Source organism: Psychrobacillus sp. FSL W7-1493, assembly GCF_038004905.1.
Lineage (GTDB): Bacteria > Bacillota > Bacilli > Bacillales_A > Planococcaceae > Psychrobacillus.
This window is the reverse complement of sequence record NZ_JBBOSB010000002.1, coordinates 230,687-288,357: the sequence shown is the minus strand read 5'-3', so window position 1 is coordinate 288,357 and position 57,671 is coordinate 230,687. Positions and strand designations below refer to the sequence as shown.

The following is a 57,671-nucleotide window of genomic DNA, read 5'->3' as shown; positions in this document are numbered from 1 at the left end:
TGATGTAGCTGCACTATAGGCAATAATTGCAGGGTCATTTTCCAAAACCTCTTCAGGTGGATCAACAAGGAACTTTGCCTTATCTTGCAACAATAATATGCCGTCTGATAGTAAATCCTCAAAGTCTACTAGTTTTGGATGCTTATAATGCCTCATTCCTTGCTTGTTAAAAAATATGATTTGCTCAACTAATGGTATTTGTTCTTCAATCCCCAATAATTTATCTACCTGCTCTTGATTATCAACTAATACGATTCTGGCCTTACAGTCATTTAGATAAAAAATAATTTGTTCAGGTAATGATTCTGGATAGATCCCTACCGTTACACCACCTAAACTTTGTGCAGCAAGTTGAGTATAAACCCACTCTTGCCGATTATCTGCTATAATTGCTAGCCTTTCCCCTTTATAAAAATCGAAATATTCAGATAATATAATAGATAATTGATTTACCTTTTTACTGTATTCCCCCCAAGTAACCTCATGCCAAATCCCTAGCTGTTTTTGCCTGAGAGCAACCTCTTGCTCATGATTAGCAGACCTTTCCGCTAAAAGAGTGGGTAATGTTTTGTGATCCATTTTAATTTCCCCTTCCTAAATAACGGCTTCTTCCCCAATATAGGCCTTTATAACAGCTGGATTTTCTTGAATTTCTGCTGGGGTTCCAAAACCAATAAGTCTACCAAAATCTAATACAGCTATATGTTCCGATAAATTCATAACAACCCCTAAGTCGTGCTCGATCAAGACTACCGTCATATTCATCGTCTCATGCATCTCAACTATAAAATGTGACATTTCATCTTTTTCCGCTTTGTTCATCCCAGCCATTGGTTCATCTAATAAGATAAGGTCAGGGTTTAATGCAAGTGCCCTTCCCACCTCGACTCTCTTCTGTAAACCGTAAGGCAGCGTACCGACAGGAGTATGACGGATATCTTGAAGCTCTAAAAATTCAATTACTTCTTCTACTTTCTGTCTGTGAGCAATTTCTTCTTTTGCAGCCTTTCCAACGTACATTCCTCCGCTAATCGGTCCGGAATTCATCAATGTATGTCTTCCAAGCTTTAGGTTGTCTAGCACAGACATATGGGCAAATAACGCTATATTTTGGAATGCACGAGCAATCCCTAAAGCTGTGCGATTATAAGGTTTCATATTTATGATTTCATGACCTTTATACAAAATGGAGCCACCAGTCGGTTGATAGAGACCACTAATACAATTCAGCATACTAGTTTTTCCAGCTCCATTTGGACCTATTAACGAAAAAATCTCTCCTTTGTTAATATGGTAGCTTACATCTTCTAGTGCCTTTACCCCTCCAAATTGTAAAGAGAGATTTTTTATCTCTAATATAGGATCCAATATGGATACCCCCTTTAAGTTAAGCGTTTACAAGTAAGCTTTTGTTGAATATTACTTTACAAACAATAATTTTGTCAACGAATTTTATGCGACTTTTTTCCTAATATTTTGTCGTTAAATGTTTGAAAATGTTGAAATCTAAAGTCTATATAGCGCTACTATTTTATCTTCCAAAAAGAAAACCTCCTATGACTAGTTCCATAGGAGGTTTTATTAAATTCATTATTCGACAAATAATATTTATTTTTTGATGGACATTTTGTGATGTCATATCTGCCTCACACTTTTCGCCAGAGCCTGTAGCTACAATTAATAAACAGAAAGTATTCTCGTTTAATCTTTTATGAAGATCACTGTTTATAAAAACATTCCTGCTATTGCAGCACTAAGTAATGATGCAAGCGCTCCTGCAATAACTGCCTTAAACCCTAATCTTGCAATGTCTGGTCTCCGGTTTGGAGCTAGGGAACCTAATCCACCTAACAATATTGCCATTGAGCTTAAATTTGCAAAGCCACATAGAGCAAAACTTACGACAAGATTGGTTTTAGCAGAAAGGTTCCCCATATCATCGGTAAAAGCCTTATAAGCAACAAATTCATTCAAAACTAGCTTTTGACCAATGAAGGATCCCGCCGCCACTGCTTCTGACCAAGGTACTCCTATTACAAAAGCCAATGGAGAGAATATGAAGCCTAATATCCCTTCTATCGTTATCTCACCATAGCCAAAGAGTCCTCCAATCCCTCCAATTAAACCATTCAAAAGAGCAATTAAGGCGATGAATGCTAATAACATAGCTCCTACATTGACTGCAAGCTTCATCCCGTCTGCGGCCCCTCTTGCAGCAGCATCAATTACATTGACGTTTGAATCATCTTTTTCCATCTTGAAATCGGTGTCTTCCACAGTTTCCGTCTCAGGAAACATTAGCTTAGCCATGATCAAACCTGCTGGCGCAGCCATGAAGCTAGCGGCAAGCAAATATTCCAGTGGCACCCCTAACAAAGAATATCCTACTAAAATGGATCCTGAAACCGATGCAAGTCCACCTGTCATCACAGCAAAAAGCTCTGAGTTAGTCATCTTTGCAATAAAGGGGCGAACAACTAGAGGAGCCTCTGTTTGCCCCACAAAAATGTTTGCTGCAGCAGATACAGACTCTGCCCTACTAGTTCCTAAAAGCTTGGATAGTCCTCCTCCAATAATCTTTATAAAGAACTGCATGATGCCCAAATAATACAAAACTGAAATTAAAGCTGAGAAGAAAATGATGATAGTTAACACCTGTATAACAAAGATGCTCCCAAACTCATCCACATCAGACAATGAGCCAAATAAGAAAGATATCCCCTCATTGGCATACCCAGTTAAATTTTGAACTCCTTTGGAAAGCTTTAGTAATGCCCAGCGTCCCAAATCCCACTTCAATACCATAAATGCAAATGCAATCTGTATAGCTAAACCAATCAGTATGGTTCGTAAATTTATCGACTTTTTAGCATTGGAAAGGAGAAAAGCAATCCCGATCACAACAATAACTCCACCAATTCCCCAAAGTATATTCATGTCAAAACACCTTCTTTTTATGTATAATTCGCCTTTTAAAATCAGACATATTGTAGCTATTCCCTAATATCCTTGAAAGAAACGGAAAAATATAGCACTAATCTGGGCAATAAATATACAAAAAAAATCGAAATCTTAGGTAAGATTTCGATCGATGGATTTTATTTACTTAGATAGTAAGGCACCCTTACATACTTTTTTAAATTAAAGTAGGCTTCATCTGAAGATATTCTTTTTAAATAAATAATCATAGGAAATATCAATAAACATATATTCATTCTCGTTGATTGGGACAGAGAAGGTTCTTATCATTTCGCCTGTTTGAATATCGCTATAAATATCAGAGAACACACCACTTTGATCATTTCTCATCTTAATAATTGTTTTTAGAAAGTATGGGCGCCAGCTCCAGTTTTTGTTAATGGCGTCTTCTTCAACCTCCCAATGCGAATCAGTTCGAACAATATTAGGCGAGGTCTGGAAGCCCTCCTCGTCACAAATATAAAGACGGAACGAGTATTCACTTAGCTCTTCAGCTAGTTTCAATAAATCTTCTACTTCTTCGCTAGAAGATTTGATAGCTTGAACTTTTTTCTCTAGATTAACTTGTAATTCCTTCAATGCCTTGTAATTCTCTTCTAATATACGTTTTTCTGTTGCAATAAATTGTCGACACCTATCCTTAAAGCTTTTCTTTAATTGATTTCGTGGGATTAGCCCAGTGCCCGCTTCAGCTAAATATTTCCCTTGATAGTATCGGCCACTATTTTTCCAGGCAAATTGAAGCTGGTGAACTGTATCAATACCCTCAAAAAGCATATTTGCTCCAATTTTACGCGCAGATGAACTAAGTGATGTAAAAAGGTCATTCTGTGCACCCCAGGATTCATAGCTTAGCTGCTCTATATTTACCTTAAGGATATTAGGTGCTAGCATTTGTATATAATCGAGATGACTCTCTGAGCCTAATTGGTTAATCGCTATTTTTATTCCATAGGTTTTAAAGTAACGTACTATATTATTTAACTGATGAAAATCCCCTTTAAAGTTATGTTCGGAAATTACTATAACAATTCGAGAAAGTTCTTCCTCTGGGATATATTGTTTTATAATATCAAAAAACCCTTCGCCATAATCTAGCACTAGTAAATTGGCGTTGCATGGAAGATATATATCAAAGTTTTTTGGCTGGTCTACAAGCTGCCCTAAAGCAATATGAAGAATTCTTTGTTCGACCTCAACTCTATATTCCTCTGGCACCTCTTCATCAAAAGCAAACGCATTTAAGTTTATTAGCTTATCATCATGCAGCAATTTTCCAGAAACCTCGTATGCGACTACTATATGTTCGTCTGCACTAAAAATAGGTTGAAAATATGCTTGCAAGTTATCCAAGTTCGTTAGAATATCAATTGCATCCATCCTGAACCCTCCTTACCTATATATACATGATAAGTTGTAAAAAGGTATTATGCAAATGGATATTACGTATTTTTATACACAATATTAATTATTTATTAGTATTGAAACTTAACTGTGACTCTAGCTATTATCGTAATTACACCTTGTTCAATTGGGGTTGCTCCTGTAGATGATTCTATTAACATCGCTCTATATGGTACGATCGGACTTCCTTCTTTTTCCTCCACTACCTCTATAACTTGTGGTGAAACTGAAAGCCTCATTGTTTCTGCTATTGTATTTGACTTTAATTGTGCATTCATTAAAGCCTTACTAAGAGCTCTTTGATAATAGGCATCTTCGTTTTCTAATCTGAATTCAAGAGAAGAAATTCGATTTGCCCCATTACTAACGGCTGTATCAATCACTTTTCCTACCATGCTTACATCAGGTATTTTTACCGAAATGGCATTAGTCACTTCATATCCCCTGAAAACCTGTTTTCCATCTACAAAATCGTAACGCGGAAAAATATTGTATGCAGCAGTTTGTATATTTTCTCTTGGTATACCAAGCTCTAGTATGGATTGAATGACCTGATTCATAATTGCTGCATTTCTTTGCTGGGCTTCCTCCACCTCGCTGCCTTCCGTGGTAACTTCGATTTGTAGCAACGCATAATTCGGTGGAACAGTAATTGAGCCTTCTCCATTAACAGTGATCGTCCGAATGAGAGGACAAGGATGTAACGCGTTTAAATACATAAGATCCCCTTCCATATTACATATATAGATAGCATATGCTTGCCGGCCAAAAAACTTGTTTAAAATAATAATTTAACCTTGGGAGCACTCTAAAAAGGTTATTACTATATCGGTGTAAATAGCAGGCTGGTCTTCATGTACTAAATGCCCTGCAAAAGGGATAACAGCAACGTGAATATGTTTGTTTTCTTTCGGGTAAATCGTTGCTCCTACAGTTTCATGTGCATTCATTTCCCCAACTATGTATAAGACAGGGAACTCGAAGTGATACATAGCTAACATATCTTCAAAAGGATACCAGTCCTCTTTTTTCCCCAAGTGAATAAACCTTCTCCAACCAGATGAATGTAGTTTATCAAAATAGTTTATGAAATCGTCGTTCCATAAAATCTGTTCCTGAGTTTTTACATCCTGCATGTGCAAATCCAGCCAGTCATCCGGCTTAACTGGCATCATGCCTGAAACAGTGAGTGTTTGAATTCGCTCCGGAAAAAGTCTAGCAAATTGTACCGCTACAATTGCACCCAGTGAGCATCCAACCAAATGAATCTTTTTCAGCTGATAATGATTGATGGTTTCCAATAAATCTTGCGCAGAATCCAAAAAGAAATTTTCAATTTCCTCTGAAGGCGACTGCCCATGTCCCCTTAAATCCGGGGCAAATACTTTATAGCTATCTTTGAAAAAGTTCTGCTGATATTGAAAGTCTGTATTTCCAGTTTGTAAGCCTGTATGCAAAAATAAGAGTGGTTCACCGCTCCCCTGAATGGATGTATGTAAAATCATTTAATCACCTCTTCTTCGTTATTTATATGCTCCAGTCTATTTAAGAACTTGATCATACGCTTGTCCTTTTCAATGGTCAGTAAATGCATACCTGTGTCTCCCGTAGGGAAAATATAGTCACTGGTAACTGGCAATTGAAGAAACGCCTTAATAAGGTTGGAGATCAAGCCACCGTGTGACACAATTGCCACTCTTTGATAATCCTTGTATTCTTCTATTATTTTATGAAGTATGTATTCTGCTCTGTAACGAAACGCTAACTCTGATTCTCCAGCTTCAATTGGTATATAAATCGGTCTTCCTTCTTTAGGTAGAGGGTACTTTATAGCTGCTTCTTCTCGAGGTAAACCCGCTAGTACTCCGTTATTAAACTCCATTAAGTCAGACTCCTCATACATCTCACAGCCTATATTACTTTGTAGAATAGTCGCAGTACTCTTTGCACGACTTAGAGGACTACACAATATAACGTTTGGTGGAAAATGACCCTTCACGTATGTAGCCATCTTACTAGCTTGTTCAATACCTAACTCAGTTAAAGGAAAGTTCGCTCTACCTTCATGCACACCTAACAGATCAGCTTCCGATTCTCCATGTCTAATAATTAATAACTCCATTCAAATCACCCCAAATATTGGAAAGTATATTAATTAATAATTATACTCGAATGAAGATCTTCCAGAAAAGAATAATAAGATTTTCCTTGAAAATAATTTACTATTTCAGTACGTGATGTTTATTTTGATTTAATTTCGGGAATTTCTTAGCAAGGAGGCGATAGATATGCCGTGGAGTAAAAATGATTATCCAGCTTCAATGAAAAATCTTGAGCCAGATGTTCGGGAAAAAGCGATTGAAATTGCGAATGCATTATTAAGAGACGATACTGATGAAGGAAGAGCAATCGCTATTGCAACAGCCCAGGCAAGAAAGGCAGTGAATGGGGACGATAATGACCGCCCAAGATATGAGGTAAAGGCTCGGGAAGAAGATTGGGTACTGCTAAAAGAAAACGGAGAAAGAGCCATTTTCTCAGAGGAGACAAAGGATGCTTTGCTTGAAAAGGCTAAGCCATACGTCAATGATCACAATGGAATTCTTTCTATATATCAGGAAGATGGGGATTTAGATAGTACTTTATATGAGTAGGAAGAAGACAAAAAGAACTTCAAGTACCTGAAGTTCTTTTTGTCTATCATTCCTGTATTACTATAATTTAAAAGGATATTATTCTATATCACTAATTAAAAAAGTGGATATTTCAGGAAAAACGGATAATACGACTATTAATAAAATCATAATTATTGCGTATGGTATTACCCCTTTAACAATTTCATCTATCCTATTAGTTCGATCTATTCCCTTTAACACAAATAAATTCAAACCTACAGGAGGAGAAATAAGAGCAAGCTCCATGTTAATAACCATAATAATAGCAAACCAAATTGGGTCAAAACCTAATGCCATAATTATTGGATATAAGATAGGCAAAGTGATTACCAAAATAGAAATTGTCTCCAAAAACATGCCTAATATTAGCAAAACTATGTTGATTAATATAAATATAATCCATGGCGAAATCTCTTGGCTTGTAGCATAATTTGTAATGGTTTGAGGAATATTTAAAATTGTCATTATGTAGCCAAGTAACATAGCTCCAACAATGATAAATAGAATCATTGCATTAGTTTTCACAGTTTCAATTATTATTTTTTTGAAATTGGCAAGCGTTAGATTTTTATAGATAAACAACGAAATTGCAAAACTAACCATTACACCTACCGCTGCAGCTTCCGTAGGAGTAAAAATACCAGTGTAAATTCCCCCTATTACAATTGCTGGTAATAACAAGCCCCAAATAGCAGTTTTAGTACCTTCCATTCTTTCGGCCCAAGTAGCTGGTTTATCTTTGATATGACGTGTTTGATATGAAGCAAAAATCATAAAAGATATAGTTAGTATTATACCCGGGACAATTCCAGCTATAAACAGCTTACCAATTGACTCACCAGTTACTGAGCCATAAATAATCATCGGAACACTGGGTGGTATTAAAATTCCCAGAGTACCACCAGCAGCTAGCATACCAAGTACGTGTCTCTTATTATATCCTCTCTTTACCATTTCAGGTAAAGCTACCGAGCCTACCGTTACTGCAGTGGCAACACTCGAACCTGATATAGCTGCAAAAATTGCACAACAAAAGAGTGTAGCAATTGCAAGTCCTCCCGGTAAGTGACGAAACCATCTGCTGGCCATTTCATATAAGTCTCTACCTACGCCACTTACTAGCAAAACTTGACTCATTAATACATACATCGGCAAAGCAGTTAAGGAAAAATCATCGAGAGCCTTGTAAGAGATAATTGGCACTTGCATAAATGCAAAAGTGCCACCATTAAATATATACATTCCCACTACAGCGAGTAATGAAAGAGCAAATGCTACAGGTAAGCCCAAGAGTAAAAATGTTCCTAGTCCACCAATAAAGAAAATGTTCAAATATGTTCCCCTCCCCTGTGAATGTCACCATCTATTATCTGCAAGATAAAGGCTATGCACATTAAGGCACCTCCCACAGGTAAAAACAACTCCGGCAGGTACATTGGTATCCTTAACAAAGATGAAGAGGTAATCCCTAATTCAAAAGTATTCAGCACATGATGGAATCCATAATAAGTAAATATAATACTAAATACTAATCCCATAGCATTCGATAGATAAGCAAGTACTTTCTTAAACTTATCGTTAACATTATTAATCAAGAGGTCTACAGTAATGTGAGAATAAGTTCTCACTGCATAAGCGCTCGCTAAGAAACAACTTCCAATAATAGAATATGTGGATAGTTCAGTTGCCCAAATGGTAGGACTATTAAATAACCATCGAGAAATAACTTCATAGAATGTCATAAATGTTGTTAACACTATTAACAAACCTGCCGTATATGCCCCTATCTTTATCAGCTTATCGGAGAGTTCATAAATTGCTTTCATAAGTTCCCCCCCTTATTGAACCAAGTCTAAAAGTTCATTACCTGCTTCACCAGTATTGTTTAAAAATGCATCCCAAGCAGGTTTAGCTGCTTCTTTCCACTTCTCTAAGTCTTCTTCGGGAACTTTATATACCTCCATGCCTCTGTCTTCAAGTTCCTTAGCTGTTTTTTCATCTTCAGATTTCGCTTTATCACGAATCCATTTTTCAGTTTCCTGAGCAGTTTCAGTTAGTAAGTTTTGCGTTTCTACAGGAAGGTCGTCCCAAAACTTTTTATTAACAGCTAGAATAAATTCAAGATAGGCGTAATTGTTAATAGTTAAGTATTTTGTTACCTCGTCATATTTTCTTTGAACCATGGCAGTTGTGCCAGACGTTGCTCCGTCAACTGTGTTACGTTGTAAGGCCATGTACACTTCTCCCCCACCCATAAATACCGGCGAAGCGCCATAAGCCTTTATCATTTCAGAAGGAATATCCCCTATGCTTCTAATTTTTAGACCTTTAAAATCTTCTGGAGATTTTAAAGGACGTTTATTATTTGCAAATTGAGCAAATCCATAGTCAGCAAACATGAGCACCTTTGCACCTTTATCTTCCATAGCAGTACGAAGCTTGTCCCCAAATTCACCATTTAGAGCCTCTCCTGTTTTTTCATAGTCATTAAAGATATAAGGCACGTCAAATACTCCCATTACAGGTACTGTACTTGCCCAAAGAGTTGAAGAATTTACTCCCATCTCTACACCACCAGTTAATATAGACTGGTTCATCTCTTTATCAGTTAATAACTGACCAGATGGATATACTTGCATTTTTATAGCACCACCTGATTTTTCCATAACATCTTTTGCAAATTGTTCAATACCTATTGCCACATGATGATCTGCAGGCAAATTATAGGCTAAACGAATTGTAGTTTCTTCAAATCCTTTTACATCTGAACTGACTGCCTTAGTTTCTCCATCACTAGAACTACATGCCGATAATAGTAAAGTTACTATAGTGATAAAAGAAAGAGTTTTCCACAGTTTTTTCATTTTATTTCCTCCCTAATAATATTTCTCTCGATATGCCTAATACGTCCCAATGGGTTCTTCGAAGATAAACTTGCAGCAAAATCTGCTGCATTTATTAATTCATTTAAATCTAAGCCTGTGCTAATGTTCATTCGATGAAATAAGTAAACTAAATCTTCTGTTGCTAAATTACCTGCAGCGCCTGGGGCAAAGGGACATCCACCAATTCCAGAAACCGCTGTTTCAAAAATGCGAATACCCGCTTCATAAGCACTGTAGGCATTTGCCAGTCCAAGACCCCTTGTGTCGTGTAAATGAATTGCTACAGGTGTATTACCTACAATACCTAAAACTTCCTCACTTAGGGCTTTTACCTGGTTAGGTGTTGCAATACCTATCGTATCTGCAATAGTAATCCGATCTACCCCTATCCCCTTTACTCTTTCCACTAATTCCACAACCTTTGATTTATCCACATCTCCTTCATAAGGACATCCAAAACTAACAGCAATTGAAAAATTAGTCTTAATCCCAGCGTGTTTAGCTTCCTGTTTAATTAATTTAAATTGCTTCAGACTCTCTTCAATCGTGAAGCCAATATTTTTTTGATTAAATGTCTCTGTTGCTGAACTGACCCAGTTTATTTCTGAGAGATTGAATTTTTTCAGTCGTTGAAATCCCTTATAGTTCGGGACCAATGCAATTGCGTCAAAACTTCCTAGTTTTGCTGATTCTTGGACAACCTCTTCTGCATCCGCCATCTGGGGAACTTTTTTAGGATGAACAAATGAAGTAATTTCAATAGAGCTAACCCTTGCTTTTAGTAATCTATTAATCAACTCAACTTTTTCTTCAACCGATATAATTTTAGAGTCGTTCTGTAGTCCATCACGAGGACTGACGTCAATAATTTTCACATCGGCCATATTAAATCACTCCCTTTTCTTTAAATATTTTGAACTCTTCCACTGACATATTTAAAAATTTAGTATAAATTTCTTCGTTATGCTCTCCTAGTTTAGGTCCGCTCCATTCAATTTTCCCAGGAGTTTCAGAGAGCTTGGGTACAATTCCAGGCATTAAAACCTTCGCACCATTTTGTATTTCTATTTTTTGAAGCATATCCCGAGCTATGTATTGCTCATCTTCAATAATTTCCTTTATTCCATAAATGGGTCCAACTGGAACAGATGCTTCATCAAGTATATTTTGCACATCTTTCAATGGATATTGTTTTGTCCAGTCCTCAATAGCCCCATCAATATATTCCACATTATCCGCACGCCCTTGATTAGTTGAGTACAACGGGTCAGCAGCTAAATCTTCTCTTCCTATTGCAATCATTAATCTCTGAAATATCTTATCTCCATTTCCCCCTATAACTATGTGTTTGCCATCCTTGCACACATATGTGTTAGATGGTGCTATTCCAGGAAGAGTACTCCCTGTTCTCTCCCTAACTATCCCTGTTAAATCGTATTCCGGTAAGATCCCCTCGAGCAAACTAAAAACAGACTCATAAAGTGCTACGTCCACTAGTTGTCCAGTCTTTGAAGGATGATTATCCCTAGCTCTTAGCGACATCAGGGTTCCGATTACCGCATATAATCCAGCTATTAAGTCTCCTATAGCTATACCTACTCTGACTGGAGGTAAATCTGGATAACCGGTTAAGTATCTTAGGCCTCCAATAGCTTCAGCCACACTTCCAAATCCAGCCTTTTCTTTATATGGCCCCGTCTGACCATAACCAGATATTCGTGTCATAATAATTGAATTATTAACTTCCTTTAAATCTTCATATCCTAGACCCCATCTCTCTAGAGTACCCGGCTTAAAGTTCTCAAGAACCACATCTACTTTGCCCACGAGTTCCCTAACTATTTCCTGTCCCTCTGACTCACGTAAATTAATAGTAATTGACTTTTTATTTCTTGATTGCACATACCACCAAACGGACGTGTCCTCATGCATCACCCTCCAACTTCTTAAAGGATCACCATTTTTAGGTTCCTCCACCTTTATTACTTCTGCACCAAACTCTGCAAATAATTTTCCAGCAAACGGAGCAGCCACTAAATTTCCTAATTCCAATACTTTAATTCCTTCTAATGGTTTTTTTGACAAGACTTATTTCACCTCTTTTTTTCTACATAGTTCCATAAACAAATTGTAATCGCTTTCAATATGCTGTCGCATAAAGTTCCTGGCACTTTCACTATCTTGATCTACAATAGCCTGGAAAATTTTTTGATGTTCATTAAAGGCTTGTTCGACATGAAAGGGATTTTCTTCTATTATGGACTGTCTATAAAACCCATTAATGCCTCTTAAATGAGAAACCATACTAATCAACCATTGGTTATTACTAGCTTGTACAACTGCCTCGTGAAAACTTAAAACTTCATTATCTTTTTTACTAGCTAAGCTGTTGTCACTTGAATAGTTTTTACCTTTTAGTAAGGCAGCTCTCATCAACTCTAATTGTTCAGGTGACCTTCTTTTAGCAGCATAAAAAGATGAAAGCGGTTCCATTTCTACACGGCATTCATACATATGTTGAAAATCTTCCATAGTGGGTTTTACTACTGTAACCCCCCCTGTTTTTTTTACTTTCAGAAGTCCATCTTTTTCAAGCATTCTAATGGATTCTCTAATTGGGCTCCTACTGACTTCTAAATCGTTTGATATTTTCTCTTCTATTAATCTTTCCCCCGGTCTTAACTTTCCTGTCATAATTTGATTTTTCAAGTAGTTATAAACTTGAGTCTTTAAATTTGGATTTTTTTTTACACTTGTTGACAATAATACCCCTCCCAAAATTGTAGACTGTATACAACTTTTATATTTTAAAGAATAATCAAAAAACTTTAAATAGTCAATATATTTTTAGTGCATTTCTTAATTATTATATTCCGCTACCTATTTTAGTTAAAATAAATAACGAAATAATAATCATAACCTTATCTTAGTGTAACTATAAATAAAGATTTATTTGTTTAAATAAACTAATAAGATACCAAAAGACATTTATTTGCTTATTTCAAATCCTAAAGAAACAAGTTTGTTTAGAAGAGTTTTTATTATCCTTCTAATAAGATTAGAGCCACTAACCCTCCTCATTTCGTTATTTTCCCTTTATCAGCTGCTCTTCCACTACTTCTGCTAAGGCATTAACTGTGTCAAATGAATCTCCTGGAAATTCAGTACGAACAAACTCTACCTTCAGGTCATCGCTAACCGCTTGCGCATCTCTACCTATTTCAAAGAATGATTCCATATCTGCCACGATAGATAACAGCTCACATGTCACAAAGCCTCGGGATCCCTCTGCACTTAAAGACCTCATCGCGTCCTTTACATCTGGACTAAGCCATCTTTCCTTGCTACTTGCACTACGGTAGGTCATCATCCAATTTTCTACATCTGCTTCTATAGCAACTGCTTGAGCCATCGCTTGATATTGGCCAATATATTCATTATTACTCGCTGGGTTCAGCGGCTGGCTATGCACAGTAAATAACACAAAGGCATCCTCCCTTACATGAGCAGGTAGCCACTTAACCGCTCGCTTCAAGCGATCACCATACACAGAGATAATGGCAGGATGGGTGTTCCAGTTTTTTATATGAATTAGCTCTCGTTTTTGTCCTGATTTAGCTAGAAAATCTTCTACCTCTTTCTGATATATACCAGCTCCTGTCGGAGAAAATATAGGGTTAACAGAAAACGTGACAAAGGTTTCCACACCATCCTCCAGCATTTTCTGAAGTGTATCCTCTAAAAAGGGAGTTGTATGTTTGTAAGCGTTATACACTTTCACTTCTTTTATCTTAGGTTTTAAAAGTTTCTCCAACCCCCTGGCTATTCGTTGGGTATGGGCGCCTAATGGGTCATTGGAGCCAAACTCCCTGTATCTTCTCATAAAGTCCTCCACTACCATTGGTGTTACTTCGGTTCCACCAATGAGGTGGGTGAAAAATTCAGGGAGATCATCTTTTGACTGTGGTGCTGCATATGCATAAAAAACAATACCAATCAACGTACTTTAAACTCCTTTCTATTCTAGGTAAAGCTTCCATGGAAAAAGGTCAGTCACTTTTGACTGACCTTATTATATGTTTATTCTCCCTAGTGCTTACGGCTAGTAAAATCCTTTTCTATCCCCATCTTCCAAGAGCGGTCTATTTTGGACCCTTTACGGTAAGATGAAACTACGTTACTAACCGATTCATAGTTTAAACGTGTTCCTTCCTTATCAGCATGATATTTGACGGCAAATTCCTCCGAAATCCCAAAGTTGGCAGCAGTAGCAATGGCGTCTATATTGGCTCCTAAAAATATAAATTCCCAGCCGTATGTCTCCTTCTGACGTGAAATCATCATTTTAATTTTTTCGTAATTATACTCACAGCTAGAGTTTTCCATCCCATCCGTCGTAATAACAAATAGGACTTTGCTAGCTCGTTCCTCAGAGCTTGTTCTCTTTTGTATGTTTCCTATTTTCTGTATGGTGGATCCTATCGCATCCAGTAATGCGGTCATTCCCCCTACCTGGTAGTCTCTTTCAGTTATAGGTGAAACGCCTTTAACATTTATCCGGTCATGTAGTAATTCATAGTCATCATTAAATAGTACTGTCGTTACGATTGCCTCTCCTTCCTCTTTCTTTTGTTTAGCAAGCATGGCATTAAAGCCACCGATCGTATCTGCTTCTAGTCCGGTCATTGAACCACTTTTATCTAATATAAAAACTAGCTCTGTTAAATTGTTTTTCATCATATAGCCTCCATTGGTTTTTATTTATATAAAAAGAGTATCAATTTCTATAATGGGAAAGGTCGCTTGCAAGGCGACTTCTATAGCAAGTGTAAGTTTAGAAGTGTAACTGTCAAAATACCTCTTTCAACCTCCACGAATTGGAAGATATTTATTTGAGCAAAATCATTGTCATATTTACTTTTCCAATGTATTATAATCCTATCAGTTTAGTAAGAATTAAAGAGAAGGCGGGATAAACGTGATACAAATGCTCATTACAGGTTTATTTTGTGGGGCGTTATTAGGATTCGTCATGCAACGAGGAAGATTTTGTTTGACTGGCGGTTTCCGTGATATGTACTTAACAAAAGACAATCGCATGTTTTATGCGTTATTAATAGCAATTGCCGTACAAAGTGTCGGTGTATATACATTAATAGAGTTAGGCGTGTTTGAATTTAATGCTGGTACTCTACCGTTAGTTGCAATAATTATAGGATCATTCATTTTTGGTATTGGTATTGTGTTAGCTGGTGGTTGTGCGACGGGAACTTGGTACCGTGCTGGTGAAGGCTTAATCGGGAGCTGGATTGCCTTAGCAGGATATATGCTAATGGCTGCTATTATGAAAACTGGGGTATTAGTACCTTTAAACAATAAAATAAGTTCATCTCAGCTACCATCTAACTCCATTTCAGAAACACTTGGCATCAACGTGTGGATTTTAATAGGTATTCTAGTAGCAGTAGTAGGATGGATCGTCTATAAAGAAGTTACAAAACCAAAAGTTTTTATCCCATCTTTAAAGCCAAAAAGAACTGGATTGGCACATATATTATTTGAAAAACGCTGGCACCCATTTATAACTGCCGTTTTAATCGGGGCTATCGCAGTGTTAGCTTGGCCGTTAAGTGTTGCTACTGGACGTATTGGTGGCCTAGGAATTACAACTCCGTCAGCTAATATTCTTCAATATTTAACAACAGGGGACACAGCATTTATCAATTGGGGAGTATTTTTAGTCCTTGGTATTTTCATTGGATCATTTATCGCAGCAAAAGCTAGCCGTGAGTTCCGTTTCAGAATGCCAGATGTTAAAACTGGTATTAATAGCTTTGTTGGTGGTAATTTAATGGGCTTCGGTGCTAGTTTAGCAGGCGGGTGCTCTATTGGAAATGGCTTAGTAATGACTGCCATGATGACTTGGCAGGGCTGGATTGCTCTAGCATTTATGATTTTAGGTACATGGACAGCAGTATACTTTGTTTTTGTCCGCGGACGCAGAAAAAACAAAGCGATGAAAGCAAGTGTAAAAACAGCTTAAAAAAGGAGAGAATTTCAAATGAAACAAGTATTAGAAGTTATGGGTATGGTTTGTCCATTCCCTTTAGTAGAAGCAAAAGAGGCTATCGCAGAAATGAGCTCAGGTGACGAGCTTGTAATTGAATTTGACTGTACGCAAGCAACTGAAAGCATCCCTCGTTGGGCAGCAGAAGAGGGTCACACAATTACTAACTATGAGCAGCTAAGTGATGCTGCTTGGACAATTACTGTTCAAAAGAAATAATAAAATGAGGACGATCCAGACATCAGTCAGGGTCGTCCTTTTCTTGTTTTATGCACCTAATAATGCTTGGTCGAAACTAAACAGAGCTTCATTAATCTCGAATATATTATAGTTTTCCTGTTGGATAAAATATTCAATAATCACATCAAATTTATGGCTTCTAGATAATGTGTACCCAGCCTTTTCTAATAGGCTATTCGTTTCTTCAAGGTTTAATCGAAGGGATATGGCAAAGGCGACTACTGTTTTCTTTAATGGAGTATAGTCCTTGTTATTTCTTATTTTCGAAAACAGGCGTCGGTCAATGTTTGCATTTTTGTAGACAGAAACATCGGTCATTCCCTTTTCATCTATAAAGCGTAGAAGCCTTTCGGAGAATGATTCATCCAAATGCTCTATTATTTCCTGTAAATCCTGGCTAGATTGCAACACCATCGAATCCTCTAGCTCATATACTTCTCTTCTAATTCTGCCGAAGCTTATGTCCATTTCCTCGACATAGTGCTCATCAATAAATTCCTCAATAGACCTGAACAGTTTCTCACTTAGTTTAAAGGCTTTTTTATCATAAACAACAATATAAACAAGCATTTCATGATTCAAGAGGAACGAGCTTATCGTAGAAATAGCTACCTGTAGAGCTTGCTCCTTTGGATATCCATAAATACCAGAAGAGATTAATGGAAACGCTACTGACTCACAGCCATGAGATAACGCTAATTTTAGCGAGTTATTATAGCAGGCAGTTAGTAGGTCTTTTTCTCCGTTAGAACCCCCTTTCCATACAGGCCCTACTGCATGAATAATATATTGAGCATCTAGTCGAAAGGCGTCCGTTATAACTGCTTCGCCAGTTTGACAATGCCCAATATGATTACAGGCTTTTTGTAGTTCCTTGGCCCCCGCCTCATGGAAAATAGCCCCGCAGACACCGCCTCCTATTTGAAGATTTTGATTTGCAGCATTTACAATTGCATCTACTTGCATCTTTGTAATATCATTTCGGACAATCTCTAATGGCATACTCTACTCCTTCCTCTCAAGCTCATTTCTATTAGCTTAAATATTAAACAAAACGCGACTAATTGAACAGCAAGACATAACTATTTATGCTAAACTTGCGTTCTAGAGGAGGTTACTAATATGCAAAAGCTAAAATTCGAAGCATCCTGGGATAAAGCAATAGCTAAACGGGATCGTTTGTATATCGAAAAAGTTTTCGAGGAAACAAAGGAGTCATTGTCTAACAACATTGTTTTTTCACCCATAAAAGAAGCTATTAATCATAAAAACGAGCTATTAGTTACCGTACTAGTCCATAACTTCACGGAGCGCTCTCTTTCTTTTCACAAAACACGTATCTTCTATCTGATTGAAGAGGACACAATAGCTAAAAACGATTTCACTATCCCAACTCTTGTCGTTCCATCTAAAACGAGTATGCCTTGGACCTTTATATTTCCGGTACACAGCCTAGTAGAACAAAGACCTTCCCCATCGGGATTCATACGTTTAGAATAACATGAAAAGGCAAGGCTTTTTTCTGGTCTGATTTTATTTGCATCATAATTAAACATTGGCATTTTACATAGCCAATTGATTTAGCCAAAATAAAAAAGCAGGTCACTGAAATCTAACGGGTTCGGTTTTGGAGTATAAAACAGCAAAAAACAATGGAAATAGCTACTTAAATGGTTAGGAACTAACACTGGAAATGGCATATAAATTAACAGTAAAAATAACACAATAAAAAAGGACCTTGGATAATCCAGCTCCTTTTTCCTTTGACTTTAAATGTCACCTTCTTCAATTAAAGTCCTCGTTAGCTAAATAAGCCAATCATCTACCAATTCGTTCAAGTGTATCTGAATAATTGTCGTCAATAATGAGCATCGGTTCCTTTATAGACTGTAAGATGCCTTCTATATTAACTAATTCATTGCCTTTTTCTTCACTAATCGTACTAAAAACTGTAATAACGGCGTCCATCTTCTCTTTTTCTTCACTACTTATCGCATAAGAATGATTTTTAAGAAACTTATTTGTCATACCAGAAATAAATTCATCAACACGAAATAAGCTATATTGTAGTAAATCCCAATCGGATGATGTGTCGCCCATATGTATGGTTGAGATAGCAAACAAGTAGGAATGAATGCTTCTATTCTCTGCGATAACAATGCTCCAACTGTTGTACAAATCATTTTTCACTTCATTGTTTTCCTCTTTTTCGGTAGTTAAATCAACAAACTCCCCTAGCCTCTTAGCCAAATTACTACCTTGAACGGTTATAATTGATAAACTTTCATAATTTCTATCTACACTCTGATTAACATAGTGCTTATACTCTAACTGAACATAAATACTGTATATAACAAAGACTCCAACTATCACAATAAGAAATCTATTTAATAACTTTTTTAATTTCGGTTTGTTCATATTATCACCCTTTTGCCATTTTATTTCTTCAATCATCCTGCCCCGTTAGATTTACATCCAAAAAGATAGTCCACTTTCTTCAAGTGAACTATCTTAGATATATAATATTTTTCAAATACAGTTCTTTGTCTGTTATACCTAATCACTGTGCGGGAGTTTTGACGGTTGTTTTGACCTTCCTTAGTTTTGAAAGGTAAGCGAAAGTTGTGATAAGTCCCTAGTAGTCAATGACGTTTAATTGGGTTATCAGCATATTCATTATGGCTGCCTGAACCACCACTGAATTCCTGCATATTAACGATTTTTCACCACCAGTAGTAGCTAACTTGTACGACCTGCCTATCCTTTATTGGTTGGTATTGAAATGGACACAATAAATCCTCAAGCCTCTCCACCTTATTCACAACTTTAAAGATTATTATGACATTTTTTTATATGCTCGTCTTTCTGCATATTCGGAACAACCATAACAAAGTTTTAGCTTCTTCCCTTCAGGACTTTTAAAGAAACGATATGGACCTGCTTTTCTATGGCAAATAGAACATTTTGTTGAAAATAGCTTAAACATGTTTACTCCCCCAAAAATCTCTTTTAATCTATCACGTTTACATTTTTTACTCCTGTTACTTAACTATTTAAGTTTTGTTTTCCCAAGAAATCCATCAATCCCATCGAACATACCTCGGTATCAATTTGAATGATCTCATATACTTCATGGTCATCTGGAATTTCTTGTCCTCTTAAATGATCCTTCACTAATGCCTGAAGTCTCTTTGCTAGCTCCTCATGGTCTTTATTTTCTCTTTGAACATCTTTCGCAGTTTCTACAAAAAGTGGAAGCCACTCGGAAACCTGTGCCAACCCTGCTGCTGCATCAGTCGTCATCCCAAAGTGACCATAGTAAATATAGCTTAGATTCATACTTTGGAATCGCTCTATTGCATTTTGCATCGCCTCGGGATTGAATTGATTTGGTGATGTGGAAGGCAGTACCAAGTCTACACCATCTTTAGCTAGCTGCTCGTATCTCACTCCAACTGTATCACCTACAAACATGCCGTTACTGATTGGGTCAAAAATACTAAAATGATGATTGGCGTGGCCAGGGGTATCTAAGAATGTCAGGGTACAGTTGGAGCCCATTTGTAACGTTTCTCCCTCTGCCTTAATTAGTAATCGATCTTCTGGTATCGGTACAATCGGATTAAAGAATTCATCGAACTTAGTTCCATATACTGCTCTTGCACTGGCAATAAGACGCTCAGGATTTGCTAAATGTCTTGCACCTTTTGGATGCACCACTACTTTAGCGTTAGGGCACGACTGTAATAGTAGGCCAGTGCCTCCAGCATGGTCAAGGTGAATATGGGTCACGATGATATATTTCACATCCTCTAAGGAGTAGCCTAAATTCTGAATACCTTCTTTCACATGCTTTACCGAGGAGCTTGGACCAGTTTCTACTATAGTTAGCTCATCTTCCTTAATAACATATGTACCTGTTCTTTCTGTAAAGCCCATATCTAGAATGTCAATTAAAGAAATCCTTTCATTCAATGGTAGCGGGTAACTCTCCATATAAAATTCCTCCTTTAGAATTTAATTGTTTAATGCAGAAACTAGCGGCCACATCCTAACCTCCATACTTCTAGAATAGTGCAGGACTGGTTCATCTCCTTCCACCTGAATCCCTTGCTCAGACAACATAGTGTTTAAACGAATATCTGCCTCAGCCTGCTGTAATAGCCATCTCTCATGAAGGATGTCACAACGCAGCGGCTCCCCTTTTTTACTTAATGTATATAGGCAATAGCGCTCTGTAAGCCATTCTTCAAAGCTCCCTTCTTTTGCATAGAAGGAATCGGAGATAGGACGGTAGCTACATTCAAATCTGGCATTCACACCGTGCCGTCGCTTACTTGTATATTCTATAAACGAATCCCTTTTTTCTACCTTCATATCGGCATGCATATATGGTAAATGGTAAATCGTTTGAGCCACCTTCACTGCCAATAAGTTTTCTGCATCTAAGCTGAAGAAAAACACACCTGGTTTTCCATTTACTGTTACATACGTCCGGACATTTAACTCTGCAAAGCTATCAGTTCCCGGAACTCTTGGCGTTCCACGTAGTCTAATATTGGTCATATGAAAAGGAACAACACCAATCCACCCTTTCCCATTAAACGTATCTAAAGCGAGTCCATTAGGCACAAGCTGTCGTAATACGTTTATGTCGATGGGGTAATGCGCAAACAACAAGTCATTCCATGTCTGAGTCATTGTCCATGGTAACTTAGGCAATGGCCATGAACGATGACTAGCATCCCATTTATCTTTTTTGCTATTCATAACTTTTCTCCTCTTCCTTCACTAAATCTAATACTTCCCTTGGTAGTCCAAGCCTCGGAAAGTCAAAAACTATGTTGTGCTCTCGAGATTGCAAAAACCAAGTCGCCTGGTATGGGTTCATTCCAACCTTACTTGCACCCATTAGCTCATCGGACCCTCCGTCTCCTATATATAAACAATGCGCAGGCTCTACACCCAATCGCTTGCAAGCAGTTAAGTAGATGCCTGGATTTGGCTTACGCTCTTTTACTTCATAAGAGAAAACGATATCATCAAAAAATGGTGGCAATAAGCTGGTATACCATCCTTCTATTTCCTCAGATGTACAGTTACTAATGAGTCCTATTTTAATATTTTTAGCTTTAAGGTTTTCTAGCATTTTTATAATCGAGTCATCAATATGCTCAAAAGCAACAGACTTCACATATACTCTTTGTGCGTGTATTACTTGGATAACTTTTTCATCAATCGGCAAACCATTTTCAGTTAAAATCTCTTTTAACACGCTGGGATGATCGGCATAAGTTCCATCCATTCTGTCATTAACTCGCGCATGCCATTCGTGTCTGTAGAGCGCTTCTTCTATACCTAGCAATTCTACAGAATAACTTGCTTTCTTACTCCCCTTTTCCCATTCTGTAATAAGCGTCTCATACAAATCAAAAATTACCGCTTGAATCAAACAGCTCCCCCCCTACCTTTTTATCGGTTATAGAAAAGCTTCTATAATTAATGAGTAAAAACCTTCCTAGATTGAGATTTCAAGCCAATTATTTTTATTTTGAAGAGCATTCATTTAGGGTATATAGAGAAGTGACTTAATAATAAGGGAGATGTTATTTAATGGGTAATAATTCCATGTTCGATTCATACACATTACCATCAGGAGTTACATTAAAAAATCGAATTTTAATGGCTCCCATGACTACTTATTCTTCGGAGAAAAATGGAGATATTTCTGAGGATGAACTCATCTATTATGCACGTCGTGCTAAAAGTGGAATTGGTGCAGTCATTACGGCATGTGCGTATGCAGAGCCACTTGGGGTGGGATTTCAATACTCAATAGGCGCGGAATCTGACGAGAGAATACCTAGCCTGCAAAAATTGGCGAGCGCTATTAAAGACAATGGCTCAAAGGCTATTTTGCAAATTTTCCATGCAGGTAGACAATCGAATTCTAACGTGTTGAAAGGGGAGCAACCAGTATCTGCAAGTGCTGTTGCAGCACCTCGCGACAATGCAGAAGTACCACGAGAAATGACAGAGGAAGAGATTGAAAAAACGATTGCCTCTTTTAAAGAAGCAACCCGTAGAGCCATTGAAGCAGGCTTCGACGGAGTAGAAATACATGGGGCGAACACTTACTTAATTCACCAGTTCTTCTCTCCACATTCCAATCGTAGAACTGACAAATGGGGTGGGAACCTAGAGAAGCGTATGACATTTCCGTTGGCAATTGTAGATGCGGTTCAAACTGCTGCTAACCAGTATACAAAGGAGCCATTTATAATAGGCTATCGCTTTTCTCCAGAGGAATATCAGGATCCAGGATTCACAATGGATGATACATTAAAGCTTTTACGTGTATTGGCTGAAAAAGACCTTGATTATCTTCACGTGTCTCTCGGGCACTTCTTTGGATCTTCTAATAGAGACGAAAGTGATACTACACCACGTATTGAACTTATTCAGGAGGCGGTTGGCGACAAGGTACCTGTGATTGGTGTTGGTGCTCTGGAAACGAGAGAGGATGTTGAAAAAGCATTAGACGTAACTCCTCTTGTTGCAATTGGCCGAGCATTAGTTACAGATCCTGAATGGTTCACGAAGATGGAAAAAGGGGCGGACGACACCATTCTTCCCGCTGTTTATGTAAGCAAGAAAGAAGAACTCGATATTCCAGATCCATTATGGGATAAAATCATGCAAGTTAAAGGTTGGTTTAAAGTCGCTGACTAACAATTAAAAAATGGCTCCGGAGGTTTTCCTCTGGAGCCATTTTTCATTTCATATAAAATAATCCACCATTGATAATTTCTATTCCCACACGAGCTGCATACTGTTCCTCAAGAGCCTTTTTTTCCATCTCATAGCATTCAGGCTTGTCCTCTACACCATCATAAAAGTATTCCAATACTTCAAGGCTCTTTTGTAGCCGATCCTTTGCTTCTTCAGCCCACGTATGATCGTCATTTGCAATTATACCGTCAATTACTGCATCTAAACGTTCCAAGCCTCGCAACGGCTTAATGATATAAGGAAGATTAAATACATTGTACGGCTTCGCCACATCAAAGCTGATCTCTTTAATGGAATCATGGAAATCTTCCCGAACAATTCCCGTCATAAGATTTAGTCCTAGCGAAAAAAATGTTTCCTTCGTCTGATCACTATAGTACGTCACCTTATAGTTCACCCCAAGCCAAGGAGTAAAAATTACCTGGGAATCGCTAACAATTTTTTCATACATGTGAACAAAGGATCCAAGCTCTTGCACAGCCTTGAACATTTGCTTCAGCCTGTTAGAGCCAAAATGAATAACCTCTCCCTTTACATCTTCCTGTAGCTTTGTTTTGTCCGTTATAAACGTAAGCTGCATGGGACTTGGCTCTGTTCCTGTAGCTTCGACGTATTGCCAATAATACGGACGGTTCATCAGCTTTTTGTCCATTTCTTCTGTCAGTTGGACAACCACATAGTGATCACTCTTGCTTAGAATAGGGCAATTATTTTCTTTAAAAAATTGAAGTAAAAAGTCGTGAACCTGATCTGGGTACATGCATACCCTCCTTCCCTACCCTGTCTGCACTATATTGTTTTTTTATAAGTCGTTAAAATATCGTCCAATTCACCGACTACTTTTTCAAATACATCGATTTTCGTGTAAAGCAAATCTAAAATATGCTGCTCAATAGTATCTTGAATAGCTAAATTATAGATGTGCACATCATGCTCCTGCCCTAACCTATGCACACGTCCGATTCGCTGTTCTAGTTTCATTGGATTCCACGGGAGATCATAATTGATGACGTGATGACAGAACTGAAGGTTTATCCCTTCTCCACCTGACTCTGTCGCTATTAGCACCTGTGCTTGCTCCTTGAATAAGTGTTTCATCCAATCACGCTTATTTTTATTGAACTTACCGTTAAACAAAACACTCGATATTCCCTTCGTACTCAAATACCATTGCAGGTAAATTTGAGTAGCACGGTATTCTGTAAAAATTATCACTTTGTCTTTTGCTTCAGCGACAATTTCGTAGGCTTTCTCTGCCTTCGAGTTCACTTCAAGCGACATCAGCTTTTCCATTACCGTTTGTACATACTCAATTTCTTCTTGGTTCGTACATTTTTCTACCATGTTGTTAAGCGTTAAACAAGTCGCTTCCTTACTACTACACATTTCCTTTTGAAGTGTAATCATAGAAAAAGCACCAGAAAAAACAGAGGAAATGTTTTTAAGATTGGAAATCATTTCATACACTTCTTTTTCCTCTTTTGTAAATTCAATAGGAATTATTTTCACCTGACGAGATGTCCACTCAATCCCTGTATCCTGCCTTCTATTTCTTACCATTACCTGGTTGACCAGCTCTCTCAGATACTCATCATGCTCTAAGCTGTGCTTACTTGCAGAGAATGACTCCTGAAATGTCTCATAATTACCTAAGTGACCTGGCTTCAATAAAGAAATGAGATAAAATAATTCAAAGACATCATTTTGAACTGGCGTTGCGGTTAATAACAAGCAGAATTTTTTCTTTAACCCCTGAACGAATTCATATATTTTCGTTTTATGGTTTTTCAGCTTGTGGGCCTCATCAATGATGATCATGTCATAATTTTGAGCATATATAAGCTCTTTATGCGGACTTTTTTTAGCTGTATCCATGCTCATGATGACGATGTCATTGTGGTCAAGGGAATAACTCTTTTTGTAAGCGATGGCAGGTATATGAAATTTAAAATTCATTTCTTCCACCCATTGATTGATTAAGGACGCAGGAGCAAGGATTAGAGCTTTTTTCACAAGCCCGCGAACCATATATTCCTTTAATATTAAGCCTGCTTCAATCGTTTTCCCAAGACCTACCTCATCCGCTAATATAGCTTTCCCATTCATTCGCTCAATAACTTTTTGTGCCACCTCTAATTGGTGGTTTAATGCTTGAAGGTTTGGTAAATACTTTGGAGACTGAAGTCCCTTAAAATCTGTTATTAAATTTGTTTTTACAATATCATAGCTCATATTATAAAGATTCCAATTATCCCATGGCTCTTCATTTTCTAATCTTTTTATAAAGCCTTCCTTCCAGGAAGACGACTTTTCTATCAACATAAAAAACACCTCACAGCAAATCATTTTTCTTAGATTGCCCAAATGTGAGGTGTGTATGATTTATTTTCGTGAATATAATATGTAAAAACTTTCAAAATGGAAGATTCATTCTTAAAGTAAACTATCTATCGTTTTTCCCTTTAGACCATCCCATATTTTATTCACTGTAAAGTTTTGAGCTAAAACTACAGATCTATTGGTTATCTCATCTGGATAGCCAAGTATTTCAAGTAATTTTATAGCATTTCTTGACATGGAAGGCCCCTCATGAACTTTATAATCAAATTGTACTTCTCCGCCTTCAACCTTTTCCCTAAAGTGATAATTATCATATATACTTTCCGCTATTTCGGTCAGCTCGATGTCATGGGTTGCCAACAAATTTATGCCTTTATTTAGAGATAACCACTCCATGATAGAGGCCGACGCTGCTATTCGTTCGATGGTGTTTGTCCCTTTTAGAATTTCATCTATAAATGAAATACAAGGCTTTCCTTCAGTTATGAGGCGAATAATTCGCTGTAACGATTTTATCTCAGCAATAAAATAACTGTCACCGTTCAACACATTATCCTGAACCGCCATAGAAGTTACGATATAACTAGGCTTCATAGTCCAGCTTTTTGCAATTACTGTATTGATAGTTTGTGCTAAGATGGCATTTATAGCAATAGCTTTAATATATGTAGACTTCCCAGAAGCATTAGAGCCTGTGATAAGCGTACACTTCCTTAAATGAGAAGAATTTAAAACTGGCTTTACTAGAAGAGGATGCCCCATTTTTTCAAATGTAAGTAACTCATGATCTGTAAATGTAGGTGTACAGTATGTATCTAATGTATTACGGTAATAACTGACTGCTATTGCCGCATCAAGCTTTCCTACTAAAGTCCAAACTTCTTCATATTCCTTTTGGTGAGCAGAAATTGTTTTGAAAATCTTATTATAAGAAATAAAATCTAACAAAAAGAGGATACGCACGTATTCTAACAATAAGTCAATCTCACCGCTTCCTCCACTTCCTAAGGTTGCAAGCCTGTTAAAGGTAACTACCTTTTTTAAGGGCTGAATACTACTTTTTAGACCACCTATATGTGGCATTAGCATTAAATCTTGTAGAGATGATATTCGCTTAGCAGCAAATATAGTAGCAGCAGCATATCCCACCGAATGAAGGTTATATTCTATCTTTGTCTTGTTTCTATAATAGATAATTCCATTTAAGATCAGTGAGCCTATAAAACTTAATACTCCATATTTAATACTGATAAAAAGTAAAAGTAGAGAAGCTATGGGCAAAAGTGCAAGGATTACATACATATAAGTATTTTTTATTTCAATCTCTTTTAAGTCAAAGAAATAGGAAGATGAATTTGTATAGTTTTCTTTGCCAAGATCAGAAAGAATTAGAAGCACTTTTTCTCTCAGTCCTACGTTTTCTGTAAGTAGCGAATACAATGCTTCATTGCTTTGTTTCTTGAATGGGTCGATTGCTCGAAGCTCATTAAATAAGTATTCCTCCCCTACAGAGGATTGAGTGTAATTTAGCTTTTTAAAAACCTCATTCATACCTAAGTCAGCCCACGTCAGCTCATCCACGCCATCATAAACTTTAGATTGTTTTTTCTTATTAAACCAATAGGAGGATATGGAATTCAGATCTGCTTCTGGCGAGGAAAATATACCAGAAGCCCATTCTTCCCGAAAGTTCTTTAACTTCTTTCTCTCTCTAGTAAGTAAATGATAAAAAATGATGGCAACTACCACGATTGCGATAATGAAAAATGTACTCATCTAATAGCCCTCCTATTAAGACTGTTCTGACCTAAGCCTATTTACTTCCTCTGTCCAAGCCTTAATTTTTTGGTGAATGCGATTATATTCCTCTTCTACCGTTTGTTTTTTCGATTCACTTAAATTATCATTCCACTTGGATAGTGTGTCTTTTCGTTCCTGCACCTTCGTTTGCAGTGCTTCTGCTTGTTCTGCTGTAATTATTTTTTCTGATTCCATTAAACTCACCATTTGGCTCATTCGATTTCGTTCATTGGAAATGGCAAATGAAAGGGCAAGCGAAATTTGACTGATGTCATACTGTGCATTAGAGATTGCGAAGCCATTAGGTGCATTTAATTGAATATAAGCTACATCTAAGACACTTGGAATAACCCACTTTTCTTCTATACTTTTATTCAATTCGTCACTATTGTCAGCAGAGATATATTCTCCATTCCCAGCCTCGGCTACAGCCTTTAATTGATCCTCCCCTTTTTGATCAACATTAAAGCCGATAATATTCACTTTACGATTATCACTATTCTTAGCGAATTCTTCTGCTTCTTTTATAGGGTCACCATCGCATGTCTCTGCACCGTCGCTCACAATATAAATAGTTAATGCCCCTTCATAATTTTTACTAGCTTCATTCGCTGTTTTTATAGCTGCAGCTAATGGAGTCCACCCATTTGCTACTACATCATCAACAACCGGGTCAAATTGATCTGCGCTATATGGTTGCATTGGATAAACCTCGTCTATTTTTGTACATGAAAGATCCTTGTCTTTCTCCTCTTGTGAGCCTGCATGACCATAAACATATAGAGAAACCTCACTAGAAGCTCCAATCGTATTGGCAAAGCGCTTCATAGCAGTTTTTGCAATTCCCATCTTTTGTTTACCATCTACGGGCAACAGCATACTTGAACTTGCGTCGAGTAATAACATCGCCTTAGGTGTTGCTTCTTCGTCGCCTATAACTGAGCTGGTTTCTTTAGTAGGCTCCGGCAAATACGGTTCATTTAAAACTGCAGAATAATTCATTTGTTTATCTAACAAATCACCATACACATTGCTACCGAAATAATAGAGAAGCATTTTAAACAACGTATCCTCGTCCGCTATCATTTCACTCATTTGTTTAAGCTCTTCTAATTCATTTCTAGTTAACTCTCTAGCGTCCTTTGGCCAGCTTGATGTCTCGTGATCATAGGAATAGTCTAATGCGAATATTCCAGGCTTTGATTCCTTCCATTCCTCTAAGCTAGTTGGAATAATAATTTGTTCAATAGCTTGAAGGTTTTCGTTTCCTGAATCATTCTCTTTCACGGATCCACCAACTGACTCTTCTATAATTTGACCGTCATTTATTTTGTTAATTCCTGTACCTTCCTGTGTTTCTTCTGAGCATGCTGAAAGTAGTAATAAGAGCATTAAAATTAATAGGTTAACTTGGCGACCCATAGAAATCCTCCTTATTTTCTAATTACTGATAAATCTCATACGTTGCTGTATGGAAAAATGTTTCATTTCAAGTCAATTTCATCTTCAGACTTCTTTCCCTAAAAAAGGTGGTTGCATTTTTTCTTTATACGTGATATATTATATCTTGTCTTGTTGCTCTAGAAGTAACATTTTACGGAGGAATACCCAAGTTCGGCTGAAGGGATCGGTCTTGAAAACCGACAGGCGGGTCATACCGCGCGGGGGTTCGAATCCCTCTTCCTCCTCCATTTATTTTTTATATTATTTTTCTAAAATTTGTAGTATAATATAAGAATAGTTGATTTAAATTTCAACTTTATTATTGTCGCGGGGTGGAGCAAATCGTCAAACGTAGATGACGATTAACACCGATGCAGGCGCAGCCGAAGCAGGTGTCTTACTTTCTTCGAGCGTAGAATTTATATTAAGACGTTTATTATTGTCGCGGGGTGGAGCAGTTCGGTAGCTCGTCGGGCTCATAACCCGAAGGTCACAGGTTCAAATCCTGTCCCCGCAACCAAATGGTCCCGTGGTGTAGCGGTTAACATGCCTGCCTGTCACGCAGGAGATCGCCGGTTCGATCCCGGTCGGGACCGCCATTTTTTTGTAAGCAAGCAGTTCCTATGCAACTAAGTGATATAACAAACATAATTTGTGTTATACTTAACTGACTATGAGACACTAAGCTTGATTTACTTAATGAGATTTAGGCTCAGTAGCTCAGTCGGTAGAGCAAAGGACTGAAAATCCTTGTGTCGGCGGTTCGATTCCGTCCTGAGCCACCATTTATATTAATATGCGGGTGTAGTTTAGTGGTAAAACCTCAGCCTTCCAAGCTGATGATGAGAGTTCGATTCTCTTCACCCGCTTCATATGAAAAAGACCTATTGATGCAAAGATCAATAGGTCTTTTTTTTGCGCATTTTTATTCTCTATTCATCTTAGGAATAAAAAGAGCGGATTGGGATAAGATAGTAGAAGAAAATGATGAGAGGCGGTAATGACTATGACTACAGAATGGTTTGACAGAGTAACAGAGGAACTACAGGATCATTTGAATTCGATCTGCGAGCAATATGACCAAGTCGGCCATATGAATATTAATCGTGCCTCTAAGCATCCTAGAATTGAATTTTTTGTTGCTAGTACGGATGAGGAAGAACGAGACTATTTTTGCACTATACTTTTTGACCCTTACAATGAAGAATTTTATGTTGAAAGCTTTGACGTTGAGTTGAACCAGCCAACCAGAATAATGTTAGATGATATTACCGATATAATAGAAGCAGTTCATGAAAGCTTCCACGAGTTTCTGGAAGACGATAGTGATATTGAATGGATCTACATGGATGAGGAAGATGGACTTGACGATTACGTTATCGATGATGACGATGATGACGATGATGACGAAATTATGCTAGAGGAAATTGATGTAGAATGGGAAACTCCTGAAATCACTGCATTTTTAATAGATGATAAAATGGAAGTAACGTATCAGTTTGGGATAGACAGTGCTAATGGTGATGGTGTTCTTCGTAGAAGAAACCGTAGTTGGACTGATACTGAACAAGAGCTAGTAGATGAAAGCACTTTTACATTTACTAAGGATGAGGCAAGTACTATTATAGCTATGATTGCCAGTCATATGGATAAAATGGTCGGGTACGACGACATTATAGATATCTAAGTTTTAAATACATCTTCAATTGGACTACTGCCATTTGAAGATGTTTTATTTTTTTGAGGATATGTAGTCTTGGGCAAAAGCTTTTAGTCTGCTAAATAACCCCAAAGGAATAAACAGTTTTAGATGTATACTCTTCCCCTGCTTGTAGAATTACAGAATGCAAATGAGGGTGATGGATTGAGTCTGGGGGACCTTGTGTTTCTAAGCATACACCTAAATGATTTCTTAACCTCTTTCCCCTCATATTTTCCATGCTGTCTAAATTATTTCCTGTATAGACGATGACGGCCGACTCCGTTGTATCCACTGTTAGCTTTCGACCACTTTTCTCTTCCGTTAAAACGATTATGTTATTTTTATTTTCATCCAATAAAAATGGATGATCATATCCGTAACCAACAAGTACATTTTGAGGGTGTCGTGAATGTACTCCATCCGCAATTTTACGGCTCTCTCGAAAATCAAATACCGAATCATCTACAGGTACTAACTTTCCCGTTGGTAGAAACTCTTCATTCAGCTCCAAGTATGTAAGACTATCCATAGCTAATTCATGGTTTAAAACATCTCTTCTCAGATTACCACTTAGGTTAAAATACGAATGGTTTGTAACATTTACTAAAGTATCCTTGTCAGAAATACCGCTATATCTAATAGATAACTCGTCTGTATTATTAGAAATTGTATAGACTACCTTCATGTTCAAATTCCCAGGATAACCTTCTTCCCCGTCCTTGCTTAAGTAAGTAAACTCAATTGTTGTTTCCTCTGCGCCTTCCAACACAGTAGAATCCCATAAAACATGACTGAACCCTTTAGGTCCTCCATGTAGGTGATTGCTTTTTTCATTCGGTGTAACATGATAGACATTCCCCCCTAAGCGAAAGGCTCCTCCTTTAATACGGCCAGCAGCTCGACCGACAACAGCTCCTAAGTATTTGCTATTCTGACCGTATTCTTCTAAGGAATCGTACCCTAATACTACATTTTCATACTGGCCTCTCCTGTCGGCCGCTAATACTTCAGTAATCACACACCCATAATTCATACAAGACACTTCAAAACCATTTTTATTTTTTACTGTAAATAATGTAACTTGCTGGTCATCTATAACTCCAAATTTTCTCTCTTTGACTAGCAATTCCTTATCCCCTTTCACACAATAATTTATAAGAGCCCCAACTAGATAGTTGAGACTCGGGATATGACATCCTTTAAGGGCGAAACTCTAATAGCTCTCTATTCAGGTCCTTCGTTTGAACATAAACCTTTTGATAAATAGAAAATAATTTCTTATATTTTTCCACATTTTCTTTATTAGGAGTAAACTCTTTATCCTCCTTCAAAAACTTATCTGCACAATCGTTTAACGAATTAAACCATCCACATCCATAAGCAGCCAACATAGCAGCTCCCATTCCAGGACCCTGTTCACTAGTTAACCGAACAATCTTAGCATCAAAAATGTCTGCTTGGATTTGAAGCCAATCATCATTTTGAGCACCGCCACCAATGGACACCACAGTATCTATGGACTTCCCATTTCGGCGAAATATTTCAATGGATTCGTGCAACGAAAATGTTATTCCCTCTAGTACAGCTCGGGTAAAATCCTTACGTTCATGTGAACTGTCCATCCCAATGAAACTAGCACGAACAGTTGCATCGGCATAAGGAGTTCTTTCTCCAACTAAGTATGGGGTAAATAACAATCCATTAGAACCAACTGGAACAGAACCTACCTCATACAATAATTCTTCGAACGTTTCACCCTTCGCAAAAACCTCTTTAAACCAACTCAAGCTATGGCCAGCTGAAAGAGTTACACCCATTGTATAAAAGGCATCTGGTGCAGCGTGATTAAAGTAATGAACCTTTCCTGCAAAATCTTTGTTCGGTGTGGCTTCGTAGGATAAAACAACACCAGACGTGCCTATACTGCAAAGGGTCTCACCGTCCTTTAATATCCCTGAACCAATCGCTCCACAGGCATTATCAGCTCCTCCCGCGAAAACACGAGTAGTGTTGGAAAGACCAGTAGCCTTCGCTATCTCAAAGGATACCGTACCAACTTCCTGATATGACTCCACCAGTGGCGGACACATGCTAGGATCTAAGTCTATTAAGGCACATATCTCCAAGCTCCATTCCTTCTTACTTACATCCAAGAGAAGTGTTCCCGCAGCATCTGAGTAATCCATGTGAAGTTGACCAGTTAGTTTATATCTTAGGTAGTCCTTCGGAAGCAAAAACGTCTTCGCTTTCTTATAGATGGTTGGCTCATGAGCTTTAATCCATAATATTTTAGGAAGAGTAAAGCCCTCTAATGCAGGGTTTTTAGTTATTTCAAGCAACTTTTCCTCGCCAATCAAATCATAGATTTGTTCACATTGTGCTGTAGTACGAGTATCATTCCATAGAATTGCAGGACGCAATACTTCGTTAACCTCATCTAACAGAACGAGCCCGTGCATCTGACCGGAAAAACTGATTCCTTCTATGTCATCGACATCACCGGAGAAGCTCTTCAAAAGCTCCTCTAATCCGAGCAGTGTCTGATCCACCCAGTGCTGAGGGTTTTGTTCGCTATAACCCGTTTTCTCTTGTATTAACGGATACGATTTAGATACACTTTGAACAACTAACCCATTCTTATCGACGAGTAGTATTTTAACCGCACTTGTTCCTAAATCTATTCCAATAACATATTTCATAGCCTCAGCCCTCCTACCATTTGCAGGGTTATTATTTATACGCCTGTAACAAATACTGATTGATTGTAGCTTTAATCTGCTCTAAGCGACCGGAAGTCTGTTTAATATGTTGAAGACCCAAAGCATATTCTTCTAACTTATGGAAATTTGTTTTCCCTTCCACTATATCTAAGCCAATGCCATCCTGATACGTTTTATAGCGGTCCTGCACTATATCTTCAAGTACTTTATCATCTATTAGATTTTGAGCCACTCGTAATCCTATAGCAAAGGCATCCATCCCAGCGATATGTGCATGAAACAAGTCCTCCGGTTCAAATGATGCTCTTCTTACTTTTGCATCAAAGTTTAAACCGCCCTTACCCAGACCACCATTTTGTAAAATTTCATACATCGCAAGGGTTGTAGTCCATAGGTCTGTCGGGAATTCATCTGTATCCCAGCCAAGAAGTGGATTACCTTGGTTGGCATCAACAGAACCGAGCATATTATTAATCCGTGCATAATGAAGCTCATGCTCAAAGGTATGGCCAGCAAGTGTGGCATGGTTCGCTTCAATATTAAATTTAAACGATTTTTCTAGGCCATAGCTTTGTAAAAACGCATGGGCAGTCGCTACATCATAATCATATTGGTGAGTCGACGGCTCCTTTGGTTTAGGCTCAATTAAGAACTGTGCGTCAAATCCAATCTCTTTCGCAAAATCTATAGCCATATGATAAAAACGAGCCAAGTTATCTAGTTCTAGTTTCATATTGGTATTTAATAACGTATCGTATCCCTCGCGCCCTCCCCAGAACACGTAATTTTGTGCCCCAAGCTCCTTACCAATTTCTAATCCTTTTTTCACCTTAGCAGCGGAGTAAGCAAACACATCTGCATTACTCGATGTAGCTGCTCCATGAACAAAGCGAGGATGTGTGAAGTTATTTGCCGTATTCCAAAGTAGCTTTGCTTTACTAGTTTTCATATAGTCCTTGATCATGCTGACAATCACGTCTAAATTTTGATTGCTTTCCCTTAAGTTACTTCCCTCTGGAGCAATATCAACATCATGGAAACAGAAAAACGGCACATCCATCTTCTCGTAGAACTCGAAAGATGCTTCTACCCGTGCCTTTGCTAAGTCCAATCCACTTAGTTTGTCCCAAGGACGGTTCATGCTACCTGCGCCAAAAGGGTCTGACCCGTCCATCGTAAACGTATGCCAGTAAGACACCGCGTATCTTAAAATCTCTTCCATCGTTTTGTCGCCAATTTTCTCTTGTGGATTATAAAACTTAAATGCATAAGGGTTTTGTGATGCAGCACCTTCAAACATAACTTTCTGTACATTTTGGAAATAGACCATTATTTATACCTCCTGATTTTTACTCTCACTTTTTAGTTTGTTAATTATCTGAACAAAGTTTTAAAAATAGTGCCATTCTTTAAAAATAGAGTGTATGCTATAAATAAATATCGAATTTTACAAAAATATAAAATTGATAAAGGCGGATTCCTATGAATGCAACCAGTAGCTTTATTTATAACTTAGCTGAATGGATCACTAAATTTGCTTATTTAAACTTGCTATGGATACTTTTCACACTTCTGGGTGGTGTCTTTTTAGGACTGTTCCCCTCTACTATTTCCATGTTCGCTGTAGTAAGGGCATGGTTAAAAGGTGACACTGATATATCCGTATTTCGTACATTTTGGAAACATTATCGAGATGAATTTTTAAAAAGTAATAGGTTAGGAGTATTTGTTGCCGTCCTTATAGTCTTTATTGCTTTAGACATTTTTTACATACAGTCTTCCGAAAGCAGCCTGTTACACTGGACTTACCTACCACTATTTGCATTTATGCTATTGTTTGTTATGTTTCTATTTTATCTTTTCCCATCCTTTGTACACTTTGACACAAAGTTAGGACAGGTAATTAAGAATGCCTTTTTTATCATGCTCATCAATCCGTTGACGACCCTATTAATCTTTCTTTGCTTAATACCTTTCATCTACTTAATTAGTATTCTTCCAGCTATCGGATTTATATTTGGTGGGAGCGTATACGCTTTTATATCTATGCGATTTAGCCTGCATGCCTTTCAAAAAGTGCATGAAAAGAAGGAAACATTGGGATCTTCTCAGTAATAGCCACTCCTAAGTGAAAGCCATTACTTAACCTTTTACTGCGCTTGCAGAAATCCCTTCGACTACTTTATTGCTAAAGAAGATAAAAGCTATAATGATTGGCAATACGCTTATAATCAGGGTAGCCCCTATCGCTCCCCAGTCTGTCATATATTGACCGATAAAGTTTTGTATTCCGACCGTTAATGTTTTATATTTGTCTGAGCTAATAAATGTATTCACGAAAACAAACTCATTCCAGTTATAAATCATATTAATCACTACCGTTGTAGCCATTACTGGCGTTGTCATCGGGAGAATCACTTGAAAAAACATTCGATTAACGGAGCAACCATCTATTATGGCTGCCTCCTCTATTTCTTTTGGCAAAGTATAATAGAATCCAAGTAAAATCATCATCGTTATTGGTAAGTTATAGGCTGTATATGTAATAACAACTCCGAGTGGGTTATCTATTAAATTCACGCTTAAAAACATGCTATAGAGTGGAATCAACGCCGAATGAATGGGAATCATTAAACCAATGATGAACAGACTGAGTACTGCTCCACTTAGCTTCCATCTCATCCGAGTAATTGCAAAAGTAGCCATACTTGCGAAAAGCACAGTTAATACGATAGAAAGTGCTGTGATCCACACACTGTTAAAAAAATAAACTCCAATACCGCCATCCCAAACTTTTAGATAGTTTTCCCATCTAAACTCTGATGGCAACGCAAAGGGCGAGCCCGCAAATATTTCTCGATTATCTTTTAATGAGAAAATAAATAACCATATTAGCGGGATGATTTGAAACAATGCTACAACAATTAGACTGAAATACAGAAAAAAGTAGCCAACACGTCTCATATACAACCTCCTTTTAATATTCTATTCTCTCTTTTGTCGCTGTTAGCTTTCTAACAATAAAGGTAACGATTAATGTAATGATAAGTAATAAGAAACCAATCGCACTTCCGTATCCGAAGTTATAGCTTGAAAACGCAAGCTTATACATGTATGAAGCCATTACTTCACTCGCTCCATTCGGTCCACCAGAAGTCATGACATAGATTAAGTCAAAATACTTTAACGATCCAATGATTGCTAATACAATCGTTACACTCACCACTTCTTTAATCAACGGAAGCTTAATCTTTGTAGCAATTTGGAAGGCAGAGGCCCCATCCATTCTTGCTGCTTCGATTAATGACTCTGGAATATTCTTCAACGCAGCATAGTAAATCAAAATATAAAACCCTGCATACTGCCACAAAATCGGTATAAAAATTGCAAACAACACAATTGATGGCTCTGCAAGCCAAGCTGGAGGATTTTCCACTCCTATTTGCTTAAGAAACACATTTAAAATACCATTCGAAGGATTATATACTTTAATCCAAAGCTGGGCTATAGCTACAGAGGACAATAACATCGGTATCAAATATATTTTTCTTAATAAATCAGATCCTTTTATCTTGGACGCCAATATAAAGGAGATGGTTAAGTAAATGGCTAAGCTCAAGGTAGAGAATATTGCCAACAAAAAGGAATGATAGGCACTACTCCAAAATTTCATATCCTGAAGACCTTTTATATAATTCTCTAAGCCAATGAACGTTTTTTCTCCTATACCATCCCATTGCATTAAGCCATAATATCCAGACAACATTAGCGGAATGAATATTAACACTAGGACTAATAAAAGTGCAGGTGAAATATACAATGCTATTAGCAGTTTGTTAGACATTACCTTGTTCATACAAGTAACTCCTTCCCTATCAGATAGACAAGGGTTACCCCAGTAATAGGAATAACCCTTACATCCATCGACAAATCCTCTAGCTAATTATCTATTATTTGGAAAGAGCATCCTCATGTGCTTTTCCAAACTCTTCTGGAGTCATTTCCTTTCCAAATAGCGCTTGAATCGAATCTAAATGTACTTGTGCAACATCAGGGCTCATCTGAACATCTGCAAATAGCGTAATATTACTTGCCTCGTTTAACTCATTTAAAATATCAATATACATCTCTGGAAGATCCAACGAGCCTGCATCTACTTTGGTAGCTGGGATTACCCCTGCTTTTGTAACAGCTTTTTCTCCCCATGCTTTAACAAAGTAAGCAGCAAAGTCCTTCGCTTCTTCTTTTACATCAGAGTCCTCTGCTACGAATAATCCAACTCCCGGTCCTCCAACAAAGCTATCCATATCCCCGTTTCCATTAACAGTTGGGAATTTCAAATATTGAACTGAATCTCTAAATTCCTGTGGTACCGTTTCATTTGTTGTATAGTTCGGTAAATCCCAAGTAGCGATTAAATACATCGGAGCTTGCTCACTCATGAACATACTTTTTGCTTCCTCATCCGCCAGTCCATTAAATCCTTTGACGAATGCACCCATATCAACAAGATCTTGAACCTTTTGAGCTGCCTCCACTAATGCAGGATCTTCAAAAGAACCAGAACGATCGATTGCCTTGTTAAGAACCTCTGCTCCTCCAAGACGATCAGCTAAATACATATACCAAAGTGACCCTGTCCAAGCATCCTTATTTCCTAAGGCAATTGGATCTATTCCATTTTCTTTAAATACTTTTATCACATTCTCTAATTCTTCAAAAGTCTTTGGTGCTTCTAAGTTATATTCCTCAAACATTGCACTGTTATAGTATAGTGTGACAATATTAAGCTCTAGCGGTAAGCCATATGTTTTCCCGTCTAGGGCATATGCCTCTGCAGTTCCCGGAACAAAGCTATCACTTAGCTGGTCTTTAATAACATCATCTAATGGAGCGAACATATTTCCGCCAACATAAGGCTCTAAGAAGCCTGCAGCCCAAGTCATTCCTACATCTGGAAGCTCTTTAGAGGTGGATAATACTCTTAACTTATCTTTGTATTGTTCATTACTTAACACTTCCAAATCCACTTTGACACCATCATTCTCTTTTTCATAATCTGCAATAATTTCATTTACAACATCATAATGTTGCTTGGAACTTCCTTCTGGCCATAAATGCATAAACTTAATTTCTTTGTCCCCATTTTTACTTGAAGATGTTTCATCTGCGTCTGAACAACCGGCTAATAAATAAAATAAAGAAGCAAATAATAGAATTTTAATCATTTTGTTGATTTTCATTCTTATTTCCCCCACCCCAAAGTTTTTACAACAATATTCTGAATATTGTATGCGTTTTCATTGTAGCAAATAACACTATGTTAGTCTAGTGGATAAACAAAGTTTTTTTATTTTTCAGTTTTATGTTAGAATGATGAAAAATGATAAAGAAAGAGCTGAAGTGAATGAAGCTGAATGCTAACCAAACATGGAATCACCATGTGGTCAAAAAAGGAAACAAATCACTAGTTCTAGATAAGATAAAATATAATTCCCCTATCTCGAGAGCGACTGTTGCTAGTCAAGTCGGATTAAACAAAGGAACTGTTTCCTCTTTAGTTAATGACTTGCTGGAAGAACACCTTATCTATGAATCTGGACCAGGGGAATCTAGTGGTGGTAGAAGACCAGTTATGCTGCTGTTCAATGAAAAAGCTGGCTACTCTATCGGTATAGACATTGGAGTTAACTATCTACTCGGAGTGCTAACCGATCTTAACGGTAATATTCACACCGAGAAGCGTATAGCTTTTAAGAATCTATCTTATGAAGAAATAGAGTTGAGATTATTTGAAACGATAGACTTCCTCCTTATCTCTACTCCCGATTGTCCTCATGGAGTAGTAGGAATTGGAGTGGGTGTGCCAGGGATTGTAGAGAAGGATGGAAATATTCTATTAGCACCAAATTTAAATTGGAGAAATATTAACTTAAAGGAGGTTTTAGAAGAAAAATATAATCTACCTATCATTATAGAAAACGAAGCAAATGCCGGAGCTTATGGCGAGAAGCATTTTGGAGCTGGCAAGGACTTTGAGAATGTCATCTACGTAAGTGCAGGAATAGGTATCGGCGTCGGATTAATATTGAATGGTTCTCTTTACAAAGGCTCTAATGGATTCTCTGGTGAGCTTGGTCATATGACTATTCAAGCAGGAGATCTGTTATGTCGCTGTGGAAACGAAGGCTGTTGGGAGCTTTATGCATCTGAACAAGCGCTAATGAGACATGCAGAGAAATTAGATATACCCTTTGATTCACAGGATTTAGAAGGCTTAGTCTCCCTTGCGCAAAGTGGAAATGAGGAAGTCATTCAATTGTTTCATCAGACGGGTGACTATTTAGGTATCGGCATCAATAACATTATCAATATCTTTAACCCGCAACAAGTCATTATCGGGAACCGTTTAGCTTACTCCAAAAAATGGTTAAAGGACTCTTTAAATAAAAGAATTACAAATCAGGCTCTCTGGTTTCAACAAAACGATTTGCAAATTGATTTTTCAGAGCTATCCACGAGGTCTACAGCATTAGGGGTTGCTGCTTTTTCCATTGAAAACTTTTTAAGTGTCAGTATCCAACAGGATGTTTTGCTAGAATAAACGTTTTCTGGAGTCAATTTACTTTTTTGAAGACTAAAAAATGATTAATTCCCCTCCCTTACACATAGTTTTGATGATTAGTAAATTTAATTATCTGAAAATTACGATTTTATATTCTCTGATAATAAATGGTTTAGTGGGCAGCAATTTTATAGATTTATAACCGTTCGCTGGGATATATGACCGCTCAGAAGAATATATAACCGTTCACGGAGATTTATGACCGTTCGCTGAAATTTATAACCGTTCGCTGAAATTTATAACCGTTCACCGAAATATATAACCGCTTACAGTTTATGTGCTTGAAATGGACAAAAATCACTCAATAAAAAGGATGATGACAAATGACAACTATTCGCAATCCGATATTACCAGGCTTTAATCCAGATCCAAGTATTTGTAGAGTTGGAGAAGACTATTATATTGCCGTTTCTACTTTTGAATGGTTCCCCGGCGTTGGAATTTATCATTCCAAGGATTTAAAAAATTGGCGTTTAGCTTCTCGACCTCTTAACCGCCTTAGTCAATTGAATATGATGGGAAATCCTAACTCTGGAGGGGTTTGGGCACCTGCATTATCCTACAGTGACGGACATTTTTGGCTCATTTTCACAGACGTAAAAGTTACAGAGGGACAGTGGAAAGATTCCCATAACTATCTTGTCACTTGTGACACAATCGACGGTGAATGGTCAGACCCTATCTTTTTAAACAGTTCTGGCTTTGATCCTTCCTTATATCATGATGAATCCGGAAAAAAGTACTTAGTGAATATGAAGTGGGATCACCGTCTCCATCATCATAATTTTTATGGTATTGCGCTTCAGGAATATGATGTGGAGCAACAAAAATTAGTCGGCGAATCTACTATTATCTTTAAAGGAACAGATATTAAGCTCGTAGAAGCTCCTCACCTATACAAGATTAATGATTATTACTATTTGTTAACTGCTGAAGGTGGCACAAAATATGACCATGCAGCAACTATGGCGCGATCGAAAAACCTAGAGGGTCCTTATGAGGTCCATCCAGATAATCCATTGATAACATCTTTCCCGTATCCGCGAAACCCATTGCAAAAGTCAGGCCATGCTTCTATCGTCCATACCCATACCGATGAATGGTTTTTAGTACACTTAACCGGTCGTCCACTACCAAGAGACAACCAACCATTACTAGATCCGCGGGGGTATTGTCCACTTGGAAGAGAGACTGCTATTCAACGATTAGAATGGAAAAATGACTGGCCTTATGTTGTAGATGGTAATGGTCCCTCACTAGAAATTGAAGGTCCCAATATACAAGAAGTAGCTTGGGAAAAGGACTTCGAAGAGAAGGATGATTTTAACGGAGAATCATTGAATGCTCATTTTCAATCATTGAGAATTCCACTTGGGGAACACATTGTTTCACTAAAAGACAATCCTGGACATTTACGTCTTTATGGCAAGGAATCTTTAACCTCTAAATTTACACAGGCTTTTATAGCTAGACGTTGGCAGCATTTCAACTTTATTGCAGAAACAAAAGTAGCCTTCCACCCAAATACCTTCCAACAATCAGCTGGTCTCGTGAACTATTACAACACAGAAAATTGGACAGCATTACAAATTTCCTGGCACGAGGAAAAGGGAAGAATTTTAGAGATAAGTACATGTGATAACTTCGTTTTTGATCAGCCACTTCAAGGAAAAGAAATTATTTTACCTGAAGAGGCAGAGTATGTATATCTACGTGTAGAGGTTAAGACATCTATTTATGAATATTCGTATTCATTGGATGGTGATAATTGGACAACGATTCCTATTTCTTTGGCTTCCCATAAATTATCCGATGACTATATTCAAGGCGGAGGATTTTTTACCGGGGCATTTGTTGGTATGCAATGTCAGGATACATCTGGCCAAAGCATCCCTGCTGATTTTGATTACTTTGTTTATAAGGAAACAGAATGAGTCTTTAAAAAAAGAAGAGCTAAACTCTTACAACTGTTCTAGTAAGAGTTTAGCTTTTCTTTCTGTATTTTGTTAATTTACCATCTGCATAATTTTTCCCGTTTTAATCGACTCTAGGCAGGCCTCCATTACACGCATGTTCCCAATACTAAATTCGCCTGTCACCTCGGGATTTGTATTCGTTAAAATAGCATTGGAGAAGTGTTCGACCTCTATTCGATAAAGATCACCAGGAATATTTTCTTCACTTGTCATGTCATCTTGTTGAATCATTATTTTACCTAAGCCGCCATTTTGGTCAGGACGAAATGCATATAGCACTTTAATCGTTCCTTTAGAACCCACTATTTCATATTCATTTCTCCCAGCCATGTCAAAGCTACAATTAAACGTAGCATGAATACCATTGTCTAGCTGTAAAGTCCCGAATGCACTTATGTCAACGTTAGTTTCCTTATCTAGATCTGCCATACAATGCACCCTAACAGGTTCTGCTCCGGTCATGTATCGAATGGCATGGATGCAATAACAGCCTACATCGAATAGACTACCCCCACCCATCTCTGGATTCATTCTAAACTCGTTTTGTCTATTTTCCATATAGAACGAGTGGCTGGCAGTTACCAGTTTGATCTCTCCTATAACACCGGAAGAGATGAGTTCTTTTACACGTGTATGCTGTGGGTGGAGCTGATACATGAAAGCCTCCATGAACTTCACATTTTGTTCCTTACAGACTTCAATAATCTCGATTGCTTCTTGGGACGTAAGTGAAATTGGCTTTTCACAAAGTACATGCTTTCCTGCCTTAGCTGCTTTAATCACCCATTCCTTATGTAAATGATTAGGTAAGGGAATATAGATTGCATCAATAGTTGGATTGGCGAGAAGCTCTTCATAGCTTTCATAAGCGATATTAATTTCTAATTCCTTTGCAACCTCATGCACTTTACTTCCTCTACTTGCAATAGCCACTAACTCTGCATTGCCCGCTCTTTGGATTGCCGGGATAAGCTGTTCTCTTGCAATTCTCGCTGTACTTAAAACTCCCCATCGAATCTTTTTTTCCAATAGACACGCCTCCTTTAAAACTATCTCTCATGCTTCATTCGGCAAAATCTGAAGGTTTTCCTCCTACCGTAAAATATACTTTTAGAAAGCTCTCCCCCTAAAATATTTTTCTGTTAAAATAAGTATAGTTGTTTATCAAATAGAACTGGAACGGTGAAGAAAACTTGAAAACTTTTAAAAAGATGTATATAGAAATTACAAGTGTCTGTAATCTTGCTTGTAGTTTTTGTCCACCCACTGCTCGTAAGGCTAACATTATTAAATTAGATGCATTTAATAATATCCTTGACCAAATAAAGGACCATACGAGATATATTTACCTGCATGTAAAAGGAGAGCCACTACTCCACGCTCGTATCGATCAGCTTCTAGATGCTGCTCATGCAAAGGGTTTTAAGGTTAATATCACTACTAACGGAACGTTAATCAAAAAGAATAGAGAAAAATTATTAGGTAAACCAGCACTTCGTCAAATTAACTTCTCTCTTCACAGCTTTGATGGTCATGAAGGATCTGAGAATCGTGAAAAGTACTTAGGAGATATCCTTGAATTTGTACGTGATTCGAGAGAGCATAACACAATTATTTCTTACCGCTTATGGAACCTCCAGCAAGACCAGGTGTCAGACCTAGTACAGCGGAGAAATAGAGAAACATTAGAAATTTTAGAGAATGAATATAACCTAGACTTCAGAATTGAAGAAAAGGTACAGCCAGGTAAAGGGATTAAAATCGCGCCAAATGTCTTCTTAAACCAAGACCACGAATTCCAATGGCCAAGCCTACAAGCACCAGAGGATGATGGCAAAGGATTTTGCCATGCACTTCGAAGCCAAGCTGCTATCTTGGTAGACGGAACAGTAGTACCTTGCTGTTTAGACGGTGAAGGAGTCATTAATTTAGGTAATGTCAATAAAACCCCCTTCTCTGAAATAATTGAAGGCGAGCGAGCAAATGCTCTTTACGATGGTTTCACTAGAAGAGAAGCTGTTGAGGAAATGTGTAGAAAATGTGGGTATAGACAGCGGTTTGGGGTTTAACAATACCTACAATTCAGAGTATAGAAAATGAAGGGAACATCCTTTTGTTGAGGTTCCCTTCATTATTAACGTACTTAATACTTTATTCCTGCGTCTCTAATGTAATATTTAATTGTTTTAGTAAATGATCAACTACCTCTATCGCTTCATCTCTTTGCTTGTACTCGAAAGTGCAAAAACGAATCGTTTCTAAATCAACCTCTGCTCTTTTTATAATTTCGGTTAGCTCTTTAGGAACAACAATCCAAGATAAGTTACGCTCTAAATCGGCAATATTATATATTCCTTCTTTAAACTTTCTACATGCTAATTTCAATTCGTATAATTCATCATTAAATGCCCTCCAATTAGGGTCTCTTTTATCTTGTAAATTAGGTTTTCTAACATTTTTAACAAATCTCTTTTCACAAGCGCCATAGTTAATATAGTTTATTTGAGCTTCAATTAGAGATATCTGGTTGGCACCTGTATCATATTTATTTTCCTTTTGGAATGGATCGTCCTCCCAAAAACAGATTGGACATATATCGTAGTGACCATCACTATCCATCGTACTATAACCACAAGAAGGGCACGTATTTTTGTTCATGAGACACCCCCTAAACACCCTTTTTAAAATCATAAACCATAATATTTCTCCTTGCACTAACTCCCTCAACAAGAGTAATATCTGATAATTCTACCTCAGTAGCTTCTGCATCCGAGGAGTAATTAGCTTCTATGGAAGAAGTAACTGCAGCTGCTATATCGTTAGCAAATCATGCAGAATATTTACAGATAAAAATTTCTAAGTTCATGGTGTAGCAAAATTTATTACCTATCCAATTAATTCCTGGATAGGTTAGTTCGCTATTTAAATGTTATCTACTTTCCAAAGACTCTCCCCATTGGATTTATATTGCACATAGCGCTAGCTCCAGAGTTTTTTCGAGTCTGCGGGATACATGGAACGTTGTCACTCTTTCTTCCAAGCTAGCCTCACTCTTGAGCCTCCTACCTACTTCTATTTATCAGAGCTTTGCTATCTAATTATTTTTAAAAAGGAAGCACATTATCTTCTCGGACATTCTCATCCTCTTCCGAGTAATTGAGTTCATCCCACTCGTCATGCAAAATCCCATATGGGGCTCCGCCTTCTGTATAACCTGCAATAAAAGCAAATTCTCCAAACAGTTCTCCCTCTTCTATTATATTTTTCTTCTTTTTATTTTTTCTCTTTTTACTCATTATTATCTTTCCTTTTTCAATTTTAACTTTGTCAGGAACAGTCGTCCTTTTTAATCTTTTTAAGCTTCAATATCTCTCTCATCCATTTATTTGTTTGTTCCATATTAAATTCAGGCTCGTACATTCCCTCTCCCCATCGCTTCATATCTTGATGCTGTTCATGTGTAGGATCATTCCAAGCTTCCAAAAATTCTAGATACCCTCCTACTCCCCCTACATCTTCTGGCGGACAAGCTCCTGCCCCTTCTAACAAAATGGGATGCACCACTTCATAATCTAGGATAATTTTTTCTAGCTTAATATGATGCAGCCAGTTATCACCGTAATCGTATAGATAAACAAATTCAATATATTCCTCTACATATTTTGGAAGCTTCGTTTTAGTAGCAAGTCTCATCTCTCTAGTCATTAGTCTTTCTACATAGCGCTTTTCAAATTTATTCTCTATCTTTTTATGCTGATTCTTAAACGCTCCCAATTGCTCAAAAATATGTTGTTCATACATTTCCTCATCCTCTACGATTTCCAATTTGCGTTTCTCTCTTTCAAAAGCAAACTCAAATAAATGAGCGTCCTGCCATCCCATTGCAAATTGAATCGTGTCATGCAGCCTTTTAAAAGTAGTCTCTGCAGGAATAACAAACCTTCTCCAAACAACTGGCTCTACACCTTCTAGCGTCAATAAAAGTGATATGCTTTCATACTTAAACCCCTTCCCATCCTATGGCTAGTACGTTCTCTTCCAATTAATTCATATATTACCATGCGTTGAGCTAGAGCGCACTTTGGGTAATTAGCAGTCGCTTAAAAGAGATGAACTACTTGAAAAGAATTCTTTCCAAACGTATACTAAAAGTAACAACTGCGTACATTAAAAAAGACTGATTGATGTTAGTGCATCAACCAGTCCATTATAATAGTTGGTCCCAAAGGGGATTGGCTTCAATTAGGATTAACCCATCTGAGCTCTCAACTCAAGGATGGGTTATTTTTTATGGTTAAACGACAATATTACAACGACCAATGTCGCAAATGCTACTGCAAACATCAATGCTTCGAATACTGACAAGGCACCACCCCCTCTCTACCGGGAGTGAACCAACCACCCTTGAGCTACCACACTATTATCTCTCTATTATACCACACATACGTTCTGTTTTGGTTTTATAAAAAAGGCAATAGAGACAGGATAAGAAAAGATTCTCCTCTTACCTTTTGTCACTTTTACCTTTACTTTTTTATATTTTAACAAATCATCCAGACAAACTACTCACTAATATAAATCATATAGCTACTGCTAGAGATCTTGGCAAGGTAAATATCCGGATCCTCGTTAATAGAATAGATTTCCGTCCCAGGCGCTAATGCATTGGAGGAAAGGTTATTGCTTGGTACAATATCTCGACCGACATTTTCTTGTACCTCCCCAACCTTCTCTCCAATAGTGAATTCACTACCTGTTGTTTCTCTCACTTCCGTGAATCTATTACCATTTGCTATTAGGATGGAAGGGCTATCCGCATGAACTTGTATTATTTCACTTTGTACGGTCATTTGGTCATACTCTGTACAGCCAGTAATGATTGGTAAAATACAGCATATCAATAAAGCTACCCATGATTTTCGCATTTAAACACCTCTCGCTTAGCTACAAATTACAGCATTTAAAATCTCTGTGTACAGAAGTATAACCAACTTCTTCATTTATATGATTAAATTACCCAATCCTTATTTTTCCACAAATCAATGTAGAATTTAATCTCTAAAAGCCACCATCCTCACCTGGGAAATCTACTGTATCAAATACTTTGTTCGTATCCTCGTCCTTTACATCAATCTTTACTTCATACGTTTCATAATCTTCCCCATTAAAATAATGGTAATAAAGTGTTCTCAATAAAAGACCTAAAAGAGCATAGCCCTGGGCATTGCCGTCTGCTTCATAAATCTCTCGGTTTACAGTAGCGGTGTAGTCATTGTATTCCTTGTTATATTCAATTCCCTTTATCGAGCTAATATCTTCATTCGCTTCTATCTCTTCTACAAACGATTTCAGGTTGCTCTTTAAATCTGCACTGATCTCCTCCTGTGTTCCTCTAGTCATCTCATATTCAACTAGTCGATCTTCCTTATTTATTGTAGTTTTGCTTATCCCAAGTTTGTCCGCCTGTTCAAGTACCTGTTCCTCACTTACGCCATCATAAAAACGAAAAGGAATTGTTACCTGGACCATTTCATCTTTTGATTTTTCATCTTTTGACTTTCCTTCCTTTTTATCAGTCTCATTATTACAGGCTGATAAAAACAAAACAAAAATCATAAGAACTACAGTTAACTTTCTCAATTTAAAATTCCTCCTAATTACATCTATTACTTACTACCCTATTCTACTTAAAAATAACAAAGAGTACCATTTTAGATGTAAATTCATTACGATTGAACCTAATTCATAATTCCTGCTTTTACAGGTAAACCTAAATAAATCTATTAATGCAAAATTAATTTTGCTCTATCAAATAAGAAGCACTCGTTGCTAACACACTAGACTGTGATATGATTTTTAATTCGGAGATTGCTAATTGATTTAATTAGAACGCAAAAAATGCAGCAGGAGAAATAAAATTTCTCCTGCTGCATTATTTATCTCATATACCTTATCCTGGATCGATTAAGTTATGAAACATTAGATATAGGTTTATATCATAAAACATTTTTATTTGCACTTGATACAAGGTATGCTGGCATTGGTTCGTGCAACTTCCAAATAATACTCACAGGTTTACTACCCTCATGCTTAACGTAATCAGCTGTTCCAAGAAAGATAAAGGGAGAGGTATACGCTCCTTCGTTCCTATATTCCCTTACAAAGATAGAAATCTTATTATTCGTTTTACGATGATTAAATAGCCTTCTCGCTGTTGGACTTGTATCGGAAGTTCTACTTTGAGATTGCCAATGGAATAATTGTTCATTAATCGCATAGTCATCGTATAAAGTAGAAGGAGAGAAATCTTTATCAGATTTATTTAAAGTAACGAAAAAAACATCCGTTTTTTCTTCCTCAAAATACTTAACCCCTTCTCTAAAAGCAGGTTTTTGTTTTTCATTATAGTACCCAAATGCAGCTAAGATTTGGTCTATCGTATAATGTGCGTGCACTCTTAGAGGAGACACAAAATTGAACGGAGATTTTTTTTCAAGTAACCTTAAGTTTTCAAAACAAACCTCGATTACTTGGAGAATCTCATCTTTTAATGCTTGATTTGTTAATAATTCTCGAAGTCCTACCTTTATGGAAGCAAAGCCTAAATCCTTAGGAGGCTTAGAGAAAAATGAATAATACAACATTGCTTCCATTCTTCGTTCTTCCTCTGTTTTAACCTCAAACTTTTCAATATATTTTTTGTAGAAATTTATCAGATCTAAGGAATCTAAATGAAATAATTTATGAATTTTTTTCATCAAAAGATCCTCATATTCTGCTACATATTCTTTTATGACCCCTGCCTCTACCTTCATCCTTTCAAAGCTACGGTTTTTTTGTGACCCATAAACATCTGCTAATGATAGATGATAGAACTGTATAAAATTATTTAAAGTTAACGGCATTCCCGAATCCGCTTCAAAATGTTTAATTTTTGCAATAAGATTTTGTTTATTAATTCGGGCAGCCTTTATATTTCTTAATATATAATCTTTTGCTTGTTTTTCCATTTGGATAACAGAACCCTTAGGTAGATGGAAAAACCCATTTTCAATGTAATGATGAATAGAATGTTTTGTTTTTCCTACCAACGCTCGGAATTTTTCTTCAAAAGGATAATCTTTATGGGCTTGTCCAACAAAATCAAGTACAGTTAAACATTCTTTACCATCCGCGAGTCTTAATCCTCGACCAAGTTGCTGTAAAAAGACAGTTAGACTTTCTGTTGGACGTAAAAACAATACTGTGTTGATTTCAGGAATATCTATTCCTTCATTATACAAATCCACAACAAAGATAAAATTTATCTCTCCACTTACTAATTTTCTTTGTGCTGTAATTCGTTCCTCAGGTGACGATTTACCATGCAATGAAATAGAAGGTATATTTTTTTGATTAAAATAGGATGACATATATTTTGCATGATCTACTGAAACGCAAAACCCTAACCCTCTTACTTCTTTTAGTGAGGTAACATACTTTTTTATACTTTGTATAACTAGATCACTCCTGCGATGATTTGCAGTATAAATATTTGTTAGCTCTCCTATGTCATATCCTTTTCTTGACCATTTAATATTAGTTAGATCAACGTTATCAGTTACACAGAAGTAATGGAATGGAGTTAATAATTTTCTATTTATTGCTTCTGTCAACCTCATTTCAGCAGCAATTCGATCATTAAAATAACTTAAAATACTTTCATTATCCATTCGTTCAGGTGTAGCTGTTAAACCAAGTAAAATTGTTGGATGATAAAAGTCTAATAATGCTCTGTACGAGGGTGCTGTTGCATGATGAAATTCGTCAACAATAATATAATCGTAAAAATCAAAAGTAGTATTTTCACTCATCTTTTTGCTATTCCAGCTTTGAATACTCATAAATACTTGATTAAAAGATTTAGGCTCATGCTTCCCAACAAACATTTCACCAAAGTTGGCATCCTTCAAAATCGTTCGGAAAGTCATCAGACTTTGCTTTAATATTTCTTCTCTATGTGCTATAAATAATAACTTTGCGTTAGGTTTTTGTTTTAGAAATCGCTTAAAATCAAAAGCAGAAATTACTGTTTTTCCGACTCCAGTCGCAGCCACTACGAGATTTTTCATCTGCCCGTGAATTACTCTTTCTACTTCCAACTGATCTAATATTTCTTTTTGATAATGATATGGTTGGATATCAAAATAATACTGTTCGGTTTCCTCGGCGACAGTTTCTTTTGACAATGAGTACTGTACCATTTCCCAATTTTCGTATTCCTCAGGTAAAAGAGATTTAAATTCCTCATCGTTCCAATAACTTTCAAAGGTTGCCTCAAACTTTCTTAGAACATCAAAGGAATCCCTTTCGGTAATCTTTAAATTCCATTCTAACCCTGAAGTTAATGCTGGATTAGATAAGTTGGAAGAACCAATGTAAGCCGTACTAAAGCCTGTATTGCGTTTAAATAAATATGCCTTTGCATGAAGTCTAGTTCGTTGTTTATCTAATGATACCCTTATTTCTGTATTAGGTAATTTACTAAGCTCCACAAGTGCTTTATAGTCTGTTGCTTCCATATAGGAAGTAGTAATAATTCTTAGCTTCCCACCACGTTCTATAGTAAAGTCTCGAAGTTCATTTAATATGATCCTGAGTCCTGACCACTTAATAAAAGAAACCAGCCATTCAATTTCATCAGAGGAAGCAATCTCTTTTTTTAATTCTTCTAACATGTTAGGTTCATATTGAGAGCCCGTGAATAGAGAGCTTTGAGAAATTGAAGTGAGCGGTCGAGTTGCCTTCTCTTTACGAAATGTCCGTATACTGTTTAACTTTTTATATACGGAAGTAAGTATTTCTCCTCTTTCATCTAGTTGTAGATTCACAAAATCCTCGTCGTGTAATTTTGAACTTAACAGTTGAATAATTTGATTACAAGTTTGAATTTGCAACAAAAGTGCTTCGTCATCTTCCTTTGCCTCTTCCCGAATATATGAGAGAGCTTTCTTAGTAACCTCTGAAATGTAAGAAGAAAAGTAGGTCTTTGCCTCTTCAAAATCCATCTTCTCTAGGTCAATTGTATACATTTCAGGAGTAAGCTTCTCTAGCTCTGCATAAATATTTTTGTTTATAGGTAGGTCGTAAATACCTTCTTTCAAAGAAACACCTCCATAGAAACTTAATCTTATTATTTATTATACTTTACCTCTTTTTTACTCTAATACTTTAGACTTCCTATCACTTTAGCACATACCGACATTTAGGAAAATTAGAACAACCTTTAAATTCGCCGTATTTCCCTTTTCTGGCGATAAGTTGGCTACTACAACGAGGACAAACTTCAGTATTTAAGTTAATTTGTTTTGCTACAAGTTTAGTTTTTATTTCTTGAACATGAATCTTTCTCGATTCTTTTCCTTGTATATTGGCATTTATTAATGTCATGGCAATCTGTCTCACTCGAAAAGGAAGAATTACTTTCTGATCATATGACTGGATTGTCTTGAGTAACGCAGATATGTATAACACTCGTACGTGTTCAGAGTTTATCTCTATATCTTTTAAGGTAGCTTCGTTACTAAATGCTATTAACGAATAGTAAGGCCCTTCGTATGTCTCTTTTATTAGAGTTTGTATAGCAGTAAGATGAGCAAAGTTTTGCATTACTGGATTGAGAAAATTATAGTTCTTCTTATAAATTACCTGCTTCCAATACTTTTGTCTCTCCTTGCCAAATATCCATCCTTTATAATTTTTAGTCTCAATCACGAATATACCTACTGTCGAGACAACTACATGATCTATTTGTGTTGTTCCTTCTTCATAGGGAAGCAAGAGGTCATGGAGCACCACATATTCCTCTTCATCTAGACCCATTAATTTACGCTTTACTTGCCACTCACCTATAGACCCTTTTACTGTTGGTTTTTTTAGAATTACTAAAATAAATATAAATAGTACTAAAATTATTATACCCATTTACTTCTATTCACCCACCTTTAACAGACAATAGTTTTACTTTAAATGAAAATTATTCCATATACAAGTAAAAAAACAGATACCTAACAAACGGCATCTGTCTTACTTCCTAACTTGCTTAATAAGAAAAGTTATCCTTTATTTCCACCCATAAAAATCTAAAAATTTATCCGGTATTCTTAATTCTAGCTGTTGCTCCAATTCCTCTAAGAAGATATTCATATCTGCTTCATCAAACCATTTCTGACTGTTTTCTAAACTCACATTAGATTTCCCGTAGTTAATAGCACATCCAAAACTGCCTCTATCATAACCTAAAGTAATAATGAAGTATTTGTATGCTTGAAAATCTATCGAGAACGTTTGGTGAGGTGTATCCATTAGATTGTAAATTGAAAAATTATCTACTCGATCCCCAAAGTATTCTCTCATTGCTTTCGTAAAGCTCTTTGCTTTGTCCTTTGCTGTAGTTAAACTATCTTTCTGCATACCACATTCCTCCTTCTTCAATTAAGTCAGTAAAGCCATGTTCCTTTTTTAAATACTCCCACTCCTGATTAAGAAAGCTTCCTACGCGTTCATTTGGGTTATGTGAGAATTGAATTTTCTTTCCACTTGAAACAGCGTCATTCAGAGCAGGTACATTAAAGTAATCAAACATTTCCTGATCTGACAAACCATATTTACTTTGGATTTTATTCCAATCATCACCCATACTGAAATAAGTAGAATTATTACCAGCTCTTGCGATGTAAGAGTCAGATCCTCCTGTATACCTCCCAAGAGTCATAGAATCGGCATCTGCATTATGGACTGAACGGGACCGTATATTGTGAAATTCTTCTATAGGTATTTTATTTCCTACTCTACCATCTACTACTTTTATACCTCTGGCCTCGAGTACGTCGTCAATTTTATTTGTTGGTACATCGTCTGCATGTCCAAATAACTTACCTAATTTACCTAGCTTTGTAACCTTGCCGAATGGGAGGAATCCGGCAGCTGCTAGCCCTCTCTCAGTCAAAGAGGAATCTGGTCCAAAAAGGGCTTTGATATCATCTAAAACTAAAAAATCTAAAATTCCCATGGTTAATTTATTTTCTTCTTCTAACTGAGCATCCATTACGTTTCGTAAAAATATTTCCTTTTCTCCGTCAGACAATGATGAAATATATTCTATATATTCATCCTCTCCTAATTTATAAGCTTCTTTTGGAGACAATATTTCCTCTTTCACTTCACTGACGATCTCATAATGAATCGTATCGTCACCTTTTAAACGATATTCTTTGATTACAAGCCCATTTTCATATTCATGGTAGTTTAACAATGAAAAGTCATCAAAAAGTTCTCGTTCCACTGTTCGTTCTAGCTTAATATTTAACAAATCAAAGGTATCTGCTGATATTGTTGTTCCAATTAAATGTTCGTGCTCATTTTTTAATACACAACTTAACTGTGGATATGTCTGTGTTTCGATCGCATCTGCTAGTTCGCTATTTACTGTCAACAGATTCCATATATTGACTTGGAAGTGCTTATCGGTTAATCCACTCTTCATTAGAGCTTCTATTTCAGCTACGCGTCTTTCCATTATCTTTATTCCGTTTTCAATTGGCAACAAGGCGTTATGTTGCGTATGATCAAACTCATAGAGCTTATCTAGGGTATCATCTTTTTTATTTCTAGAAAGTATAATTCCGTCCTGCACATCACTATCGTCAAGATGAGGCAGAGAAATAATATCAGCAACCTGGTCCATAATACCATTCGTTGCTTCTACTAAATTTTTTGTAAGAGTTGAGATATTTTGAAGACCTTCTTCCACTTCTCCATCCATATATCTTTCGACCATATGCCCATCAGTATTTGGTTCAAGTGAAAGTAATGCAGTTTCAGCAGTCTCCAACACCCGCTTATATTCCCTTAAAAATAGTTGGAAAAATTCAAGAAAGGGCAAGTGACACTCTTCATAGAAGGACCTAATTGAATTTCCTCCATAACCCTTTAACACTTCATTCATACCAACTAACCCTTTAATACTTTGGTGGATGGCCTCTGTTTCAGTTTGAAGTGTATCCATCATACTAATATTATCTTTTATCCCTATTTGTAATTGATCGACATCTAATACTTTCATAAGCTCCCTCCCTTATCACATTCAGTTGATAATATTGTATTCCATTTATTAGAAATAATGGAAATGTGAGAAGAGCGTATATGAAAAATAATTCTTAAGGCGGAAAGATTAATTACAATGTCATTACTTAGGACTCCTAATATTTGTATATTTATGCTGGGTTTTATTTCATTTTATTAATAAGTTACTCTCCCATCAAAACCTCTAAAATGTCTTCTTCATCCATTCCAGCTAATATGTCCTGTCCAGAATGTATAACTTCCTCGATTAGATTTTGTTTTCTATGCTGGAGCTGTGTAATTTTTTCTTCAATGGTGCCTTTTGCTACCAATCGAATGACTTGGACCTCATTTGTTTGGCCCATGCGGTGAGCACGATCTGCTGCTTGCTGCTCCACTGCTGGATTCCACCACAGGTCATATAATATTACTGTGTCTGCTCCGGTGAGATTAAGCCCTGTACCCCCTGCTTTCAATGATACAAGGAACAAGTCTCCCTCTCCTTCGTTAAATCGTTCGCACAGACTGACACGATCCACTGGTGGGGTTTGTCCGTCTATATAAAAGTATGGTGCACCCTGCTTAATGAGCTGCTTGCGAATGATGGCTAGCATTTGAGTAAACTGAGAAAAGACAAGCACTCGTCTACCTGTCATTCGGCAATCCTCTAAAATCTCCATTAACTGCTCATATTTAGCGGAGCTCCCTTCATAGCCTTCTACAAAGAGGGCTGGGTGACAGCACAATTGTCGTAGTCTAGTTAGCCCAGCGAGAAATTTAATGCGATTTTTCCGGAAGGTTTTTTTCTTTAAATGTTTAAGGGCATCATGCTTGAGCTCTGCCAAGTGCGCAGCGTAGAGCTTTTTCTGCTCGACCTGCAGTTCGGAATAGATAACCATTTCCGTTTTCTTAGGCAGCTCTTGTAAAACATCCGTTTTCATACGTCGCAATATAAATGGGCGAACTTGTTTGGCAATATGCTCTCTTCTCATCTCACTGAATTCTCTTCTGTTTGGCAATAGACCAGGAAATACAACATAGAAAATAGACCAAAGCTCGTCTAAAGAGTTTTCTATTGGTGTCCCGGTAAGTGCAAATCGATGCTTTGCCTGTAGCATTTTTACTGCCCGAGCTGTTTTAGTCATTGGATTTTTAAAAGCCTGCGCCTCATCAAAAAATACAGTATGAAAGAAAAGATCTCTGTAACAATCTGTGTCCATTCGGAGGGAAGGATAGGAGGTGACGAGGACATCAGCCTCTATCCCAGCTTTCCATGCCGCATTTCTGTCTGTCTTACTGCCATCGATGATTTGTACATCTATATGTGGAGTAAACTTGCCTAGCTCGTTTTTCCAATTATAAAGGAGTGATGCAGGCGTAACGACCAATATGGGCTGTTTTCGAACACGAGATTCTGATAACACCGATTCAATAAAGGCAATGCTTTGAAGTGTTTTCCCTAGCCCCATATCGTCTGCGAGTATACCTCCAAAACCATATGATGCCATCAGTTTAAACCATCTGAAGCCCACCTTTTGGTAGTCTCGTAATACATTTTCTAACCCTAATGGTACATCCTCTTCCAGGTTCTCCGGTTCATTTAGATTCTTAAGGAGCTTAGCAAATCTTTGTCCTGGCTCAAGCAGATCCCCTCGACTTAGTGTCTGTGCAATCTGCATCCCCTTTAGAATAGGAACCTGCATCACGTCCCGAAAATGTTCACTGCTTACCTCCATGTCCTCCATGAATCTTGCAAGGTCTAAAAATTCAGGTGTTTCAAGCGACACTAGATTCCCGTTTGGTATCCGATAAAATCTTCTTTTCTCTTCAATGGCTGTCATCAGCTGTTGAATTTCTTTTTCCTTTATACCGTCTAGCTCAAAGCGAAACTCTAGCCACTCGGTTCTTTCCTTCATCTCAATCCTTATCTTTGGACCTGTATATTCCTTCACTACCCGTAATTTCACAGCAGTAGAAGCGTATACCTGCACCCACTTTTCAACATTTGGCAATACATAATACAGGAAGTTATATTCGTCCTCCTCATCCATTAAGTAAAATCCTCCTGGCGTTTGGTTGAATCCGCAGTCCAACAAGAGCTTCATGATTTCGAGTTCCTTCTCTCTCTGACGCCGTATACCAGGAAAATGGGTGAATGACTCCTCAGTTTCCTCACAGGGATTGACTAGCAGATGGCCGTAATGGAACTCTAAGCCAGCAAGCAGGCGATTTTTTACCCTATCAAGAAACAGCTTCGCCTTTAGAGGTGTTTCTCCCATCCTTTTAGAGATAGGCTCCGCTATGTAGACCTGACCTAGCTTCATCAAGCCTGGTAGAACTGTTTTCATGAATTGGTCGATATTGTTCTCTAGAATGATTAGCTCATGCTTACCAGATTGGTCCAGTATGCTTTTTAGTTCTGCCAGTCTGCTTGTCTCTTCCGGCTGCAGTTTGTATAGCACCCCTTTAGAAAATGCGTAGCCATAGGATCTGTAGACGGTCACCATATCGAGACCTTTTACGTTCAACTGATAGTCAGGCTTCTTCGCCTCATCAAATTCAAAACGTATCGGCAGCTCTTGACCAAGCTGAATGCCTTCATAGTAAAAATCATCATGTAGAAACTTAACTCTCGGTGCTTTTATAAGTAAAGGGAGAAGTCTATCCCAATCGGTGGCCGACATAAGCAAAATATCATCATGTATTATTGCCTTACTATTTATGCGCTGACTTTTCATTAATATTTGAAGCACGTCATCCGTTTCCCTTGTAAAGCTAAAGACCTCCGGTGCGTAGGAATAGCCTGGTGAATATTCGAAAGGTCTTCTTCTTTCCATTTCATAGAGAAATTTTGCTACCTGCTTTATTTCTTGAAATGGTTCGGGGCCAACAGCTAACTGTATACCGAATCCGTAAGCCCCTCCCTCCAAAGGAACTGTACAGCACGTGAACTCCATCTCAAGTATCTTTCTTTCATCAAAGTGCAGCTGCTTTCCTGTAGGGGGGGAGGTCTTTTTTTCAAATAGATTTAGCATTCTTTCTGCCAAATAACTATCCATTCGTTGCTTTTCATCGATTGAGATGAGAGCAGCCGCAATATGCTGACAATAGGTGGAAACAAAACCGACAGGGGGACATGTACAAGAGGCCACAACCTCTCCAACGGAGTCAGCTTTTATAGTGACCATGAAATTCTCTCCTGCCTTTACAGTAGCTTTCATCACCTTTTTATCTTTAGGGCTAGGATGAAGATGCACCTTATCCGCAAGAAAATAAGCCTTACCCTTTTTAAAAGCAGTAATGCCACATAGTTCTTTAATTTTCTTTTCGTTTATCGTACTATTCATCATCTAAAACCCTTTCTATGTTTCTGTTTCTAGTTAGCTCTATTTTAGCATGATAGGAATGTTTGTGCGCCCTGTGCTTCCTTTACGATTAACAGCATAGACAAAAAGAAAAGGACGCCCATTGTTGGACGTCCTGTGTTTCTCTATTTAAACGTTCTCCATACTCCAAAGCTAGGAAGCATCATCTACGCCTACGCTAGAATCTGTTCAATTGACGTTATCTTATCTGCCACCAAATCATAAAAACCGATGTGTACGTTTTCTTCATAAACCCAAAACAAATCGGTCCCGTAAGGAGCATCAAAAATTTCTAGCATCTGTGGTGCTAACGAATAAATAGTTTCAGCATTTACAATGACAAAGTTATCCGGATTGTTCACATATTCATCATCATCTAACTCCGAGAAAAGATTCCAGCCGTTTAACTGAGGTATAGAACTCGGTTCTCTAAAGCTATATCTGATTGGCACGCCATTAAAGACATTTTTAGAAACCATAAAACCACCATATGCATCGTTTTTATTATCCATGCTCATACTCCTTTACTATTTCCAAAAATTCAATTCTCCAAGGA

53 protein-coding genes and 5 tRNA genes (2 of these 58 running past the window's edge) are annotated in these 57,671 nt (G+C 37.3%); 15 read left to right on the top strand and 43 right to left on the bottom strand.

Annotated features, from left to right (window positions below):
- From MKX96_RS18965 to MKX96_RS18935, 7 genes are all read right to left on the bottom strand, one after another.
- Window positions 1–579 carry the 5' portion of an AMP-dependent synthetase/ligase gene (locus MKX96_RS18965; protein ID WP_340886702.1) on the bottom strand. The gene continues 1,299 nt to the left of window position 1, outside the view, so only the first 579 of its 1,878 coding nucleotides appear in the window; the start codon lies at window positions 577–579; its stop codon lies off the left edge, out of view.
- A 15-nt stretch (window positions 580–594) separates the two neighbouring features.
- Window positions 595–1,368: an ABC transporter ATP-binding protein gene (locus MKX96_RS18960; protein ID WP_340886700.1), complete on the bottom strand. Its 774-nt coding sequence runs from the start codon at window positions 1,366–1,368 to the stop codon at window positions 595–597.
- A 357-nt stretch (window positions 1,369–1,725) separates the two neighbouring features.
- Window positions 1,726–2,937 (bottom strand): NupC/NupG family nucleoside CNT transporter, encoded by a 1,212-nt coding sequence (locus MKX96_RS18955; RefSeq protein ID WP_340886698.1) that lies wholly within the window; start codon window positions 2,935–2,937, stop codon window positions 1,726–1,728.
- A 216-nt stretch (window positions 2,938–3,153) separates the two neighbouring features.
- Window positions 3,154–4,359: an EAL-associated domain-containing protein gene (locus MKX96_RS18950; RefSeq protein WP_340886696.1), complete on the bottom strand. Its 1,206-nt coding sequence runs from the start codon at window positions 4,357–4,359 to the stop codon at window positions 3,154–3,156.
- A 95-nt stretch (window positions 4,360–4,454) separates the two neighbouring features.
- The gene (locus MKX96_RS18945; RefSeq protein ID WP_340886694.1) at window positions 4,455–5,102 is read right to left on the bottom strand and encodes an SIMPL domain-containing protein; all 648 of its coding nucleotides are present in this window, start codon (window positions 5,100–5,102) and stop codon (window positions 4,455–4,457) included.
- Window positions 5,103–5,174: 72 nt separating this feature from the next.
- Window positions 5,175–5,888 carry an alpha/beta fold hydrolase gene (locus MKX96_RS18940; protein WP_340886692.1) on the bottom strand — a complete coding sequence of 238 codons (714 nt, stop codon included), beginning with the start codon at window positions 5,886–5,888 and terminating at the stop codon, window positions 5,175–5,177.
- Window positions 5,885–6,505 carry a histidine phosphatase family protein gene (locus tag MKX96_RS18935; RefSeq protein WP_340886690.1) on the bottom strand — a complete coding sequence of 207 codons (621 nt, stop codon included), beginning with the start codon at window positions 6,503–6,505 and terminating at the stop codon, window positions 5,885–5,887. Before MKX96_RS18935 ends, MKX96_RS18940 begins: the two co-directional genes overlap by 4 nt.
- A gap of 166 nt (window positions 6,506–6,671) precedes the next feature.
- Between MKX96_RS18935 and MKX96_RS18930 the strand changes: the two genes are divergently transcribed.
- The gene (locus MKX96_RS18930) at window positions 6,672–7,037 is read left to right on the top strand and encodes a hypothetical protein (RefSeq protein ID WP_340886688.1); all 366 of its coding nucleotides are present in this window, start codon (window positions 6,672–6,674) and stop codon (window positions 7,035–7,037) included.
- 78 nt (window positions 7,038–7,115) lie between these two features.
- Here MKX96_RS18930 and MKX96_RS18925 read toward each other — a convergent pair whose 3' ends face one another.
- From MKX96_RS18925 to MKX96_RS18890, 8 genes are all read right to left on the bottom strand, one after another.
- Complete coding sequence (locus MKX96_RS18925; RefSeq protein WP_298472187.1) at window positions 7,116–8,390, bottom strand: TRAP transporter large permease; 1,275 nt, start codon at window positions 8,388–8,390, stop codon at window positions 7,116–7,118.
- Window positions 8,387–8,884, bottom strand: a complete 498-nt coding sequence (locus MKX96_RS18920; protein ID WP_298472185.1) for a TRAP transporter small permease — start codon at window positions 8,882–8,884, stop codon at window positions 8,387–8,389. Before MKX96_RS18920 ends, MKX96_RS18925 begins: the two co-directional genes overlap by 4 nt.
- A 12-nt stretch (window positions 8,885–8,896) precedes the next feature.
- On the bottom strand, window positions 8,897–9,922 hold the full coding sequence (locus MKX96_RS18915) for a TRAP transporter substrate-binding protein (RefSeq protein ID WP_340886684.1): 1,026 nt from the start codon (window positions 9,920–9,922) through the stop codon (window positions 8,897–8,899).
- Complete coding sequence (locus tag MKX96_RS18910) at window positions 9,919–10,827, bottom strand: hydroxymethylglutaryl-CoA lyase (protein WP_340886681.1); 909 nt, start codon at window positions 10,825–10,827, stop codon at window positions 9,919–9,921. Before MKX96_RS18910 ends, MKX96_RS18915 begins: the two co-directional genes overlap by 4 nt.
- A gap of 1 nt (window position 10,828) precedes the next feature.
- Window positions 10,829–12,028 carry a CaiB/BaiF CoA transferase family protein gene (locus tag MKX96_RS18905; protein WP_340886679.1) on the bottom strand — a complete coding sequence of 400 codons (1,200 nt, stop codon included), beginning with the start codon at window positions 12,026–12,028 and terminating at the stop codon, window positions 10,829–10,831.
- A 3-nt stretch (window positions 12,029–12,031) separates the two neighbouring features.
- Window positions 12,032–12,706 carry a GntR family transcriptional regulator gene (locus MKX96_RS18900; RefSeq protein WP_340886676.1) on the bottom strand — a complete coding sequence of 225 codons (675 nt, stop codon included), beginning with the start codon at window positions 12,704–12,706 and terminating at the stop codon, window positions 12,032–12,034.
- Window positions 12,707–13,028: 322 nt separating this feature from the next.
- The gene (locus MKX96_RS18895; RefSeq protein ID WP_340886673.1) at window positions 13,029–13,943 is read right to left on the bottom strand and encodes a ferrochelatase; all 915 of its coding nucleotides are present in this window, start codon (window positions 13,941–13,943) and stop codon (window positions 13,029–13,031) included.
- An 89-nt stretch (window positions 13,944–14,032) separates the two neighbouring features.
- On the bottom strand, window positions 14,033–14,680 hold the full coding sequence (locus MKX96_RS18890; RefSeq protein WP_340886670.1) for a vWA domain-containing protein: 648 nt from the start codon (window positions 14,678–14,680) through the stop codon (window positions 14,033–14,035).
- A 250-nt stretch (window positions 14,681–14,930) separates the two neighbouring features.
- Here MKX96_RS18890 and MKX96_RS18885 point away from each other — a divergent pair, with 250 nt between their 5' ends.
- Window positions 14,931–15,986: a YeeE/YedE family protein gene (locus tag MKX96_RS18885; protein ID WP_340886967.1), complete on the top strand. Its 1,056-nt coding sequence runs from the start codon at window positions 14,931–14,933 to the stop codon at window positions 15,984–15,986.
- Between the two features lie 18 nt (window positions 15,987–16,004).
- Window positions 16,005–16,229, top strand: coding sequence for a sulfurtransferase TusA family protein (locus tag MKX96_RS18880; protein WP_169360055.1), 225 nt, complete (start codon window positions 16,005–16,007; stop codon window positions 16,227–16,229).
- Window positions 16,230–16,277: 48 nt separating this feature from the next.
- Here MKX96_RS18880 and MKX96_RS18875 read toward each other — a convergent pair whose 3' ends face one another.
- The gene (locus MKX96_RS18875; RefSeq protein ID WP_298472171.1) at window positions 16,278–17,252 is read right to left on the bottom strand and encodes a macro domain-containing protein; all 975 of its coding nucleotides are present in this window, start codon (window positions 17,250–17,252) and stop codon (window positions 16,278–16,280) included.
- Window positions 17,253–17,372: 120 nt separating this feature from the next.
- Between MKX96_RS18875 and MKX96_RS18870 the strand changes: the two genes are divergently transcribed.
- Window positions 17,373–17,750, top strand: a complete 378-nt coding sequence (locus tag MKX96_RS18870; protein ID WP_298472169.1) for an SLAP domain-containing protein — start codon at window positions 17,373–17,375, stop codon at window positions 17,748–17,750.
- Window positions 17,751–18,068: 318 nt separating this feature from the next.
- On the opposite strand, the gene MKX96_RS18865 is transcribed toward MKX96_RS18870, so the two are convergent.
- From MKX96_RS18865 to MKX96_RS18850, 4 genes are all read right to left on the bottom strand, one after another.
- Window positions 18,069–18,668 (bottom strand): hypothetical protein, encoded by a 600-nt coding sequence (locus MKX96_RS18865; RefSeq protein ID WP_340886666.1) that lies wholly within the window; start codon window positions 18,666–18,668, stop codon window positions 18,069–18,071.
- A gap of 627 nt (window positions 18,669–19,295) precedes the next feature.
- On the bottom strand, window positions 19,296–20,246 hold the full coding sequence (locus MKX96_RS18860) for an MBL fold metallo-hydrolase (protein WP_298472166.1): 951 nt from the start codon (window positions 20,244–20,246) through the stop codon (window positions 19,296–19,298).
- A 21-nt stretch (window positions 20,247–20,267) separates the two neighbouring features.
- Window positions 20,268–21,020, bottom strand: a complete 753-nt coding sequence (locus MKX96_RS18855) for a YqjF family protein (protein WP_340886662.1) — start codon at window positions 21,018–21,020, stop codon at window positions 20,268–20,270.
- Window positions 21,013–21,702, bottom strand: coding sequence for an HAD family hydrolase (locus tag MKX96_RS18850; protein WP_340886658.1), 690 nt, complete (start codon window positions 21,700–21,702; stop codon window positions 21,013–21,015). Before MKX96_RS18850 ends, MKX96_RS18855 begins: the two co-directional genes overlap by 8 nt.
- A 161-nt stretch (window positions 21,703–21,863) precedes the next feature.
- On the opposite strand from MKX96_RS18850, the gene MKX96_RS18845 reads away from it, so the two are divergent.
- Window positions 21,864–22,982, top strand: coding sequence for an NADH-dependent flavin oxidoreductase (locus tag MKX96_RS18845; protein ID WP_340886657.1), 1,119 nt, complete (start codon window positions 21,864–21,866; stop codon window positions 22,980–22,982).
- Window positions 22,983–23,025: 43 nt separating this feature from the next.
- Here MKX96_RS18845 and MKX96_RS18840 read toward each other — a convergent pair whose 3' ends face one another.
- From MKX96_RS18840 to MKX96_RS18825, 4 genes are all read right to left on the bottom strand, one after another.
- Complete coding sequence (locus MKX96_RS18840) at window positions 23,026–23,802, bottom strand: YqhG family protein (protein WP_340886655.1); 777 nt, start codon at window positions 23,800–23,802, stop codon at window positions 23,026–23,028.
- A gap of 29 nt (window positions 23,803–23,831) precedes the next feature.
- Window positions 23,832–25,364: a DEAD/DEAH box helicase gene (locus MKX96_RS18835; RefSeq protein WP_340886653.1), complete on the bottom strand. Its 1,533-nt coding sequence runs from the start codon at window positions 25,362–25,364 to the stop codon at window positions 23,832–23,834.
- A gap of 111 nt (window positions 25,365–25,475) precedes the next feature.
- Window positions 25,476–27,158: a MutS-related protein gene (locus MKX96_RS18830; RefSeq protein ID WP_340886650.1), complete on the bottom strand. Its 1,683-nt coding sequence runs from the start codon at window positions 27,156–27,158 to the stop codon at window positions 25,476–25,478.
- A gap of 15 nt (window positions 27,159–27,173) precedes the next feature.
- A complete protein-coding gene (locus tag MKX96_RS18825) occupies window positions 27,174–28,604 on the bottom strand; it encodes a vWA domain-containing protein (protein ID WP_340886647.1) in 1,431 nt (476 codons plus the stop codon).
- Between the two features lie 176 nt (window positions 28,605–28,780).
- Between MKX96_RS18825 and MKX96_RS18820 the strand changes: the two genes are divergently transcribed.
- The 6 genes from MKX96_RS18820 (at window position 28,781) to MKX96_RS18795 (ending at window position 30,312) form a co-directional block, all read left to right on the top strand.
- Window positions 28,781–28,873: transfer RNA gene (locus MKX96_RS18820), tRNA-Ser, on the top strand.
- A gap of 195 nt (window positions 28,874–29,068) precedes the next feature.
- Window positions 29,069–29,145 (top strand) — tRNA-Met (locus MKX96_RS18815).
- A gap of 3 nt (window positions 29,146–29,148) precedes the next feature.
- Window positions 29,149–29,224 (top strand) — tRNA-Asp (locus tag MKX96_RS18810).
- Between the two features lie 110 nt (window positions 29,225–29,334).
- Window positions 29,335–29,410: transfer RNA gene (locus tag MKX96_RS18805), tRNA-Phe, on the top strand.
- A 13-nt stretch (window positions 29,411–29,423) separates the two neighbouring features.
- Window positions 29,424–29,494, top strand: a tRNA-Gly gene (locus tag MKX96_RS18800).
- A 137-nt stretch (window positions 29,495–29,631) separates the two neighbouring features.
- Complete coding sequence (locus MKX96_RS18795; RefSeq protein WP_340886646.1) at window positions 29,632–30,312, top strand: hypothetical protein; 681 nt, start codon at window positions 29,632–29,634, stop codon at window positions 30,310–30,312.
- A gap of 91 nt (window positions 30,313–30,403) precedes the next feature.
- Here MKX96_RS18795 and MKX96_RS18790 read toward each other — a convergent pair whose 3' ends face one another.
- The 3 genes from MKX96_RS18790 to xylA all read right to left on the bottom strand — a co-directional run bounded on the left by MKX96_RS18790 (window position 30,404) and on the right by xylA (window position 34,377).
- Entirely contained in the window at window positions 30,404–31,453 is a 1,050-nt protein-coding gene (locus MKX96_RS18790; protein ID WP_340886643.1) for an aldose epimerase family protein, read from the bottom strand.
- 73 nt (window positions 31,454–31,526) lie between these two features.
- On the bottom strand, window positions 31,527–33,026 hold the full coding sequence (gene xylB / locus MKX96_RS18785) for a xylulokinase (protein WP_340886641.1): 1,500 nt from the start codon (window positions 33,024–33,026) through the stop codon (window positions 31,527–31,529).
- A gap of 31 nt (window positions 33,027–33,057) precedes the next feature.
- The gene (gene xylA, locus MKX96_RS18780; protein ID WP_340886639.1) at window positions 33,058–34,377 is read right to left on the bottom strand and encodes a xylose isomerase; all 1,320 of its coding nucleotides are present in this window, start codon (window positions 34,375–34,377) and stop codon (window positions 33,058–33,060) included.
- A gap of 152 nt (window positions 34,378–34,529) precedes the next feature.
- Between xylA and MKX96_RS18775 the strand changes: the two genes are divergently transcribed.
- Window positions 34,530–35,162, top strand: coding sequence for a YesL family protein (locus MKX96_RS18775; protein ID WP_340886636.1), 633 nt, complete (start codon window positions 34,530–34,532; stop codon window positions 35,160–35,162).
- A gap of 27 nt (window positions 35,163–35,189) precedes the next feature.
- Here the strand turns inward: MKX96_RS18775 and MKX96_RS18770 are convergent, their stop codons facing one another.
- From MKX96_RS18770 to MKX96_RS18760, 3 genes are all read right to left on the bottom strand, one after another.
- On the bottom strand, window positions 35,190–36,011 hold the full coding sequence (locus MKX96_RS18770; RefSeq protein ID WP_251556428.1) for a carbohydrate ABC transporter permease: 822 nt from the start codon (window positions 36,009–36,011) through the stop codon (window positions 35,190–35,192).
- 13 nt (window positions 36,012–36,024) lie between these two features.
- Window positions 36,025–36,903 (bottom strand): carbohydrate ABC transporter permease, encoded by an 879-nt coding sequence (locus tag MKX96_RS18765; RefSeq protein WP_340886633.1) that lies wholly within the window; start codon window positions 36,901–36,903, stop codon window positions 36,025–36,027.
- A gap of 94 nt (window positions 36,904–36,997) precedes the next feature.
- Window positions 36,998–38,290 carry an extracellular solute-binding protein gene (locus MKX96_RS18760; RefSeq protein ID WP_340886629.1) on the bottom strand — a complete coding sequence of 431 codons (1,293 nt, stop codon included), beginning with the start codon at window positions 38,288–38,290 and terminating at the stop codon, window positions 36,998–37,000.
- A gap of 170 nt (window positions 38,291–38,460) precedes the next feature.
- Here MKX96_RS18760 and MKX96_RS18755 point away from each other — a divergent pair, with 170 nt between their 5' ends.
- On the top strand, window positions 38,461–39,651 hold the full coding sequence (locus MKX96_RS18755; protein WP_340886964.1) for an ROK family protein: 1,191 nt from the start codon (window positions 38,461–38,463) through the stop codon (window positions 39,649–39,651).
- Window positions 39,652–39,995: 344 nt separating this feature from the next.
- Window positions 39,996–41,606: a glycoside hydrolase family 43 protein gene (locus tag MKX96_RS18750; RefSeq protein WP_340886627.1), complete on the top strand. Its 1,611-nt coding sequence runs from the start codon at window positions 39,996–39,998 to the stop codon at window positions 41,604–41,606.
- Window positions 41,607–41,678: 72 nt separating this feature from the next.
- On the opposite strand, the gene MKX96_RS18745 is transcribed toward MKX96_RS18750, so the two are convergent.
- Window positions 41,679–42,677, bottom strand: a complete 999-nt coding sequence (locus MKX96_RS18745) for a Gfo/Idh/MocA family protein (protein WP_340886626.1) — start codon at window positions 42,675–42,677, stop codon at window positions 41,679–41,681.
- 164 nt (window positions 42,678–42,841) lie between these two features.
- Here MKX96_RS18745 and MKX96_RS18740 point away from each other — a divergent pair, with 164 nt between their 5' ends.
- On the top strand, window positions 42,842–43,717 hold the full coding sequence (locus MKX96_RS18740; protein ID WP_340886623.1) for a radical SAM/SPASM domain-containing protein: 876 nt from the start codon (window positions 42,842–42,844) through the stop codon (window positions 43,715–43,717).
- An 82-nt stretch (window positions 43,718–43,799) separates the two neighbouring features.
- Here MKX96_RS18740 and MKX96_RS19615 read toward each other — a convergent pair whose 3' ends face one another.
- The 12 genes from MKX96_RS19615 to MKX96_RS18680 form a co-directional block, all read right to left on the bottom strand.
- Window positions 43,800–44,306, bottom strand: a complete 507-nt coding sequence (locus MKX96_RS19615) for a CPCC family cysteine-rich protein (protein ID WP_445678224.1) — start codon at window positions 44,304–44,306, stop codon at window positions 43,800–43,802.
- A gap of 446 nt (window positions 44,307–44,752) precedes the next feature.
- The gene (locus MKX96_RS18730) at window positions 44,753–44,944 is read right to left on the bottom strand and encodes a hypothetical protein (protein ID WP_340886621.1); all 192 of its coding nucleotides are present in this window, start codon (window positions 44,942–44,944) and stop codon (window positions 44,753–44,755) included.
- Window positions 44,945–44,975: 31 nt separating this feature from the next.
- The gene (locus MKX96_RS18725) at window positions 44,976–45,626 is read right to left on the bottom strand and encodes a plasmid pRiA4b ORF-3 family protein (RefSeq protein WP_340886618.1); all 651 of its coding nucleotides are present in this window, start codon (window positions 45,624–45,626) and stop codon (window positions 44,976–44,978) included.
- Window positions 45,627–46,210: 584 nt separating this feature from the next.
- Entirely contained in the window at window positions 46,211–46,573 is a 363-nt protein-coding gene (locus MKX96_RS18720) for a hypothetical protein (RefSeq protein WP_298467972.1), read from the bottom strand.
- A gap of 133 nt (window positions 46,574–46,706) precedes the next feature.
- On the bottom strand, window positions 46,707–47,288 hold the full coding sequence (locus tag MKX96_RS18715; RefSeq protein ID WP_340886612.1) for a hypothetical protein: 582 nt from the start codon (window positions 47,286–47,288) through the stop codon (window positions 46,707–46,709).
- A gap of 356 nt (window positions 47,289–47,644) precedes the next feature.
- On the bottom strand, window positions 47,645–50,791 hold the full coding sequence (locus MKX96_RS18710; protein WP_340886609.1) for a DEAD/DEAH box helicase: 3,147 nt from the start codon (window positions 50,789–50,791) through the stop codon (window positions 47,645–47,647).
- A gap of 79 nt (window positions 50,792–50,870) precedes the next feature.
- The gene (locus tag MKX96_RS18705) at window positions 50,871–51,611 is read right to left on the bottom strand and encodes an NERD domain-containing protein (RefSeq protein WP_340886606.1); all 741 of its coding nucleotides are present in this window, start codon (window positions 51,609–51,611) and stop codon (window positions 50,871–50,873) included.
- A 138-nt stretch (window positions 51,612–51,749) separates the two neighbouring features.
- Entirely contained in the window at window positions 51,750–52,100 is a 351-nt protein-coding gene (locus tag MKX96_RS18700; protein WP_340886603.1) for a hypothetical protein, read from the bottom strand.
- Window positions 52,087–53,751: an LXG domain-containing protein gene (locus MKX96_RS18695; RefSeq protein WP_340886600.1), complete on the bottom strand. Its 1,665-nt coding sequence runs from the start codon at window positions 53,749–53,751 to the stop codon at window positions 52,087–52,089. Before MKX96_RS18695 ends, MKX96_RS18700 begins: the two co-directional genes overlap by 14 nt.
- Before the next feature lie 184 nt (window positions 53,752–53,935).
- On the bottom strand, window positions 53,936–57,097 hold the full coding sequence (locus MKX96_RS18690; protein ID WP_340886598.1) for a DEAD/DEAH box helicase: 3,162 nt from the start codon (window positions 57,095–57,097) through the stop codon (window positions 53,936–53,938).
- Window positions 57,098–57,288: 191 nt separating this feature from the next.
- Window positions 57,289–57,627: a DUF2185 domain-containing protein gene (locus MKX96_RS18685; protein WP_340886596.1), complete on the bottom strand. Its 339-nt coding sequence runs from the start codon at window positions 57,625–57,627 to the stop codon at window positions 57,289–57,291.
- Window positions 57,620–57,671, bottom strand: the end of a protein-coding gene (locus MKX96_RS18680) for an ankyrin repeat domain-containing protein (RefSeq protein ID WP_340886594.1). 485 nt of this gene lie beyond the right edge of the window; 52 of the gene's 537 nt are visible here — the last part of the coding sequence; its start codon lies off the right edge, out of view — the gene reads right to left on this strand; the stop codon is at window positions 57,620–57,622. The genes MKX96_RS18685 and MKX96_RS18680 overlap by 8 nt, the downstream gene beginning before the upstream one ends.

Bases quoted from the DNA above. Each gene is read 5' to 3' on its own strand.
- MKX96_RS18955 (WP_340886698.1), bottom strand. From the start codon at position 2,937: ATGAATATACTTTGGGGAATTGGTGGAGTTATTGTTGTGATCGGGATT.
- MKX96_RS18950 (WP_340886696.1), bottom strand. From the start codon at position 4,359: ATGGATGCAATTGATATTCTAACGAACTTGGATAACTTGCAAGCATAT.
- MKX96_RS18945 (WP_340886694.1), bottom strand. From the start codon at position 5,102: ATGTATTTAAACGCGTTACATCCTTGTCCTCTCATTCGGACGATCACT.
- MKX96_RS18940 (WP_340886692.1), bottom strand. From the start codon at position 5,888: ATGATTTTACATACATCCATTCAGGGGAGCGGTGAACCACTCTTATTT.
- MKX96_RS18935 (WP_340886690.1), bottom strand. From the start codon at position 6,505: ATGGAGTTATTAATTATTAGACATGGAGAATCGGAAGCTGATCTGTTA.
- MKX96_RS18930 (WP_340886688.1), top strand. From the start codon at position 6,672: ATGCCGTGGAGTAAAAATGATTATCCAGCTTCAATGAAAAATCTTGAG.
- MKX96_RS18920 (WP_298472185.1), bottom strand. From the start codon at position 8,884: ATGAAAGCAATTTATGAACTCTCCGATAAGCTGATAAAGATAGGGGCA.
- MKX96_RS18915 (WP_340886684.1), bottom strand. From the start codon at position 9,922: ATGAAAAAACTGTGGAAAACTCTTTCTTTTATCACTATAGTAACTTTA.
- MKX96_RS18910 (WP_340886681.1), bottom strand. From the start codon at position 10,827: ATGGCCGATGTGAAAATTATTGACGTCAGTCCTCGTGATGGACTACAG.
- MKX96_RS18890 (WP_340886670.1), bottom strand. From the start codon at position 14,680: ATGAAAAACAATTTAACAGAGCTAGTTTTTATATTAGATAAAAGTGGT.
- MKX96_RS18885 (WP_340886967.1), top strand. From the start codon at position 14,931: ATGCTCATTACAGGTTTATTTTGTGGGGCGTTATTAGGATTCGTCATG.
- MKX96_RS18880 (WP_169360055.1), top strand. From the start codon at position 16,005: ATGAAACAAGTATTAGAAGTTATGGGTATGGTTTGTCCATTCCCTTTA.
- MKX96_RS18875 (WP_298472171.1), bottom strand. From the start codon at position 17,252: ATGCCATTAGAGATTGTCCGAAATGATATTACAAAGATGCAAGTAGAT.
- MKX96_RS18870 (WP_298472169.1), top strand. From the start codon at position 17,373: ATGCAAAAGCTAAAATTCGAAGCATCCTGGGATAAAGCAATAGCTAAA.
- MKX96_RS18865 (WP_340886666.1), bottom strand. From the start codon at position 18,668: ATGAACAAACCGAAATTAAAAAAGTTATTAAATAGATTTCTTATTGTG.
- MKX96_RS18860 (WP_298472166.1), bottom strand. From the start codon at position 20,246: ATGGAGAGTTACCCGCTACCATTGAATGAAAGGATTTCTTTAATTGAC.
- MKX96_RS18855 (WP_340886662.1), bottom strand. From the start codon at position 21,020: ATGAATAGCAAAAAAGATAAATGGGATGCTAGTCATCGTTCATGGCCA.
- MKX96_RS18845 (WP_340886657.1), top strand. From the start codon at position 21,864: ATGGGTAATAATTCCATGTTCGATTCATACACATTACCATCAGGAGTT.
- MKX96_RS18840 (WP_340886655.1), bottom strand. From the start codon at position 23,802: ATGTACCCAGATCAGGTTCACGACTTTTTACTTCAATTTTTTAAAGAA.
- MKX96_RS18835 (WP_340886653.1), bottom strand. From the start codon at position 25,364: ATGTTGATAGAAAAGTCGTCTTCCTGGAAGGAAGGCTTTATAAAAAGA.
- MKX96_RS18830 (WP_340886650.1), bottom strand. From the start codon at position 27,158: ATGAGTACATTTTTCATTATCGCAATCGTGGTAGTTGCCATCATTTTT.
- MKX96_RS18825 (WP_340886647.1), bottom strand. From the start codon at position 28,604: ATGGGTCGCCAAGTTAACCTATTAATTTTAATGCTCTTATTACTACTT.
- MKX96_RS18795 (WP_340886646.1), top strand. From the start codon at position 29,632: ATGACTACAGAATGGTTTGACAGAGTAACAGAGGAACTACAGGATCAT.
- xylB (WP_340886641.1), bottom strand. From the start codon at position 33,026: ATGAAATATGTTATTGGAATAGATTTAGGAACAAGTGCGGTTAAAATA.
- xylA (WP_340886639.1), bottom strand. From the start codon at position 34,377: ATGGTCTATTTCCAAAATGTACAGAAAGTTATGTTTGAAGGTGCTGCA.
- MKX96_RS18775 (WP_340886636.1), top strand. From the start codon at position 34,530: ATGAATGCAACCAGTAGCTTTATTTATAACTTAGCTGAATGGATCACT.
- MKX96_RS18770 (WP_251556428.1), bottom strand. From the start codon at position 36,011: ATGAGACGTGTTGGCTACTTTTTTCTGTATTTCAGTCTAATTGTTGTA.
- MKX96_RS18765 (WP_340886633.1), bottom strand. From the start codon at position 36,903: ATGAACAAGGTAATGTCTAACAAACTGCTAATAGCATTGTATATTTCA.
- MKX96_RS18760 (WP_340886629.1), bottom strand. From the start codon at position 38,290: ATGAAAATCAACAAAATGATTAAAATTCTATTATTTGCTTCTTTATTT.
- MKX96_RS18750 (WP_340886627.1), top strand. From the start codon at position 39,996: ATGACAACTATTCGCAATCCGATATTACCAGGCTTTAATCCAGATCCA.
- MKX96_RS19615 (WP_445678224.1), bottom strand. From the start codon at position 44,306: ATGAACAAAAATACGTGCCCTTCTTGTGGTTATAGTACGATGGATAGT.
- MKX96_RS18730 (WP_340886621.1), bottom strand. From the start codon at position 44,944: ATGAGTAAAAAGAGAAAAAATAAAAAGAAGAAAAATATAATAGAAGAG.
- MKX96_RS18720 (WP_298467972.1), bottom strand. From the start codon at position 46,573: ATGCGAAAATCATGGGTAGCTTTATTGATATGCTGTATTTTACCAATC.
- MKX96_RS18705 (WP_340886606.1), bottom strand. From the start codon at position 51,611: ATGGGTATAATAATTTTAGTACTATTTATATTTATTTTAGTAATTCTA.
- MKX96_RS18700 (WP_340886603.1), bottom strand. From the start codon at position 52,100: ATGCAGAAAGATAGTTTAACTACAGCAAAGGACAAAGCAAAGAGCTTT.
- MKX96_RS18695 (WP_340886600.1), bottom strand. From the start codon at position 53,751: ATGAAAGTATTAGATGTCGATCAATTACAAATAGGGATAAAAGATAAT.
- MKX96_RS18690 (WP_340886598.1), bottom strand. From the start codon at position 57,097: ATGAATAGTACGATAAACGAAAAGAAAATTAAAGAACTATGTGGCATT.
- MKX96_RS18685 (WP_340886596.1), bottom strand. From the start codon at position 57,627: ATGGATAATAAAAACGATGCATATGGTGGTTTTATGGTTTCTAAAAAT.